This is a genomic window from Peribacillus sp. 05N428 (assembly GCF_056397085.1).
In genome coordinates this window covers 115344-161737 of the sequence record NZ_JBFTMS010000010.1, presented here as the reverse complement: position 1 = coordinate 161737, position 46394 = coordinate 115344, and the positions used below count along the sequence as shown (strand labels likewise).

Sequence of the window (46394 nt, the reverse complement as noted above, 5' to 3'; positions counted from 1 at the left end):
GAAAAGGAATTAGATGATTATATTCATTACTATAACCACAAACGAATGAAGGTAAAATTAAAAGACCTGAGTCCGATAGAATACCGAACTCAGGTCTTAGAAGCTGCTTAAATTATATGTCTAACTTTATTGGGTCAGATCAACTCGATGAAAACCGGGTTTTCTACAGTTTTTTTATGCTTTTACAATTTGAACGTTGATTTCCCCTCCAGGCACTCGCTTTCGTCTCTAGACGCGCTTTTCCCGCAGGAGCCTCGTGCCTTACACTCCAATCACATATAGATAGAACTTATTCCTACATTCTTTTTTTGTATTATATAGAAGTATTTAACTAGGTGATAAGGATGCTTTCTAAACATGATTTTATTCAGCAAGATCATTTATAATTTGGTGTAAGATATGTATGAGGTTGGACCCCCCTTTTTATCCGCTTCAAGAGCGTCAACTCCGATCTCCTCCAATTGCATTTGCCACTTGTCATATGGGTATTAAATTAAAACAGACGCACTGAACCCTGCAGCGCGTCTGTTAGCTTGTAATGATTATCCCCACACAGTCATTGCCACTACCATAAAGAACCAGATAAAAAGGTATGTTTAGTGATTAAAAGATTAATCGCAAAAAACCCCCTTCTAAAAGGAGGTCCCTAAACGCTCATACTCAAAAGAACTCGTGATATAATGCCTGAATTGCCGTCTCTTCGTTGTGCCCTTTCACACCGAACATCATGCTTACCTCCGAAGAGCCCTGGTTGATCATCTCAATATTCACCTTTGCTTCGGCCAAGGCTTTTGACGCTCTTGCCGTTGTACCGACATTATGGCGCATTCCTTCCCCTACAACCATGATCAAGGCAAGATCATGCTCCACATTCACTTCATCGGCATGAAGCTCTTTCTTGATTCGGGAAATGATTTTCTTCTCGGCATCCCCTTTCATCTGGTCCTGCCTAAGAATAAGCGTCACATCATCGATGCCTGATGGAATATGCTCATATGAAACTCCATAATCCTCGAGGATGTGCAGCAGTTTCCGGCCAAAACCAACTTCCCGGTTCATCAAATATTTGCTAATGTAAATACTGCAAAATCCTTTATCACTCGCAATCCCAATAACCGGCCCGTTCGTATTATCCCGTGTATTCACAATGCGGGTCCCTTGTGCCGCCGGATTGTTCGTATTCTGGATATGGACAGGTATTCCCGCACGGAATGCAGGAATCAGCGCCTCATCATGAAATACCGAGAAACCTGCATAAGAAAGCTCACGCATCTCACGATAGGTTAGTTCCCGGATTCCCTTCGGATTGGAAACCACATTTGGATTCACCGCATAAACGGCATCCACGTCCGTAAAGTTCTCATACAAATCAGCCTTGACCCCATTAGCAAGAATCGAACCCGTAATATCGGAACCGCTTCTTGAGAAGGTTAACACATCACCATCTAACGTATATCCGAAGAATCCTGGAAATACAACGATTCCTGGCTCATCACGCAGAGCATATAACCGATCATAAGACTCTGGCAGCACCCTGGTAAATCCACCTTCATCCGTTACGATCAAGCCTGCCTTCTTCGGATTGATATACTGCGCCTCCACTCCAAGGCTTTGGAAATAACCTGCGACCAGCTTCGCATTATTATCCTCGCCACCGGCCTTCAAGGCATCCAGATAGCGCTTCGGGTTAGATTGATCTGCATGCAGCAGTGCCATTAAATTTTCATGAATCCCTGTGATGACACTCTCGGATATATCCAACTCTGCAGCAATGCTCGCATAGCGGGATACAACATCTTCTATCAAATGCTCTCCGTTATCCCCGCGCAGCTGCTGTTCCGCAGCTTCAATCAATAAATCCGTTACCTTTATATCATCGGAATTGCGTTTTCCTGGAGCGGAAACGACCACAATCTTCCTCTCTGGATCAGAAACAACAATTTCGAATACCTTCCTCAACTGTTCACCTGACGCAAGTGAACTTCCACCAAACTTTGCAACTTTCATCTCGACATCCCCTATTTTCGTAAATATTCTGTCAAAATTAACTCTCCCTATTATTACGCTTTTTCTCGAAACAATCAAGTGGAAATTCCATTATAGGAGGACATTTGTACTTTTAAAAAGGACAGAATGACAGAACCACTGATCGAAATTAGCTATAACTAAAAAAAAGACAACGGGCATATGCCCATTGTCTCTCCATTCTTTAGCGATTATCCACGGTTTCCGGGTATAAGTCATGATTCATCAAGCGGTAATTCGCCATTTCCTCATACTTCGTACCTGGTTTCCCATAATTCGTGTAAGGGTCGATGGAAATTCCGCCCCTTGGTGTAAACTTGCCCCATACTTCAATATATTTAGGGTCCATCAATTCGATTAAATCATTCATGATGATGTTCATGCAGTCTTCATGGAAATCACCATGATTGCGGAAGCTGAATAAATAAAGTTTCAAAGACTTGCTTTCCACCATTTTCACACTGGGAATATAGCTGATGTAAATGGTAGCAAAGTCCGGCTGGCCCGTGATCGGACATAAACTAGTGAATTCCGGGCAATTGAATTTGACGAAATAATCCCGGTTCGGATGCTTGTTATCGAATGATTCAAGGATTTCAGGAGCATAGTCGAATGTATATTTTGTTCCTTGATTCCCAAGCAGTGTGATATCTTTTTTTAATTCTTCTTCTTTTCTTCCAGACATGAAAAGTCCTCCTAATCCCACATTTCAGGGAGATTCATAAAATGGGCCTCTATATAACAAAAACCATATCTCCTCAAAGATATGGTTGATTCGCGAAAAATATCAAAGCCATAGTTTTTTTAAGAGGGTGATGCTATGAACCTCTCCCGTATATCGGGAAATATTTTAAAATTGTCATAGTAAATATAGAAAAAATAATCTAATCTGTCAATCATACATTTTAAATTTGGTTTGATTCTTGATGGCATTCAGCTTAAAATGTAGAAGAAGTTTATCCTACACGAAGGAAGAGATTAAGTCAATGTGGATTTTTGCAGCACTCATCACGAGTTTATGCTTCGGAATCAATAACAGCATTTTTAAATGGAGCAGCGGAAAAGGGTATTCCAAGATACATATCCAATTTTTCTTTTATTTTTCAGCATTTATTTTGTCCATTGTTTATGGAGTATTAATGGATGGTTTGCAGATGAAATGGCTGTCCATCATGCTTGGTGCAGCAATTGGTGTACTGAACGCCAATGGTAACATCCAGATGGCAAGCGCCTTTGAAAAGGGTCCGGCAAGCTTGACATCTCCATTAATCGCAGCGAATGCCATATTCCCCATTCTCTGTGCAGCTTTAATTTTTCACGAACATATTTCTTCCTTGCAGTGGAGTGGAATCGCCTGCATGTTTATCGCTACATTAGTCATCCAATATACACCTAATGCAAAAGGTAATCATCAATATGTCCCATGGATGATGCACACATTACTCTCCATCTTATCTTTTGGTGTGCTCGGCATTCTTATGACGACATCAACACGTCTTCATTTAAACTCCCTTGATATCCTTGTATCAATGTATGGAGGCGGAATGCTTTATCTTCTTTCGGCTCTAGCCTTTAAAAAAGAAAAAATCAAGCTAAAGGAAGTCAAAATCGGTTCCTTAGTAGGCTTTTTAAGCATGATAGGCTATGGATGTTATTTCTTTGCGTTGAACACCGGCATCGCAAGCATCATTTTCCCTGTCGTCAGCCTGAACTGTTTGGTTGTCGTATTCGCTGGATGTTATATATTCAAGGAAAAACTAAAAACCTATCAAATTGCCGGTGTTCTAGCGGCATTAATCGGTATTATTTTAACTAAAATATAAATATAGTTCGTATAATAAAAACGACCTGGCTGTCATGTATTTAAGCCAGGTCGTTTTTTATTTAACCGGAAAATAGAGTAGGTCAAAAAAAAAAGTGTTGACACCTCCTGAAAAATATCAGATAATTTTGAATATTAACTTTCTCGATTTTACTGCTTTTGAAATGTTTGATTATCCTTCTGCCACGGGTATAAAAGAAATAGGTACAACCACCTCATTTAATTCTGAATCAGGAAAGGAAAGATGCATAATGGTAAAAGTTACAGTAACAGTTGATTTCCAAGGAAAATCTTATCAAACTAACGTCCTAACTAAACCGGGTACTGATCATGAAGTAATTTTACAACAAGCCCTTCATCAAGTTGAAAAACAATGGAAAGCATAAAAAAGCAGGCATCGCAATAGATACCTGCTTTTTTTTACCTTAAATACTATTCAAAATACTTTTCATATGCACGATTAACGACCCTCTTGCAGCAATTCCCTCCTGCTTAAAAACACTTTTAATTATTATTATTCAAAAGACACTAAAATTAAGATGTCAGTTTGTGTACTAGAATTTTTTATTATGAAAAAATTCCCAATTGAAATGGGATTATATAATAAAAGTCTTTTAAAAAGACGGTCTTTTAAAGGCGCGTCTCAGCTGTAGACAATTTAACCGTTAATTTCCACTCCAGGCACTCGCTTTCCGCGGGCGGTCAGGAGCCTCCTCGGTGCCTTTGCGCCTGCGGGGTCTCCCTTGGACTCGCTTTTCCCGCAGGAGTCTCGCATCTTCCGTTCCAATCAACTTTGTTTTAAATTTTAGTTAGAACCCTTTTGTTTGCAAACTCAAAGACGGTCTTTTAAGGACCGTCTTTTTAATGTTCTATTAAACTAAATTTCTTATTAATGGCATGGAACGTTCTTGGAGGCTATCGGAAAACAGACTATAAGAAATGAGCTTCTTCCTGTACTGTTTAACTACATCCACACGGTCGCTGTAAATATATACAAATAACCTAACATCCTTTTTGCCTCTTTTAGTATCAATGACCAATGGAGTCCCGCTGTTCTCTGGATGTAAAAACAATTGCTCGTTCCCTGGGAATATATGATTTTTCTTCAAAAACCTAGCTTTATTAAAATAATTAATAACTTGAATTTTTTCTTCACCTTCTAAACGTTTTCCGTCAAAGGTTACGATCGCATTCCCGCCACTAATTTCTGCGTGTATTTTAAATTTGCTGATAATCCAATTAACTGCATCGGTTGGAAGACAGGAAACCAATATTTTTAACAAACTTAAGATAATTGTCAAAATCAAAACCGGCAAAGTCAATTCATCATCTCCGCTACATTTATAAATTAATTCTTATATCACTTATTATATCAAAAGGGGCTGACCGTTTTTCTTAGTAGATGTGTCCGTTCTATTAACGTTTCACATTAGTTATACCGCTGTACTTAAACTAACGGGTTCTCGAAGAAGGGCATTAGATAATCAAACTATTATTTAAAAGTGTATACTAAATCAAAAAAAAGAATCCATTTTTGAATCATTTGATTACAAAAATGGATTTTTATATACAACTAATATGTTTATTCAGGAGGAACCTTTGATCTAAAAGTAAAACATAGTTTTCTAGCTAAAGCCATTAGGACAAAGCCAAACTCTGTACATTTAGAAAATGGGCTAAGCAGCTTCAAGTACGTTTAAACAAAATAAAGGAAATTATCTTTGAAATTAACTCAATTCATCCCCTGCTTCATTACTGACATTTCCACCGGCAATATTAAAGATTTTTTTTAATATTTTGCTTTTTCACGAGAACCATACAAACAATAATCAAAGTAAAGGCCGTTAAGGCTAAAAATGGGATGGTTACAAAGCCAAACCAGTTAATATATTGGGCATTACATGGCACACCGTTAACACAAGGCTTTATTCCTGCAAAACTCGGAACTTTTTGTATCAAGTAATGGTAAAAAGAAATAAACCACCCAATAATCGCCATAGGCAATACAAACTTCTTTACTGATGAGTCATTTTGAAAGGTGCCAATTCCAAGTATTAAAGCTAAAGGATACATTAATATGCGTTGGAACCAACATAGTTCACATGGAATAAAACCCCGGATTTCACTAAAATAAAGACTCCCTAGCGTAGCCACTGTTGAAACAAGCCATGCTAAATAGAGAAAAAATTGTCTATTGAATCCCGCCATATCTTCCTTCATTATTCATTACCTTCTAGCTCTTGCTCAATAAGGCTTTTTATTTTTTCATAATCAAAAGGATCTTTTAGCAAAGTACCATTCACCACTATTGAAGGAGTTTGTTCTATTTTAAACTCTTCCACTAATTCTGTATCCTTATTTACTTCTTCCATCACTGATTCCTGTTCAATATCTGACTTCAATTTATCTGCATCAATGCCAGGTATACCATCAGCTACTTCAAGTATTTTCTCTTGCGTTATCCATAATCCATCATGATTTTGACTTGGCTGTTCCTTAAATAAACCTTTGTGAAAATCCCAATACGAATCTGGAGAGTTTTTAAAAACTGATTCAGCTGCGACTGCACCTAACTGTGATTCCTCTCCGTGAAATAGTGTATTTATATAAGAAAATTTCACTTTTCCAGTATCAACATAATCTTCAACTAACTTAGGGAAAACCGTTTCTCCCCATGCCTTACAAGATGGACATTTGAAATCACCAAATTCTACAACGGATATAGTGGCATCTGCTTTTCCTATAGTCGGCTGTCCTTCAATAGGAGGTTTTTTTCCTGTGGGAGATTCATTGGTTGTTTCTGATTTCAAATTATTAATAACAACAAGTGCAGCTATTATTGCCAAAATAACAGTAGTGAGTATAACTGCAATTTTAAAACTAGAATTTTTACTTTTCATCTCATTTCACCTCATATATGTATTTTAATTAATGATTTTCAAACTTTATTGTATGCTAACCATTAAAGTTAAATAACTAGTTACGACGCATAGTACGCTCATCGTGAAACTCAAAAGAATAGGAGCCCTTTTTATGTATGACATTACGGTTAACCCTAAAAAAATTAATCCGGCTATCAATAACATCCCACTATCAATTCCTATATTTAGGACAATTTCCAAATCGCGCGTTATGATTCCTTGATAGAAAAGGTCAAACAATCGAGAAACTCCAGAAGATGCTACTGTCGTTTCAACATCATGCGGGGGAGATTGTTGCCCTAATACTGCCGTTACTGAAAAAATCAAGAATACGATTACACTTTCGGATTTTGTCCAAGGGATTGGGTTAAAGCTTTCATTTTTTCTTAACCTTTTTCTCATCAGAATACTATTTATAAAGGCATACGCCAACAATGGAATGATTAGCAAATGTTTAATTAAAAGTGCTTGTCCATAAGGAAGGATCCAAGCATTTGCATAATCATTAAAATCAATCACGATGCTCATTAAGAATAGTCCCGATATAGCCGTTATAAGAAAACAAATTATCGCTACCGGTGTAAACCATTTTAAGAAGTTTAACCAATTTAAATGATTTTTTGAAAACCAACTAACTATAATTAATATCCCGACCCAAAGTGTAACAGCAAGAAAATGAGCTGTATGTGCAAGGAATCCTTTCCATTGTTCTATGGAACTGGCATGACTGGACCAACCTAATGCAAGAATTAATACAAAAGTAAAAACGATACCTATGTATGTATATAAAAGTTTCTTTCGATAATCAAACCAAACGATATAAACAAATAATATATTCGTAAGGATATAGGTGAAAATCCATGCTTTTCCCACCTCAAAAGTAAAGAGGACAGATTGAAAGGTTTGTCCTAATCCAACATCCTGATGTAGAACCAAAATCAGTTGCAAAACAGGGATAAACGAAAAAATGGCTATACCTGCTGTTGCAATCATTAACACACCTTTAGGTACGTTAATATCTGGACGATAGGCACTTGGTACAAGACGTAGAACAAAACTGCCTATAAGCAAGGAGAAACAAAGATATAGTATTGGTTCACTAATCATTCCCAAGGTAAGCATATACTATTTTTTCCTCCTCACGAGCCATAGGAAACTCCCTACTGCCAGTACAAATAAAACACCAACAATGGACGGAATAACGTAAGAAGGAATGTTACTTTGTTTAACTTTTACCTTCTGTTCAGGTGGTGTATTTGTAGTTTCCTTACTCTCTTCAGTTTTTACAGGATCCTCTTGTACCGATTCCTCCTGGTTATCATTTGAGGATTCATCACCAGGGACCTTCACTGAGAAAGCAAATTCTCCTTCAATTGGATGTCCATCCGCGCCAATGATCTCCCAATCCACTTTATAATTCCCATTCTCTAAGGGCTGGAGGAAAGTGGCCCACATTTCATTACCTTCAATTACAAAATTTCCAAGATTAACAGGTTCTCCCTTTGAATTTAAAACATTAACCTTACTTGTCTGTTCCACTTTTGTTTGAAAAATGAGAGTCAGTTCCTGTATTGGCTTCGTTAGTACTTCACCATCTTTAGGTGTCGAGTCCTTCAAACCAGTATGCGCCAGTGCTTGACTTGAGAATAAGGTAAAGAGAAGTAAAAATAATAAAGAAACTTTTTTTGCCATCCCACAGACTCCTTATAAATATTTTATTTGTTCAGATTGACACATATATTAACCGTTGCTAATATGATGATAACAAAACACATTAGTCCTGTCTAATATGTGTTAGGAGGTAATTATGCAGAATCTTGATATAGACCTTAAGGTAAAAATGATTCACGGATTTTCTAATAAAACAAGGATTCATATTCTCGAAAGTATAAAGAATCAAGAAAAAACGGTTTCTGAAATTGTAGAAGAAGTCAGTGGGAATCAATCGAATATTTCACAACACCTTGCGTGTTTAAAGGGTTGTGGAATTATTGTAGGAAGGAACGAAGGGAAATACTGCTACTATAGTCTACGTAATCAACAAATACGAGATTTATTGACGATGTTCGATGTCGTTCTTGCAGATGTCCAAAATGATGTTTCATGTTGTGAGCGACAAATAGATTAGGAGTGTATAAAATGGCTGACAAATGCTGTAACTCAACTAACGATACAAAAAATACAGAAAATAAGACGGAAAGTTGTTGTAGTCCTGCTGTTAATTTAAATATAAAAAAAGAAGACTCAAGTTGTTGTGCCAGTAACAACGATTCAGTAAATACCTTTAAGTCAATACCTGTTTTAATTCAAGGGAAAACTAGTTGTTGCAGCAGTGAAACATCCAAGGAAACAGGGAATGACCTAGAAAAAGGAGACTGTTGCAGCATTCTCCAAACGATTGAACATACACCAGAAACTAATAGTAGTTGTTGCAGTGAAACAATGACGAATGAAGATAAAAATCCAGTGAAAACAAGCTGTTGCAGTAGTAATGAACATCAGACAATAGAGACATTCTTAAATCCACTTCCTTCTGGCGAGAAGATGGCATACAGAGTTCAAGGAATGGATTGTCCTGCTTGTGCAAAAACCATTGAAAAAGGATTAAGCGCTTTAAAAGATATTGAAGAAGTAAAAGTCAATTACAACACAGCAAAAATGCAGGTAGCTGCAAGCAACCTTGATGCCTTTATCCCGATCGAGCGTGAAATCAAAAAGCTTGGATATTCTGTTGAGCCCTTAAATCAAACAGGGAATGTAAAAACGTTCGCAATTGAAGGCATGGATTGTAGTAGTTGTGCTAAGAGCATTGAAAATCACTTGAATACCCATCCATCCGTTAATAATGTCATTGTTAATTTCTCGACTGGTAAAATGAAAATTGACCATTCCAATAGTGTCGAAGATATTATTTCTGAGGTTTCTAAAATTGGTTATAAAGCTTCCTTACAATCGAGAAATATACCGGTACAACCTACAAAAAACAAAAACGAAAATGGCTTAATCATAATGTCTGGTGTATTTATTGCCCTCGGTTTTATTGGTTCTTTTAATGGTGTTTCTACTTTGATGAGCACAATATTGTATGCCATTGCAATGGTGATAAGTGGTTATAAGCCTGCTCGAAGTGCATTCTATGCCATTAAAAGTCGTTCATTAGATATGAATGTTCTAATGTCTGTTGCGGCAATTGGGGCAGCTCTCATTGGTGAATGGCTAGAAGGGGCTACCGTAGTATGGCTATTTGCGATTGGAAACTTGCTGCAAACAAAATCCATTGAGCGGACAAGAAACTCCATTCGTAACCTTATGGAATTAGCACCTCCTGAAGCTTGGGTCAAAGTTGGTTCTGAGTTAATCAAGAAGCCGGTTGAAGAAATATCCATCGGTGATACGATCATTGTCAAACCAGGCGATAAAATTCCATTAGACGGGGAAATCATTCAAGGAGAATCAAGCGTCAATCAGGCTCCCATTACAGGAGAGTCCATTCCTGTAGATAAGGAAATTGGGGATATCGTATATGCAGGAACTATAAATGAAAATGGTTCCCTTGAGATAAAAGTAACGAAATTAGTTGAAGATACAACCATATCAAAAATCATTCACTTAGTGGAGGAAGCTCAGGAACAAAAAGCCCCAACTGAAGCCTTTGTAGATAAATTCGCAAGTATTTATACACCTATAGTATTCGTTTTAGCATTGATCATTATGGTGTTTCCCCCTTTACTTGGGTTTGGCACTTGGGGAGAATGGTTTTATAAAGGGCTTGAGCTATTGGTTGTAGCGTGTCCTTGCGCCTTAGTAATTTCCACTCCTGTCGCAATCGTATCAGCCATTGGAAACGCGGCGAAGCACGGAGTCTTAATTAAAGGGGGAACGTTTTTAGAAAAAGCAGGGGCCATCACCGCCATCGCCTTTGATAAAACGGGCACTTTGACTGAGGGAAAGCCCAAAGTATCTGAAATCAAGACGTTCAACGGTTCTGAAGAGGAATTACTATCGATCGCTTTGACACTAGAAGATTACTCCACACATCCTATAGCCAAGGCAATTGTACGATATACAAACGAAAAAGGCATTCACTCTAAAAAGGGTGAATTATTCAAGAGTATTGTTGGCAAGGGTGTTCAAGCAACTATTGAAGACACTGTTTTTTATGCCGGTAATCTTAAACTATTTGAAGAAATCAATGTATCTGTAGATGATGTAAAGCACGATGTTTTGGAAATGCAAAATAAAGGAAAAACCGTAGTTATTATAGGAACACAACAGCAAATAATCGGGTTAATTGCTGTTTCTGATACTTTAAGAGAAACAACGGTTTCGGCTTTAGAGGGATTAAAACAAAGTGGAATAAACCAAACGGTAATGTTGACTGGGGATAATGAAGGTACGGCTAAAATGATTGCTTCTGAAGGTAATATAAACCGTTATTTTGCTGAATTATTGCCTGAGGATAAAGTAACTGCCATAAAGAAATTACAAGACGAGGGTCATAAGGTAGCAATGGTAGGGGACGGAATCAATGATGCACCTGGACTTGCAACGGCTGATTTAGGCATTGCGATGGGCGGGGCAGGTACTGACACCGCAATGGAGACAGCAGATATTGTATTGATGGCTGATAATCTAGATAAACTTCCTCATACAATAAAGTTAAGCAGAAAGGCTTTAACTATTATCAAACAAAATATCTGGTTCTCCATAATAGTTAAAGTAATTGCATTGGCCCTAATCTTTCCTGGTTGGCTTACACTCTGGATGGCAGTATTAAGTGATACAGGTGCTGCTCTCATTGTTATTTTAAATGCATTAAGATTGTTAAAATTTAAAGAATAGATATTTCCGAGATGTTTCTCATAGAAACATCTCCTTTTTATATAAAAAGTCTTGTTAAAGAATTATGTTGATTTTCTTGTTCAATTATAAGATGCTATTGTGTTTAATAGTGGTTGATAGACATAAGAATTTCGAAGGGGCAATGGAGTTGCTAAAGCAACTCTTTTTCTTTTTGGAAATCCCTCAGTTAATTAAGTATTTCTTACGATTCGCAGGATTTCATTCCACTGGGTAGAGTAAGAAGATTGAATAAAAGGGACAACGGAAGTGTTATTGACATAAGATATATATTCTAATTATTTCAGCCAGGGCTAAGAGAGGACCAATTAAGCCCCCCCTCTTAGCCTTGCACGATTCATATGAAAACATGTCCCTATAGTGCCCTCACCTAACCGTAAGCTGTTTTTTTATATAAAACCATTTTCTATTGTTCATGTTTCCAACTTGTAGATTGTCCTGAAGAAGGGCAATTAGGAAATTTTTGTCCTGCCTTTAATTCAACATGATCCCCATCTGAATCAATATAATGACCTGTTTCCATTACGTTTTCACCAGTTTTATGAGAGTGATGATGTTCTTGATTATGAGCCATAAATATCCTCCTATTCACATTGTTAGAATGAAAACTTAACAATCATATAATGCCCTCAAAGTAAATCATTATTCATAATGTACAAATGTTTCCGTTTTGGCACCAATCTCGACTTCTCTAATAATTAGATCAGAAGTATTGTTAAAATTCATTTTTATATTGATAATATTCTTCTCGAGAACCTCCTGCAAAGAAATGTACATTGTTCGTTTAACCACCTAAAATTTAATTGCTTTTAGTATGTTCATAAAAGAAATAATGTATTTATGAAAAATTTTTGAAATACCTCCCATTTAGTTTAATGTACATTTGTTTACAATATTCCCATGACAGTCCCTACCCCATGCCCATCAAGCGAAGTTAAAATCATACCCTCAAAATGAAAAAACGCTATGCTTATCGTAAGAAGTTTACGAGAAAGGATGGCGTTTTGAATCGTATCATTTCAAATGAACTGAATCTTTTCGCACAAGAACTACTATACTTATCATCTCCAGTAATCCTACAAGATATCGCCAAACAAGTGGGCTTTGTAGAAGTGTTAGTTGAATATCTGGTCTCTCTTTTAAGCAGTCTTATTTAATATTTAATTAAACTAAACTAAGCGGCGGGAAAGCTCTCTTTAAGAATATTGATACTGTGATTAATCCCCCCCCTATTTATTAATGGGTTTTACTTTTTGGTAAGAAAACTTGTAATGACATGTTAACAGTTAAACATGCAAAGAAAAGGCAGCCTTTTTGTGTCTTTAGAGAAATATTTACTTCATTCAAATAAATGTTTGAATAATAAAAGGAATTGGGTATAATATAATCAAATAAACATTTGAATGAGGTGTGGTTGTATGAGTAAGAAAGATACCTGTGAAATATATTGCTATGACGAAGAAAAGGTCAATCGCATACAGGGGGAACTGGAAAAAGAGGACCTTTCTAGTGTTGCCCAATTATTTAAGGCTCTTGCAGATGAAAACAGATCAAAAATTTCCTATTCTTTATGCCAGGATGGAGAGCTTTGTGTATGTGACATCGCCAATATCATTGGTTCTACTGTCGCAACCGCATCCCACCACTTGCGGACCCTGCATAAGCAAGGGATCGTGAAATACCGCAAAGAAGGAAAGCTCGCGTTTTATTCTCTGGATGATGAACATATCAAACAGTTAATTGTGATTGCCTTAGCACATAAGAATGAGGTGAAAGTCAATGTCTGATCAGCAAGCAAAATTATCTGAAGAAGAAAAGAAAACCTATCGTGTTCAAGGATTCACTTGTACAAATTGTGCAGGTATCTTTGAAAACAACGTTAAACAATTACCAGGTGTTCAAGATGCTAAAGTAAACTTTGGAGCATCTAAAATTTATGTTCAAGGGAATACAACGATTGAGGAATTAGAAAAAGCAGGATCATTTGAAAATTTAAAAGTTCGAGACGAGAAAGATCAAAAGGTAGAACGTGAACCTTTTTGGAAGCAAAAAGAAAATATTAAAGTCTATATTTCGGCAATATTGCTAGTGGTTAGTTGGTTTCTTGGTAATCAATACGGGGAAGAGCATATTCTTCCGACGATTGGTTATGCAGCATCCATTTTAATTGGAGGGTATTCGTTATTTATTACAGGTCTAAAAAATCTAAGCAGATTTAAGTTCGATATGAATACGTTAATGACCATTGCCGTTTTAGGTGCTGCGGTGATTGGTGAATGGGGAGAAGGAGCAACAGTTGTCATCCTCTTTGCCATCAGTGAAGCATTAGAGCGTTATTCAATGGATAAAGCTCGTCAATCTATTGAATCATTGATGGATATTGCTCCAAAGGAAGCATTAATCCGTCGTGGAAATGAAGAGATGATGATTCACGTTGAAGATATTCAAGTCGACGATATTATGATAGTAAAACCTGGTCAAAAATTAGCGATGGATGGATTAGTTGTTAAAGGTACATCCACATTAAATCAGGCTGCGATTACGGGAGAGAGTGTTCCTGTAACCAAAACAATTGATGATGAGGTCTTCGCAGGAACATTGAATGAAGAAGGATTATTAGAGGTTAAAGTAACAAAACGGGTAGAAGATACGACTATTTCAAAAATCATTCATTTGGTGGAAGAAGCTCAAGCAGAACGGGCACCTTCTCAAGCGTTCGTTGATAAATTCGCGAAATACTATACACCAGCTATTGTTATTTTGGCGTTTTTGATTGCGGTTGTACCCCCATTATTCGGTGGGGACTGGAGTGAATGGATTTACCAAGGTTTAGCCGTATTAGTGGTTGGATGTCCGTGTGCATTAGTTGTTTCAACTCCAGTTGCAGTCGTTACGGCAATAGGAAATGCTGCTAAAAATGGTGTATTAATTAAAGGCGGTATCCATTTAGAAGAAGCAGGAGCCCTAAAAGCCATTGCTTTTGATAAAACAGGAACATTAACAAAAGGGATTCCAGCTGTAACAGACATCGTGACTTATGGTGGAAATGAAAATGAATTGCTTACCGTTACAGCAGCCATTGAAAAGGGATCACAGCATCCACTTGCTTCAGCGATTATGAGAAAAGCAGAAGAAAAAGGATTGAATTTTAATGGAGTGTCGGTTGAAGAGTTCCAATCCATTACAGGTAAAGGCGTAAAAGCAAAAGTAAATAATGAGATGTATTATGTAGGAAGTCCAAATCTTTTTGAAGAATTGCATCAATCAATTGAAAGTACAATCAAAGAAAAAATTACGCGTATGCAAACCGAAGGAAAAACCGTAATGGTGTTAGGAACGGAAAAAGAAATTCTATCTCTAATTGCCGTAGCAGATGAAATGAGAGAATCATCAAAAGAAGTCATCAGTAAATTGAATCGTATGGGAATTGAAACGGTGATGCTAACTGGTGATAACCAAAGAACCGCAGCAGCAATTGGAAAACAAGTTGGTGTTTCTGATATTAAAGCTGATCTACTACCGGAAGATAAGCTGAATTTCATTAAAGAACTTCGTGGTAAACATCAAAGTGTAGCAATGGTTGGGGATGGTGTCAATGATGCACCAGCACTTGCGGCATCTTCGGTTGGTGTGGCGATGGGTGGTGCTGGAACTGATACAGCATTAGAAACTGCTGATATCGCATTAATGTCTGATGACTTAAGCAAATTGCCATATACCATTAAATTAAGCCGTAAAGCTTTAACGATTATCAAGCAAAATATTACCTTTTCTTTAGCAATTAAATTACTAGCATTGCTGTTAGTTATGCCTGGTTGGTTAACACTATGGATAGCAATATTTGCTGATATGGGAGCAACCTTAATAGTAACATTAAACAGTTTACGCCTAATACGGGTAAAGGAATAAAGATCAATAAAGGCTTCCCAAATGGGAAGCCTTTATTAAACGATCCGAATGCCATTACTCCCGTATCAAACGATATAACTCACCTACATTTGAAAACATGGAGTTGATTAAAGTTAGGGAAAATTTTTTCAGCAATTGAAGCATTTTTTCGTAACGAATATTGATGATATCTTTGTTTTGATGCTGTGTTATAGCAAGCTTGGAGAATCAATATATTTTAACGAGGTTTTAAAGGTCCATTTGTTCATCAAAAAACGGTCTTAAAACCTTAACTTGGTTTTAAGACCGTAGTAACAATTCCCCCGGCTAATTGGGCTTTATGGAAAATGTGTGATCTCCCCATACTTATTCTTATTGAATACTGAACATGAGCGACAAGTATATGGAGATAACAAGAAATAAACTCAAAAATAAAGACGCGGCAGGAACCTTTTTGATATATGACCATAAAACAAGGATGAAGAAAATGGCCGAGATACCAAACAAGGATATGTTCATGAAATTAAGCTCAAATTGAACTGGCAACGACGGTGGTAGTGTTCCACCATAGATATACTGAAACAAAGGAGAAACTCCACTACCATTCACCGTCGTTTCAATCTCTTTCGGTGGCTCTTGCTGCCCTAGAACGGCTGTGGCTGTAAAAATCAGCAATAACAAAATGCTCTCTGCCTTTGTCCAGGGCTTTGGATTAAAGTTTGATCCTTTTTGAAGGTGTTTTTTTATCCAAAAACCATTAATGTAAGCAAATATCAAGATTGGTACGATGATTACATGCTTAATTAATAAAGCCTGTCCATAGTTCAGCATCCAAGAGTTTGCATAATCTTTGGCATCCACGATAAGAGACATAATCAGAAATCCTGATAGGATTGTCAGCCCAAGACAAATGATGGCTGTTGGTGTAAACCATTTTAAGAACGCTAACCAATTCTCCTGATTTTTTGAAAACCAGCTGACAATTAACAGTGTTCCTACCCATACACTCACCGCTGTAAAGTGAATCGAATGATAAATAAAACCTGTCGACTCATTTAGAGACGCAGGATGGCTGGCCCACCCAATCGTGAAAATGAGTAAAACGAGAAATATAACAGAAATAAACGAATACCTCTTATTTTTTAACACAGGAAAGAAGGTCACGAACAGGTAAAAGAAAACCGAAATGATGAAGGTGATGATCCACGCCTTCCCAACTCTAAAGCTTAAAAAAACATCTTGAACTCTTAAAGAAATACCCGTGTCATTAAATAGCATAAAGATTAAATAAAGTACTGGCATTAAAGAGAACAGCATAATGCCTATTATGGAAAATTGAAGCCATCCTTTATGAATATGAATCGATGGCCTTTTGGTTGATGGTATCAAATGCATGATAAACGTTCCCATCAATAAAGAAAAACTTAAATATAATAATGTTTCAGTAAGATATAACGCGTAGATCATTTTTTTCCTTTTCTCATCAACCAGACAGTCACGAAAATCGCTACAACAAGTAAAATTCCGACTAGTATCGGCATGAAGTTAGCATTCGATTGAGATTCTTCTTCCACATCACTTGCAGCTGGTGCTTGTTCTGATGCCTTTTCTGGTTCTTCGATTGTTTGAGATTTATCTTCATCCGATTTTGTTGGGGACTCGGTACTCTCCTTATTTGCATTCGCTTTCGCCACAGTAAAACCATATTCCCCATCGATGATGTGTCCGTCTTCCCCGATGATATTCCATTTCACTGTATACTTTCCGTTTTCTAACGGTTCATTAGATGCACCGGTCAATTTATTTCCATCCACTTTAATGTCTGAAACCGGGATTTCCTTTTCACCATCTAAAAGTAAAGTGAAGGAACTGCCAGTCTCCAATCCCGTTTCAAACTCCATTGTGATTTCCTGAATTTCCTCTGTTATCGTGTCTCCATTTGATGGAGAAGACTTCTCTAACCCGGTATGTGCAGATACTGAAGTAGAGAAAGCGAACAGCAGAAAGAATAAAATATAGAATGACTTTTTCAAAATAAATGACCTCCTTATTTTCACCAGAAATTCCATCTAGTGATTAAAACCATTATGCAGTCTTTATTATCTGCAAAAAACTAACTTTTCAAAATGAAAAACAGGCTCTTTACCATGAGAAAATAATCTTCTCATTTTGATGTCCACTTACTATAATTGCTTCTTTGGCCTGATATGTAATCCAGTTGGTAAGTAGTATGCCCAATCTTCTTAAACAAAAAGATTCAAGTACCGACCCCCCTTTTAGAGGATGGATTCGTGTACTCTGCACATGATTTTCTTTAATATCATCACCAAAATCTCTCCACTTCTGACTCCCCATTATCAACAAGCTAATGTCCAATGGCTCTACCAACATCAATTTTATTGGTCAAATGTGAAGAAAGAATGAAGAATAATGGTATATTTATAAGCATTTATCTTTAAACCTTTTAAATACTGCCTTTTCGATAATAGATCGTAACCGAATCATGAAAATTTCACCTTTTCGAAGTGAAGCACCTGTTAGTTGATTATTTTAAGGTGCAATAGAAAAAAACACTCCAGTCAAAACTACGGTTGAATATCCCCTCCTGAGCAAAAATTTTTAATTACATATCCTAAAAAAAGAGTTGACATAAAACTTGTACACACCTTAAAGTATAGCTTATACAACAAAAAGTTTCCCTAAGGAAACTTTTTGGAAGGAGGTCAAGTAATGTCGGATGAGAAAAAGGTTTCCCGCAGAGATATTTTAAAGATGGGGACTGCTGGTGCGTTTGGAATAGCTGGATCTTATTACTTAAATAAAATGGCACAAATCCCAACTATGGCTCAGGCATCCAATGGTTCGTCTAACAAGAAGAGCAATCATTCCAATCATGAAAATATGAATGATAAAACAATAACAACAGGTTATAAAATGGCTGAACGGCTCCTTACTGAGTTTGATTATGGAAAAGTTACCAAGCTTCCAAACGGACAAATACTCCGGGAATATGAAGTCGAGGCAATTGATAAGGAAATCGAAATTGCCAAAGGAATTAAATTTCCAGGCTGGACGTATAACGGAACAATTCCAGGACCATCTTTTCGTTGTACCGAGGGGGACCTATTGCGGTTTCACTTTATTAATAAGGGTAGCCATCCCCACTCTATTCACTTTCACGGAATTCATCCTCCAGAGATGGACGGTTTAACTTCCATTTATCCTGGACAGAAATTCACGTACGAATTTGAAGCGAAGCCTTACGGATTACAAATTTACCATTGCCATGTACTCCCCCTAGCCCGCCATATTCATAAAGGCTTATACGGTAATTTTATTATTGATCCAAAGAAGCCAAGAGAACCGGCATTAGAGTTAAACATGGTTATGAATGGATATGATTTGGATTTAGACGGTGAAAACGAGTTTTATACGGTGAATGGCTATGCTTTCGCATTTATGAATCACCCTATTAAAATCAAAAAAGATCAACTCGTAAGGATTTATCTAAGTAATTTAACAGAATTCGACTTATTAAATTCGTTTCACTTACATGCGAATTACTTTACGTATTATCCAACCGGGAGAAACGATAACCCCTCCCAGTTCACAGATACCATCATGCAATGTCAGGGAGAACGTGGAATTATTGAAGTTCGTTTTCCATATAAGGGAACATATATGTTTCATGCTCATGTTAGTGAATTTGCTGAGTTAGGCTGGATGGGATTCTTTGAGGTCGAGTAAAAAGGAGGGATAATATGAAGAGCAAATGGCTAATTACTGTTTTAATTCCGTTAGTATTACTTATAGGGGTGCTAGGATGGGTGCTAAAGAATGGAGCAGGTGTAGAAAAAGACCCTGCAGCACCGATTGAAGTCTTGAACATTGAACGCATCAAGGTAACTAAAACCGGTTTTGAATTATCGGTTAGCAATACAGGGCCAAAACCATTAACGATTTCTCAAGTGATGATCAATGATTCAGTGTGGAATTACAATGTCTCTCCTCAAGCAAAACTTGAACGATTTGAAGATGGAAAGTTGACCATCTCTTACCCATGGGTGGAAGGTGATCCACATACCATTAAGTTAATCACAGAGAATGGGATTATCACGGAAGGTGAAGTTGCAGCTGCCACACTCACTCCAGAAACCACCTGGAGCAACTTTCTTAATTACGGCTTAATTGGATTTTACGTTGGAATTGTCCCGATCACATTGGGGTTGTTGTGGTATCCTTTTATGAAACGTTTCTCACGAAAATCTATAAATGGGATCCTTGCCCTTACCGTTGGGCTCCTTTTATTCTTATTTGTTGGGACTCTGGCTGATGGATTTGAAATTGGTGCAGAAGCACCTTCTGTCTTTCAGGGCAATATGGTTGTGATTATTGGAGCTTCCTTAACCTTCTTATTATTGATTGGCTTTGATCAGTATCAGCAAAGAAAGCAAGAAAAGAAAGGATATTCTCCTTTTGGTTTGGCTTTGTTGATGGCTACCGGAATAGGACTTCATAACTTTGGAGAAGGTTTGGCGATTGGTTCTTCCTTTGCACTAGGTGAAGTTGCTTTAGGAACCTTTTTAATCATAGGGTTTACCCTTCACAACATTACGGAAGGGATTGGAATCGCTGCTCCTTTATTAAAGGCCACACCTCGATTTAGAGACTTTCTTTTACTCGGAGTTATCGCAGGTGCACCCGCCATTGTAGGTACTTGGGTTGGCGGATTCATCTTCTCACCAATTTGGGGCGCTTTGTTCCTTGGTATTGGAGCAGGGGCAATTCTTCAAGTAATTTATGTAATAACGAAAATGCTCATTGAAGATCATAGAAAACATAATGAAGTATCTGTTTCATGGTTAAACCTTTCTGGTTTCGCGATTGGACTATTAATCATGTACTTTACTGCATTTTTCGTGAAATTTTAAGGGATGCCTTAATCTTGTTTGGACTCATAAATAATTCCCGATCTTGGTAGCGCTATGGGTTCAACATTGTTGAATAAAAATTAACCAACGCTGCTAAAACTAATTAAAAGGAGCTTCATTGGTAATGAATCTTGGTAAAAAAAAGAAGTAATTTTGGACGATGGTGGATAAACAAAAAGACATAAATGAATTAGAGTTAGAAAGAGTATCAAATATAAGTAGAGGTACAATTTTAAAATTATGTAGCGATCCGAATCATCAAAAATTTTCACTGTGATTAAAATAATATCAGGGCTTAAAAAAACTTGATAAGAATATGGATTTAAATGATTTTTTTACTGAAGTTATTCTAAAAATGATCTAAAAGGAATTACAAAATTTAATTACTTGGGGGAAGTATTATGTTTCAAAGTATAGGTATACCGGGTTTAATTTTAATACTTGTCATTGCCTTGATTATTTTTGGACCTAAAAAGCTGCCGGAAATCGGTAAAGCCTTTGGACGTACTTTAACTGAATTCAAGAGTGCAACCAAGGAATTAGTATCTGATGAAGGAAAAGAAGAGGGGGAAAGTCCTGAGTTAACGACTGTTGAAAAGAAGCAGGATAAATCGTCAGTTTCATAAGTAAAAAGTAGACGAGGCAACTCGTCTATTTTTTTTTCATCTTAAAGGATACATCCTGCCATGAAAAACAAAGAGATAAATCTCATTGAACATTCGGAGGAACTTGGTCTTTGTTACTTTGATGCATGGTCTGTACATGTGGGGGTTATACTAGCAGCCTTATTTTTGTTTGATAGAGTACATCATAGACTTCTCGGTATCGTAACCTATTAGTAGAACAATAAAAATAATAAAAGCCAGCTCTTTAAAAAAAGAACTGGCCGCTATCTCTATTACATTCTTTTCGCTCCTAAATATCTCTGTTTCCAATAACTATTATCCATGGAGGAAATGCTTACACCATTTGATGAGGAGCTGTGTATGAATTGATTACCTCCAATATAAATACCAGCATGTGAGGCACCAGGTTTGTAGGTTTCATAAAAGACTAGATCCCCAACCTGTGGTTTGGACACCTTTGTCCCCTTTTTATAAATTTCAGATACCGTTCTTGGTAAAGTGACATCCGCACCTTTATCGAAAACGTATTTTAGGAATCCGCTGCAATCAAAACCTTTTGGTGTAGTTCCACCCCATACATACCGTACATTCAAATGTTTCTTTGCTTCATTCACTATCGCAGTAGATTTATTGCTTGTTTTATTTACATTAGCTACGTTAGAGCTCTTCTTTTTTACCCCCAAAGCTTTATATGTATTCGGCCCTACAATACCATCAGCTTTTAAACCTTTACTTTTTTGGAACTTTACAACTGCACTTTTCGTAACGGTCCCAAAATATGTAGTTGTATTCTTACTCTTAAAATACTCTTTTTTCTTTAGAACCTCTTGTAATTGTTTTACTTCGGTATGAGTCATTCCACTTTTTAAGGTCCGATCGCCCAATGCAGCATCACTGACCAATGGATTTGATAGTAACAATCCCGTCACAACAACGGATGCTATGATTTTCTTCATTATCTATTTTTCCCCCGATTAGATCTTTTTTATTATTTTATCACCATTAAATGACATGCACATTTACCTAAATTTACATTATCATTACAAAATTATGCAGAAAGAGTGCAGAAATGACAAAATACCTATAATACCCCAACCACAAAAATCGATAAGACTGTAATTCATCATATAATTAATTACATTTTTTTATATGCAACCCCATTAATTGTTTTCAAGGAAGCTGAAAATTACAATAGGTAGATTAATGTGCGGTTTGTCGGATGTGTTAACATTGGACACTATTAATCGTCGAGCATGAACTAGCATAATCAATAGCGATTTTCTTTTGTGGTTAAATTTTGGATTTTTTTCTGCTAATAAAACCACAAAATAACCTCAGTAAAAAGAGCTTATCCCTCTAGGGATAAGCTCTTTTTTATGGTTTAAGTCTATTCATTTCGTTCAAACATTATTTTGCCGGTGATAACTCACTCTCTGTTACCCATTTATGATTTTTAACTTCTTCTCCACCGGTAGTCGGTATGTAATCAACTACATATACAGTCGTTGCTTCGGCTGAATCAATTTTAGCTTTCGCGCCATCCATTCCTTTCATATGAGCTGCATCTACTGTAACTTCTGTTCCATGTTCTAAAGGTTCATCCCTAGCATCTTTAATCTCTTCCTGGATAACCCATTTATGATTTTCCACTCTTTCTCCACCAGTTGTCGGAGTATACGAAATAGCATAGACCGTCGTATCGTATGCACCCACAATCGTTGCTTTGGCACCCTTCATACCTTCCATGTGATCTGTTTCGAGAATGGCTTGACTTCCAACTTCATAGGTTGGATTCTTTGCCTCTTTCAAACCTTCAGGAACTTCTTCTGAGCTAGAATGGTCCATATTACCATGGTCCATGCCTTCCATGCCTTCCATGTTTTCTTTGTTTTCTGCTTTCTCAGCGCTTTCTTTGTTTTCATCTTTCGCGTTAGAGCAGGCAACCAGCACTAAGAAAAGGGCTACAAATATCGATAAGCTGATGGACATTTTCATTCTTTTTTTCAACATGTATTTGATTCCTCCTTTGGATAATCATTTGTGTTGGCTGCTAATTTGTAATAGAAAATAAGCTTCATTTTAAATGTTTCAATGATTTCCCCCTCCTGTCTAATTTGTACCATTTATATTTTTTTTTATGACAAGACATTCGCTATTCCTTTGGTACCCACTTATATCCAACTCCCCAAACAGTTGAAAGGTATAAATCTACAGGAAATTTTGCCTGCCTTAATTTATCTCGGATATTACGGACATGAGAATCTATCGTCCTATCTTCAGTAAAAACTTTATTCTCCCAAATGCTTTCCAATAAATGTGCCCGTGAAAATACTTTATTTGGATTTTTCAATAATATCCCCAGTAAAGAAAACTCTTTTGGAGTGAGTTGAATCTGCTGTTCTTCATACGACAATTCATGAGATTCCTCATCCCACTTCAATCCCTTGAATTGAATTGCCTTCGTGTTTTTATCGTCCATTCTTCTGAAAAGTGCATCTATTCTAGCCAGTAATTCCCCCTCGTCAAATGGTTTTGTTACATAATCGTCTGCCCCTAATTGGAAACCTCTAACTACATCCGATTTTTCATTTCGAGCAGTCAGCATAATAATCGGTACTTTAGAGAATTCACGAATTTTGGCGCATGCATTCCAACCATCCATGTCCGGCATCATCACATCTAACAAAATTAAATCGGCATATGAGTTTTTCATATGAACAACAGCTTCAAGTCCGGAGTTCACCTTGATACATTGATAAACCGGAGATAAGTATATACTCAACAAATCAAGCATTCTTGCTTCATCATCTACAAGCAATAAGGTTTTCATTACGGCAACTCCTTTAACGAAATAAAAAAGGCTGTCCCTTTTCCTTGCTCGCTTTTTATCTCTATCGTACCTTCGTGTGCTTCCAGTAGTTCTTTGACAATGGAAAGTCCAAGTCCTGACCCTCCAGTGTCCCTAGATCGAGATTTATCCACTCGATAAAAGCGATCAAAGATGTAAGGAAGATCACCTTTAGGAATCCCACGACCTTCATCTTTTATAATCAGCAATACCATTCCCTTATCACTTTTTACAGATATACTCGTTTTGGCATGGGGTTCGGAGTATTTGATCGCATTATCTAATAAATTAAAAATTACCTGTTCAAATCTCATAGGGTCTATTAGGACATTTACATTTTTTTTGCATTCAACGGCAAGTTCCATTCCTTTTTCCGTGAAAGCAGGTAGCATCTTCTCACATATAGAGTTTAAAAAGGAACAAAGCTCTACTTCCATGCGATCTATGACAAAAGTATTTTTGTCTAACTTAGCCAAATCAAATAAATCTTTCATCATATCAGACAGTTTTTTTGTTTCCTCAAAAATAATGCTAAGATACTGATCGCGGATGGTTTCGTCTATATCTTTTCTCCTTGATACATCCGCATATCCCTTAATATAGGTAAGGGGCGTCCTTAACTCATGAGAAATGCTGGCCAAAAACTCATTTCTTTCCTCTTTTAGGTGTTTTAAGTCCTCGGCAAGAATTTTTATGGATCTGGATAACTCCCCCAGCTCATCATCACCCATGTCAGGGAGATTGACAGAGAAGTCACCCTTGCTAAGCTTTTCAGTAGCCCGCTTCATCCTGATCAGAGGCGTCGTCAGCGCTTTAGATAAAAAGAGGATGGTAATGATCATTAAAGTAAGAATCATGATGGCACCTGCTATAAAATGGTGGTTCAGTCGTGATATTAAACTTTGAATCTGATCCGTACTCCGGAACATGTACACATTTCCTTTTTGATTTTGGTTAATTTTAAAAGGCGTGACCGTGGATATATACTTTTCACTTTTCCACCTGTTTTCCAGTATCTCTCCATCACGTGGGACTTGCCCTATTTCTTTGGTTATAATTTTCTGCTCTTCATTATCAAATTTTGAGGACGTAATTATAATGTTTTGATTTTGATCCGTGATAATGACCTCTGTATCAGCTTTTGCTTCCATTACAGCAATGTGATGTAAGGTTTCCTCTTTATAGGAATTTTCAAGCACGTCCCGATGACTATTGCCTCTTGCCTGAAGTGCAGCTAATTCTTCTTCTATTCGGGAATCTACAATGCTTGTATGGAGAAAAAAGAACAAAAATATTTCAAGAATAAGCATGGCACCTAAAAACCAAAGCCCGAATTTCAGGGATATTTTATTCAAATTAATCACCGCTTTTTCGAATTACTATCACCATCATAATGAAAAAATATCAAAAAATTGTGCAGTTTTTAAGGAGTTTTTGATATTTCGTTAAATAATAGTTGAACTGGGTAGAATATGATTGTTGAACAACAAAATACTTAGGAGGTTTTATTATGAATACCACATATGAAGATTGTATTAGAGCATGTCTTGAATGCATGGAGGCCTGTAATACATGTTATGATGCATGCTTAAAGGAAGAAAATCTTAAAATGATGGCTTCTTGTATAAGGATAGACAGGGAATGTGCGGATATCTGTGCGTTTGCAGCTAAAGCTATGCAATCCAACAGTCCCTTTGCCCATCAGATTTGTCAACTTTGTGCAGACATTTGTGAAGCATGTGGAAATGAATGCAAAAAGCACGATCATGATCATTGTCAAAAATGTGCGGAAGTATGCTTTAAATGTGCAGAAGCCTGCCGAAAAATGTCCGCTTAAGGAAAAGGTGGACATTATAAATATGCGTGTGACACCTGAAAACCCATTTCCAAGACTTTAGGGAGATGGGTTATTCTTTTTCCCACCTTAAAAACAAAATGGTTCCACTTACTACATATATTTTTATCTAGTAAATATAGAATCGTTTCTTTTAAACGAAAATCGCCTCTTGACCCAATAACCTTTTTAGGACAGTCTGTATCGCCAATGTTCTATCTGTATTTTCCAATTATTGTAAATGACTTCCGATAATGTTCCACAGGTTTGCCAAAATATTGACAAGCCTATAGACCATTATATCTAGTATTCAGTCGTTATAATTGGTGTACCCATTGTAATTTGAACATTATTATTTTTTGATTTCCTTAGACCAATTTGAACATTAAATGACTTTCCTGTTTTGGTATGAATCCTTTCATCAAATTTACTAGAGAGAGCTGAGACGGAAATAAAATCTCTTTCTGATACCCCTTCCACATAACTAGCAGAAAATGAATCCAGCAAATTACCTTCAAGTTGATTAAGTTTTTGTGCACCCTTTTTCCCCACCACAGTAATATACGGATTAACTTTTTTAAATTGAACTGGTATGTACAAATCTTTAATTTTGTTTAAACCTAACCTATTGTCGCCTGTAACTTGATAACTTAGACTAACATCAGATAGCTTCCCATTTTTAATTACGGAAAAGGTAAATAGTATTTCCTCTTGGTTAGTTTCTTTTACGCCTTTAATAGTTTTATGGTGAATATCATTTCCTTCTTCCGACCAGGTAAATGAGTCATCGCTTTTTATAGTAGTAACCATCCGGTTCAGATCATCATCCTCTACATTTTCCATTATTGTCCGGTAATATATTCTCCACTCCTTAACTTTTATTTTGTTTTCACTAGCTACATTTAAAACATCATTGAGATTATGATATACATCAAAATTCTGACTATATGCACCTTTTGTAAAGATTAGGAAACTAAATAAAATTAAGAAAGCTACTGCATTGATTTTCATAAAATTCACCTCGCTATTATCATTGACAATAACAAGCTACAATATACTGACATTATCAAACTAGTAAGCACGGAACCACTAACCGGAACAAAAAAAATGGTTTTCCAAGCCCACAATGATCTTTGAAATAATTGAGGACCACGGTTTAAAAGATATACTAAAAGACACGACTTTTAATCGACCAGTCTCCATTAGCAGTTTACTGTTCACCTTATTAAGCAGTAGATACATTAAGATCGAAGCGACCCGTTAATATGGAACTATATCAAAATCGATTGGCAAAATATAATTCAAAACGGGCAGAAAGCTAAGCTTCTGCCCGTTTTTTTACTCACTCGTTGTTTCACCTTCAGTGCTTTTGTAACAGTCACTGAGAATCTAAGGGCCCTCAATTCCTCTCCTAATTCTCTTAATATGCTGTTTATAAATTCCATTTATTTAAACTATTTTCACGTTCAACTTTTCGACCATTTACGTCAATGAAATACAAATGTAATGCTTTTATATTATTTCTTGTCGATCCCTGATGATATAATAAATCCCAGTAAAATAATGCTATTAAATTGTGCTAGATAAAAATAAATGTGTACATAAAAAATGAATTTGAATCTGAATAGTCCCCATTATTATTGACCTCGTGTGATCAGTTTATCCTTTGTTTTATATTTGGTTGCTTAAAATGCTTAGATATAGTTTCCCTAAATATAAAACTATTAATTATAGTGAAAAAACATACAATTTTTATGCTTGAAATGCATTCATTTCTGTTGGTGTGACAACTCGCTAATAATAATTTAATACTGAGGTATTTTTGATGCTATCTTCTTTTTGAAGATTCGCTTTAAAACTGTATGGGAATCTTTATATAGGAACAGATTCAAGGGCATTACCAGGAGGAACAAGAGATTGAGAAAAAAGATTTTATCGTTAGGATTTGTTGCCTTAATAGGTACCGCTACCATAACTAATCCAATAACCCAAGATTTGACCTATGCAAGCGCAGACCTAGAGCAAAAAAAAGAAAATATAAAAAATGAACGTTCCGATGTAGATACAGACATTAAAAAGAAACAAAATGAACTATCAAATCTAGAGGACAAGCAAAGAGTCCTTGATAACGAAGTAATGGAACTCGATAAGGAAATGAAAGATACCAATGAGCAAATTCGTGAACTTCAAGGTGAAATGGATGAGACTAAACAAAAGATTAAGGAATTGAAAGTAGAAATTGCGGAATTAAAAGAACGTATAAAAAAAAGAAATGCCATTTTAAAAGAAAAGGCACTTGCCTTGCAAGAAAGTGGTGGTGAGGTTGAGTACATAGAAGTGCTACTAGGTGCAAAGGACTTCAGCGACTTCGTAAGTCGTGTTGGTGCGGTAAGCACAATGGCCGAAGCTGATAATGAAATATTAAAGGCTCATGAAGAAGACAAAAAAACACTTGAGGAAAGTGAAACGGAACTAAATAACGAATTGAAAGATCTCGAAATCGGACTCGCTGATTTGGAATCATTAAAACAAGAATTAAAAGGACAAATCGCTAAAAAAAATAAGCTTATTAATCAAGTAAAAAAACGACAACAAGATACGGAAACATCCATTTACGAATTAGAGGACGAAGCGACCTTCCTTAAAGAACAGGAGTCAGCCATTCAAAGTGAAATGGATCGCCAAGAACAACTAGGACGGGCCAAGAATTCAAAGCCAACTGTCACGAGTTCATCTCAATCGGACATCACGAGTGGTAATTTCATGTGGCCGGCAAAAGGGACATTCACTTCCGGATATGGCTCTCGTTGGGGTAAACTCCATGGAGGGATTGACTTGGCGAACCCTGCAGATAATGTGCCTATCGTCGCGGCAGCGGATGGGACAGTTATTCGTTCCTATTATTCTAGTAGCTATGGCAATGTTGTTTTCGTCTCCCATAATATTGAAGGTAAGGTTTACACCACCCTGTACGCTCATATGGATTCACGACTGGTAAGCAACGGACAATCTATAAGTAAGGGGCAACAAATCGGATATATGGGGAACACCGGCCGTTCAACAGGTAAACACCTACATTTTGAAATACATGATGGTGCCTGGAAAAACCCTATTAATCCTATGCAATTTTTAAAATAGAAGGGCAACTCCTGAAATCGAAGGGTTTTAGGAGTTTTTTTGTACCCTAAAACGGCGCAAATGTATTTTACATTTATGCATCCCCTTCCAATTTTTTCGATTTGAATACCAAACAGCAACGTTAATTCCCTCCTTCCATGTTAGATTGTTGGACAAATTGAACTGTATATTTATTAAGGAAATTTCAAAAATTTTAATGTTCCTATTTACGAAATTACACAGATTTCACTGGTATGTGAAAATGCTCTCAATTCGTTTTTGAAGTCACCTGCACATTAGGCTTTATGTGAACTCTCTGTTTTTCAAATTTGTGGCCCTGATCATCTTTCACATGGGCGAAAATAGGAACAAAAATTTGCTTGGTTTTTACTTAAGTAAGACAAGACCATGTATGCGTATAATAATAAATGCAGGAATTTCATATGGAATGCTTCAAATATTAATCTTTTTTAAAGGATGGTTTAAACCATCCTTGCCTTCTTAACCTTATTAATGCCTAACCACCATAGGAATAACATGAAAGGTAACATCCAGTATATCGTAAAACCACCCTTTAACAGTATCAAGTTATATAGCCCATGTAAGATGAATGGAATGAAAAAGGCCAAGAACAAATAAGGACCTGCATTAGATAGCGAGAATTTTCCTTTACCAAGATAATACCCCATAATCACGCCAAAGAGGGCGTGGCTCGAAACCGGCAGTAATGCACGGCCCATAGCAATATGCACACCATTTGCAAAAAGATACAGGATATTTTCTAATGTGGCAAACCCTAATGAAACAGCTACCCCATATACAATCCCATCATATGGCTCATCGAATTCGACATGGTTGTATATAGTGAAAAACAAAATGAACCACTTGAAGAACTCCTCTATAAAAGCGACCGTCAGAAAGGAGGACAAATACATATTTTCAATTATTTGTTCCTCCTCCATTATATATTCCATGAACATTAGAGGGAAAACCAGTAATGCCCCGTATAAGAAGGACCTTAACACCAAAGATAATGGCTCTGTTTCATTCTGGTCATTTAAATAAAAATAACAAAGCAAAGCCAGCCCTGGCGCTATGGCGGCAGAAAGTAAAACCAGCATGAATAACTTCTCCCAACTTTTTCTAAGTTTCACAATGGTAAAGCTGTTACACCTAAGGCTTTGGTTAACCACCCACCTTTGCCAATTCAATCAATTATTGTTTTTATTTTTTTAAGGTGATCCTTTAACGATGTTCTTCTTTCATAATGAAAAATTATAATCTGTATATATTTTACTTGAAAAATACCCAGCTGATAACTGATTCAAGTGTAATTTTCAGAATTGAAGAAAAAATCTTGGTTCACGTATCCGTATTACAGCCACAGCTTTTAATTATTTCAAATGCTATTCAAGGGGCGCTGCGATAGCTCTTAATTAGTTTTGATAGCATCGATTATGACGACTCAAAAGTTCCTCGGAAAATCAAAAATTCAAACAAATTAATAAGATGGTAAATTGAATAAAAAACAGAAAGAGGCCCATTACAGGCCTCCATCTTGTCCTAGATAGTAATGAGCGGGGTAGTAAACTCATTACGTATATTATACAAAAAAAGTATGCATTTTGTTTGCAGATTCTTTGAATTTTATTAGGCAATTCATATTTTGTGGCCCTCACTTTACAAGTAGCAACATGATTATTCTGAAGTAGGTAAACTCCCCCGTGACCCTGTACACCTTTTCCTATGTTTCAGAGGTAATTCATTTTTTCACCTAGGGGAAAGCAAATGGTGTGACCCTGGTTTTTGCCGAAAATCTTATTTATGTGCAAAAAAACTGGGCGTCTTGATGACGCCCAGTTTTACCGGAATGGATTATTGGAATCCCCAAATCATTGTTAGCATCGTACCGAAAATTGTAGCCAATGCAACGAACAATCCGTAATAAACATTTGTGTAAATCGATGCTTTATCTTCAGACTCTCCTGCGTGCATGAACAGAACTAACTGAAGGCCTGCTTGCATGAAGGCTGTCACAAGTAAGATGACGACTCCCATCTTAAGTGAAAGATCGAACACTAACACTGAAAGTGCAACCACAGTCAGGATTAGTGAAAAAGCAAATCCCATTACTTGTCCACGTGGGAATAGTTCTTTCATATTACATCATTCCTTTCAAATAGATGAAACTGAATATGAAAATCCAGACAACATCCAAGAAATGCCAGTAAAGAGAAAAAATGAACGCTTTGTTTGTGGTTTCTGGAGTCAAGCCGCGTTTTTTAATCTGAAGGATAATGAATGTTCCCCAGAATAAACCAAGTGTAACGTGAGCTCCATGTGTACCTAGAGTAGTAAATAAACTAGATAAGAAACCACTTGTTTGAAGAGTCGCACCTTCATGAACATACTCCACGAATTCATAGATTTCGACTCCTAAAAAGCCTAAACCCAGAAGAAGTGTAATAATGAAGAAATTGACCATCGCTTTCTGTCTACCAAGTCTCATTGCATGGATTGCAAGGCCAATGGTAAAACTACTTGTTAAAAGAAAAACTGTTTGGAGCATTAGGGTTGGTACTTGAAATAGTTCTTCCCCTGTAGGACCATCTCCGGTACCTTTAACTAGTACAAAATAAGCGGCGAACAATGTAGCGAAAAGAGCTATTTCTGCTCCTAAGAAAATCCAGAATCCAAAAATCTTTAAGCGATTTTCTTCCGTGCTATATTCTAGTGGCAGCGAGTTATCTATTTTCATTACTTAGCACCTCGCAATTTATTTTCAGTTTCTTCGATCTCTTTAACAGAGATATAACGTCCGTGATCTTTTTCGAATGAACGGTGAGCCATACAAGCAAAGATACCGATCGTTGCGATGATTGCAATGATCCACATGCTGAATACCATTGCAAAGCCCCAAACGAAGAAGATACAGCTCATGATAAACGGCACGCCACTGTTATTTGGCATATGAATCTTTTCTACCTTACCACCAAATAATTTAAAGCCTTTTTTCTTTGCATCCCAGAATGCTTCTGTAGAATCAACTGTTGGCACAATTGCAAAGTTGTATTCTGGTATTGGTGTATGTGTAGCCCACTCTAGAGAACGTGCATCCCATGGATCGTTTGAAATATTTCTTGATGCATAACGAGTGCTCCAATAAATGTTGTATACGATAAGCGCGAAACCTATTGCTAAGCCAACTGCCCCAATGAAAGAAAGCATATTCAATGGACCATAGCCAGTTGATTCAGAATACGTATACATACGACGTGCTTGCCCATCTAAACCAGTGATGAACATTGGGAAGAATGTTACATTAAAGCTGATTGTGATAAACCAGAATGCCCATTTCCCGATTTTTTCGCTTAACATGAAACCGAACATTTTCGGCCACCAGTACGTAAAGCCAGCAAGTACGGCAAATACAGTACCAGGAATCAATACGTAGTGGAAGTGAGCTACTAAGAACATTGTATTATGGTATTGGTAGTCAGCACTTGCCATGGCAAGCATAACCCCTGTTACCCCACCGAGTGTGAAAATCGGAATGAAAGCTAAGGAGTAAAGCATTGGGACGGTAAATACGATTTTACCTTTCCAAAGTGTGAACAACCAGTTGAATATCTTAACGCCGGTCGGAACAGCGATTGCCATCGTTGTGATGGAGAATATGCTGTTAACCATTGTACCTTGACCCATTGTATAGAAATGGTGAGCCCATACAACGAAAGATAGAGTGGAAATAGCTACCATGGAGATAACCATCGAATTATATCCATACAGGTTACGACGTGCAAAAGTCGAAATGATCTCACTGTAAATACCAAAGGCAGGAAGAATTACGATATAAACTTCAGGATGTCCCCAAACCCAGAACAAGTTCGCCCAAAGCATATCGCTACCGCCATTGGACATCGTAAAGAATTGAGTTCCGAATAGACGATCCATTGTCATCAACGCAAGTGCCACTGTCAATACAGGGAAAGCGAAAACGATAATGAAGTTTGTGATCAAGATAGACCATGTGAACATTGGCATTTTCATTAAGTTCATGCCAGGAGCTCTCATTTTCAGGATTGTTACGATAAAGTTGATACCTGTCAGTAATGTACCGATACCAGCTATCTGAATGGCAATTGCGTAATAGTTCGAACCGACTGATTCACTGAAATCGTTACTTGCCAGCGGGAAGTAAGATGTCCAGCCTGCATCAGGAGAACCACCAACTACGAATGAGATGTTAAATAGCATCGCACCCATGAAAAATAACCAGAAGCTTACTGCGTTTAAACGTGGGAATGCTACGTCACGCGCTCCAATTTGTAATGGTGTAACGATGTTCATTAACCCAATGATAAATGGCATTGCCATAAACAGGATCATCACGACCCCGTGTGTTGTAAAGATTTCATTATAATGCTGTCCATCCAAAAGACCGTTATCTGGAACAGCCGTTTGAGCACGCATCATGAGAGCATCGGCGCCACCACGGAAAAGCATAAGTAGTGCTGACAAGATGTACATGATACCAATACGTTTATGGTCAACTGTTGTTAACCACTCACGCCATAAGTAACCCCATTTTTTAAAATAGGTAATTCCTGCGACAACCGCGATCATAGTTAAGCCAATGGCAACCATCGATGCATAAATCGCAGGACTTGGATGAGGTACGGCAAATCGATCAAAGTAATCCATACTCTTTGTAACTCCTTTCGTAACGTTATTACATTAATGGTAATAAGTTAAAGCCTGCTTTACTATCGGACGTTCCTTAAATAATAATCATTCATGGTTCATGTTACTGTGGTCAGAATTTGTTGAACCTTCGCCTTCATCGGATTCTTTAGAATCATTTTCAGTTTCACTAGTATCTGATGATCCGTGGTTACTATGACCTTCTGGAGCTGGTGAAAACTTCAAGTGAGTTCCAGTGTATGTGGATTGCCCAACATGACCGGGCTCTAATAATTTATTGAATTTCTCTTCTGTGATTGGTTCAGCAGTAGCTTTAATTTCATCTACCCACTTAACATACTCTTTTGGAGGCATCACCTTAACGTTGAACGTTTGCTCGGCAAAACCAGACCCACTGAAGTTTGCATTTCGACCCATATAGTCACCTGGAGCATAAGCTGCTAAGTGTAATGTGTTAACCATATCGGACATCGCATATTTTTGTCCTCCAAGTTGCGGAATCCAGAAACTAGAGATTGGTCCGTACGAATAAAGTTTAAATTCAATCGGTCGGTTCGTTGGTAAAAACAGGTAATTGACTGTTTCGATATCTTCTTCCGGATAACTAAAGTGCCACTTCCAATTCGATGAAGAAGCATAAATAATTAATGGTTCCTTATCTTCATATCCTTTCGGGGTTGCCTCGACTTCAGAAGTCGATTGAACAGTAACAACTGAAAGGAAAGCGACGATTAAAATTGGGATTGCAACCCAAATTATTTCAAGAGTCTTACTTCCTTCAATGTGAGGTGGTTCATAATCTTCACGCTGTTTGGAAGCACGATATTTCATTATCATGAAGATATAAAGTACAACCACAACAAGAACGACAAACGCCATTGTCCAAATTGATATCATAATGACATTTGCTTGTGTCTCAGCTACAGGACCCTTAGGATCTAAGATCATTAATGGGTTATCGCAACCGGTAAGCACTGTGGCAATGGTAAAAAGTATAGTTAATAAAGCCCATTTCATTTTCATAGTACTACCCCTTTCTTATATAATAAAATTCCAATTGTTAATTATTCGGATAAAGTGTTACCATATTCACATATCCCGACATACTCATATTAATCCCAAGTTAAAAAAAAGACAATATAAAGTGACATCTGTCACATAAAGTTCATTAAAGAGCAGTAAGAAGATGGTAATTGAACAGAAATGTTCGAAAATCTTTCTGAAATGAAATATAATAACTATTTAAAATCTACTTGTTGAGGAGTTTACTTTTCTTTTAAGGATTTACTAGTGATTCAGCCATTTATCTTATTTTAATATAATTCTGTATAATTTTTACATTACACCTTAGCAATAACTCAAACTGAATATTCACTAATAATTTTCAGTTTAAGTGGTCCTTTCCATAGTCCTACTTAATCCTACTTTAATCAATGGGCCCTCACACCACCTTCAATAATCTGAATTTTCTGATAAATAAATTTAAATATTTGACTATGTTCTCTAACCATAACTTCAAATATAAAATGTTATTCCAAAATATCCACTCACAAATTTTTCATATTTCTTTCCTGGTGCATGAAATTTCAGACTAAGAGGTAATTTTAAAATCTCATTTAAGAATGCAATAGCCAATATCAAAAAATGAGTAAATGTTTAAATTTAAAAAAATTCTTAAAAGGTTGGATTTCCTTTGACAATTTAAGCATATATCCCATAATATAAAATAAAAGTTGCGCATGGTAAAAAAAAATGTAGAGGAGAAATATTGATGGAGTTGTCTAAAAAGTTATCATTGTATGATGGAAACAAGGGAGATTTCATCCGCATCAAACATTTAAATATTGTTGGCGTCATGCGGCGAAGGTTACTCGATTTAGGATTTGTTCCTGGAGCCGTTGTCGAAGTGATTCGCAAAAGTCCGTTAGGTGATCCTATTGCCTTCCGTGTAAGCCAAACATCCATTGCTTTAAGAAAAGAGGAGAGTCAAAAGATAGAAGGGGAGTTGATTCAATATGAGTGAGACGTTTCGAATAGCCCTTGCCGGAAATCCCAATACAGGCAAAAGCACTTTATTTAACCTTCTTACAGGTTTGAGGCAGCATACCGGGAATTGGTCTGGAAAGACTGTCGATATGAAAGCTGGAACCTTTTCTTTCAAGGAAAAGCAATATGAAATCATTGATCTTCCCGGGACCTACTCCCTATATTCAAATTCGTTGGACGAAGAAATCGCCAGGGATTACATCGTGTTCGAAAAGCCCGATGTCACTATTGTAATTCTTGATGCGACAGCAATGGAAAGAAACCTGAATTTGGCGTTACAGGTATTGGAAATGACCGAAAAAACAATCATCTGTATAAATTTAATGGATGAGGCGGAGAAATTAGGAATCCATATCAATGAAAGGGTTTTAATGAGGCGATTAGGCGTTCCCGTCATTAAAATTTCTGCACGAAACAAAGAAGGTATACCCATGTTGCTTGATACCCTTGATCGTTTATTAATGGGAGAAATACAGTGCACCCCTTTCCATATGCCCTATGATGATGAAATCGAACAAAGGATAAAATCTCTTGAACCAATGGTGCAAAAGATTTTCGGCGCTGGCCTTCCTACTCGATGGCTTACCTTACGTCTCCTGGATGGGGATAAGGACTTGTTGAGGCAAGTGGAAAAGAGAAATACCATAAATGAGGTATATAAATAATGGAGATGAACACATCGAAAGAACAGCATAATATGGATGAACTATTTCAACAGGCGGACCGTCTTTCCTCTTCACATATTCGAGATCGAATAGTCGAACAGCTGTATAAACAAAGTAATCAATTAATCAAAGCAGGAGTTACTTTCTCAAAAGCCCAACATAACGAGAGAACGGAAAAATTGGATGCTATTTTCACTTCTCCAATTTTCGGCTTTCCCATCATGTTGGTTATGTTGGGGACGGTATTCTACTTAACCATCGCCGGGGCCAACATTCCATCTTCAATGTTGGCCGACTTTTTCGGATGGGTTGAAGGTTATTTGACTGTTTCCTTTAATAATATCGGCGCACCTGATTGGCTACATGGGGTTCTAGTACTTGGATTATATCGCGGAACAAGCTGGGTGATCAGTGTCATGCTTCCACCTATGGCCATTTTCTTTCCTGTCTTTGCCCTACTTGAGAATTATGGATATCTTCCACGAGTAGCCTTCAATATGGACCGATTATTCAAAACTGTAGGAGCCCACGGGAAACAATCCCTTACAATGGCGATGGGGTTCGGGTGCAATGCAGCAGCCGTCATGTCCTCCAGGATCATCGAATCTCCTAGGGAACGTATGTTAGCCATCTTAACCAATAATTTTGTCCCTTGTAATGGACGTTGGGGAACGTTGATTATTCTATCTTCCCTCTTTATGGCCTCGGGTTTCACTGGGGGGATGAATTCAATAGTGACGACTTCAGTGATTGTTGGAATTGTGATAGTCGGCATAATGACCACATTCCTTGTATCGTGGGTACTTTCCAAGACGGCTCTTAAAGGGGTTCCCACACATTACACTCTGGAGCTCCCTCCTTATAGGAAACCAAAATTTTTCGATACGGTCGTGAGGTCGTCTTTGAACAAATCGCTATCTGTTCTCTATCGTGCCATAAAAGTGGCAGCCCCTGCAGGTATCTTAACCTGGGTTCTAGCTAATATACAGATTGGGGATATGAGCATTCTTTTATACATCGTTAACTTTCTGGACCCGTTGGGACAATTAATCGGACTGGATGGGTATATCCTAATGGCTTTTCTAATTGGTCTGCCGGCAAACGAAATTGTTTTACCTATCCTGTTAATGGGATATCTATCGACGGGATCGTTAATGGATGTCGATGGGATCGAGGATCTAAAGCGAATTTTCCTTGACCATGGGTGGACCTGGGTAACGGCATTGAACATGATGTTATTTTCCCTGCTTCATTACCCTTGTGGTACGACACTGGTCAATATATATAAGGAAACAAAGAGTTTGAAATGGACATTCTGGTCCTTCATGATACCTACCGCGATTGCCTTCCTGGTGACATTTGCGGTAGCTCAGGCAGCCCTTCTATTCGGTTGGGGTTGAAAATAATTCATTCATTTTATAAGAGGAAAAAAAGGAGAAGTTAAGGGGGAAGGACGTGTACATTGGAATAGGAATAACCATAATCGCACTTGCGTTACTTTGCTTTATAACAGGGTTACTCTTGTTAAAGGACAATAATAAACATTGGATGGTGATTGGTGTAATTTCTCTAGCAATACTAATTGCTATTTCAGTTTTTCTATCATTGAATGGCAATGGTTAGGTCACTTGTAAAAATCATCATCAACCAAAAGGAGTTATTTTAATATAAGGAGTACGTCCTTTTTAGATTTGAGAATCCTGCCCTCAATTTGGGGCAGGTTTTAATTTGTTAGATACAAATTTGTCATTATAAAGACAAGTCACATAATCCATCAATAGCTTTTACCTACCGTTTTAAGTATTCACTTCTCTACCAAAGCTAGAACTATTTTTCAATGGCTAAAGGCAGCGATTTGCAGGAATAGAAAGGTTAGAAATCCAGCCAAAACAGCCCCGACCATTAATGGGGTGAAACGGTCGGAAGCCCCCTTCCATAGTATTTCATAGAGAGTGACATAACTAAGGGTACCCAGAGCTGCTCCCAAAAGCAGGGTTTGAATCTTTATTGAGCCAGTATTTATTGTCATTCCAAGATATGAAGTCGTACCAACTGCTAAGGATAGTAAAAAGCTAAACACCCAAAAGACTTTAGGGTTGGCATTGGAAACCATGACTGAAACCATCATGACCATTCCTTCGGGAAAGTGATGAATCAAAATGGCCGAGAACAGGGCTGAATTTTGGAGTTGCTGGTCCTGAAAACTCATGCCTAAGGCCAAGCCTGTAGGAATGCTGTGAATGAAGAGTGCAAGGAACAGGAAAATGTACATTTGGGGCTTCTCGAAATGTACACCTTTCATGTTATGCAGAATATGATCCATAAATAGCATGAAGACGATTCCTGAGGAGAAGCCAGCAAGTATACCAAGTGAATCATAATCACTGATCGTTTCCGGAAAGATTTCCAATCCCAATAACCCAACCAATAATCCACCACAGAACATGTGTAATAGCCGATAATTCCTTCTCAAGACACCCTCTACATACTTTGTGGCCAGACCACCTAAACCAGTTCCAAGGAAAATCATCATCATTATAAATAGGCTGACTTTTAAACCCTCTGTCATACTTTACCTCCAATAATAAAAGTTTGTACATTATACTCAAAATTGGGGGGGTTAAGTTCTTTTATTTTGCCTCGGCCCTGAATCATCAATATCACGAAATATGAATATATGCTCATATTTCAAAATTGAGGTGAATGACTCTGACTATTTTAGATGTAATCGTCGTCGGGGCCGGTCAGGCCGGTCTCTCCATGGGGTATTGGCTTTCAAAGAGCGACCACATGTTTATCATCATTGATGGTGGGATCCGTATCGGGGATACTTGGAGAAAGAGGTATAATTCTCTGACTTTATTTACACCAAGATACCTTAGTTCTCTTCCAGGATTACCCCTAAAGGGACCCCAACAAGGATTTCCCACTAAAGATGAGGTTGCAGAGTACCTTGAACAATACGCCATTACTTTTGATTTACCCATCCAAATGGAAACAGAAGTGATGGTTTTGGATAAACAGGACGACAATTTTTTCCTGACGACGACAAAAGGCACATTTCAAGCAAGAAAAGTCATTATCGTGACAAGTCCTTTTCAAACACCTTTCATTCCGGAAATTGCTAGGAATCTTTCACCCCTGGTATTTCAAAATACACTCTTCATCGTATAGGAAACCTTCCCAACTAAGACCTGGGAACGCCGTAGTCGTGGGTGGAGGTAATTCAGGGAGCCAAATCGCAGTCGAACTAACTACCACGAGGCAAGTATATCTCTCGGTAGGGAAAAAACGCGACACCTACCGTTGTCCATTTTAGGAAAAAGTACATTTTGGTGGTTCAACCGACTGGGTTACTGAAGGCGAAAAGGATCCTAGAATTGGGCAAAAACTTAGAAAGGCAGGTGATTCGATTTTCGGTTATGACCTTAAGGAATTTACAAGAGATAGTAAAATAAAAATCCTGCCTCGGACCATTAAATGTGAAGATCAGTCAATTGGGTTTTTGGACTATGAGAATTTAAAAGTCCAGAATTTCATTTGGGCAACTGGCTTTAAGTCTTCTTACAGTTGGATTAAGATTCCTCACGTCTGTGACGAAATGGGTAACCCCATCCAATCCAGGGGTCTAACTAATGTTAAAGGCTTGTATTTTTTAGGTCGGCCTTGGCAGCATAAGCGCGGTTCGGCCCTTTTGACGGGAGTCGGCAGAGTATTTAGTAAGGGTTATGCAAAAAAAATAAAAAAATCATAGGTATGAGATACCCATGATTTTTTTAATACTTCATTATTGTTATAATCAAAATTGGGAGTTGATCACATGGAAAACCAAAATGATAACCATCTGAATTTAACAGAAAATCTTGATGAGGAAACATTGTTTATCGTGTCGCAAACTTTTAAAGCATTATCAGACCCGACTCGCTTACGCATTCTACACTTACTGTTTCACGGGGAATACTCTGTAAATGACATTGCCGATAAACTATCTTTGCTTCAATCGACTGTATCACATCAGCTTCGCTTTCTTAAGAACTTGCGTTTGGTGAAATTCCGAAGGGAAGGAACCACCCTTTTCTACACGCATGATGATGAACATGTTTTGGATCTCCTGAAACAGGCCATTGAACATGCCAATCATCAATAGTTACAGGTACCATGCGGACTGGCGCAGCCCTTATCTGCATTCTCAACCTGGAGCGTACTGTGTTCAAATCCAAATTCATCGTGAAGGATCTTTTGCGCTTGATGGAGTATCGCATCATGGCTTCCATCCCCACCGAACACGATGTGGCAACTTAACATTGGCATCTCCGAAGTGATGGACCAGATATGCAGGTCATGAACATCTTCAACTTGAGGGATGCCCTGTAGTGTTTCCTTCACTTTTTGTATATCTATCTGTGAAGGGGTACCCTCCATCAGGACATGGAAGGATTCCCTCGTCACCCTCCATCCGCTAATGATGATCAAGATGGCCACAATGATACTGGCAATAGGGTCAGCGATCCCCCATCCAAAGAACATGATTAACAACGCAGCCACTATGGCCCCCACTGATCCCAGCATGTCCCCCAGGACATGTAAAAATGCACTCCGCACGTTCAGGTTTGAGTCCTTATCCGCTTTCATTAAGATAGCTGCAGCGATGATGTTCACGATTAACCCTAGAACCGAGATCAATAACATCCCAATGCTTTGCACTTCAGGGGGATCCATCAATCGTTGATACGCTTCATAGAAGATGTAAAGGGAGATGGCAATCAGCGTAATTCCATTTAAGGAAGCCGCAATGATTTCGAACCGTCTATACCCGAATGTATTCGTGGCTGACGCTTTCCTTTCCCCTAACTTGATGGCAGTTAAGCTAAGCCCTAACGCAGCTGCATCACTAAGCATATGGCCTGCATCGGACAGTAAAGCCAAACTGTTCGTCACCAGTCCACCAATTACTTCCACAATCATAAAAATAGTGATGATTATAAATGATAAAAATAATGCTTTTTTATTTCCCGACCCGTGACTATGACCATGTCCGTGACCATGGGAATGTCCGTGATTATGTCCCATCCCAACACACCCTTCCTATATATGAATATATGCTCATATATATATTATGTAATATAAATTCATTTAGTTCAACATTTTTTTACTATTCCCCACATAAGGATTTAAAAAACAAGATCCAGACTTTTTAACTCTCTAGCCGTTATCAGCTAAAGCATAATCTACGTCAAGGATACAGATTCCGCTGCTGTTAAGTTTTCGGAAGATGTTTTCAAGTTGTTTATTGTGTGCACTAAAAGGTTTTGGAATGCACCAAGTTGTGACGGTTGAGCAGAAAAAAAGAATCCATTGTCTAAAACAACTTCAACACCTGCAGAACTTCCCACTTCTTTGCTTGTAATTGAAAGTACTACTGAAGAATCTTGGATATATCGGCGAAATCTTTTATTAAACATAGCTCTAAATTATTATAGTATTGTTAATTACTTAAACAACACTATATGCTGGTTTTCGGCCATGATTGGGATCGTAATATCTTTCTTCTGTAAATTGACCCCTAATGCATTTATCTTTTTAGCAATCAAATATATAAAGATTGGAATCCTCCATGCTTCCCCATGCAGTTCAAGAAAAACAACAAATATATAGGAACATAGGTCTCTTAATATGTGAGTATATCTATCCTTGTTAAATTGACATAAATATTATTTTAATCCTAAAAAAGCCTAAAAGAGTTCCTTCTCTCTTTTAGGCTTTCATAATCTATCGAAACAATAGGGAGATTCAATACAAAAACCAGTTCTAGTACTCCCCCCTTTTGGAATCAGCACTTTGCCCTTGACAATCTCAACTTTTTGTTTTAAATTTCGTTTATTTATTTTCACGCTCAGTATCCAATATGTGAGTTGGAGGCTCTTCCTTATCTAGCATTGAGGTATGATTAATATAAAAGTATGCAATAATGACAAATGCAAAAAGAATTACATAAATCACCCTATTATCCATACTTGTTCCTCCTTACGAACTCTTTTATAAAACTAAATGGAATTTTAGTTTATCATGCGGAACAAGGTTTGTTTAATTTTTTGTATGTATCTTACACTGAAAATCAAATTGATAATATAAAATAAATTAAGCCTAAAAAAGCATGGAAAACCATTCCTTTTTTTTCATCCTATGTATTAAAGAGTCCTGCAAATGGGTTACCTGGAAACGCCAATCATAGTTTGACTGGTCATTACACAGAACACCATCTAAAGGTTTTAGAAGTTATGCATATCTTTTATACGTTCCAGCCTTACTTTATCTTCAAACTCTGTTTTCTTCCTTTCATCTCGGGTCCATTGAAAGAATATACAGAATAGTGCTGTTCCGTATATGACTTCCTGCAAGATTTTCATGACAATGCCACCAGACTGTTGATCATCGAGAAGGGATACCCCTGGCACCCTAGGTACGTTTAGATATGTTTGATATAAAATCCCCTCCGAAAAGATGATCAATGCGCAAGCTGGGGTTAGTAACATGCCCATCCCAAAAATGTAGCCGATTTTATGCAAGGGCTTCATGCTATTAACTGCAGGATTCAGCGATATGACCGGCCACCACATAAAAAAGGCAGTAGGCAATAGAATCGCTATGGATACATTCATCCAGAGTGTACTGGACATGATGGCATCAAATATAAATGGTATATGATAAAAAGAAAAGAGCACATTAAATGCCAAGATTGCAATAACAGGTTTAGTAAAGACCCTCCATACTTTCCTTAATGGCCCTATGCCCAATATCAAGTCGACCATCCTAGTAGGCAGGCCTGCCAGTATCAGGGGAGGTACAGCCAGGTAAATAATCGATTGCTGCAGCATATGGATGAGGAATAAATAATGCCCCCACATATTTAAAGGGCTCCCCTTTGCAATGAGAAAGAGAAAAATTCCAAACAGAAAGGAAAACTTTTTTAAACGATTCACCGGCCCCATGCCGCTAAACCTACTTAACCGTTCTCGTTCCCCTATAGCAAATAAATAAAGACCCGCAATACATATGAGAACCAATAGTAAAAAGGGACTCCATCCCATCAGTAAATTAAATTCGACCGTGTGATTCATTTCTGACATTGGAAATCCTCTCCTTTCGCTGAAAAGATAGTATTGAATACTTTGTAATCCAGAAGATAGGAAAGAAGTGATTCAAGAAATAACCTGACTACCATTAGAGATGGAATGTAAGGCTTACCTTCCTATGGCTTGTTATTAATTTATTGAGTTCACTTCCCTTCACTATAAAAAAATAAAGACTTCAAAAAGCACGAGTATATTTCACAGATCTCTTTATCTTAGTTTGAATATACATGATTGTACAACAACGGTTGTTTTAATTCCAGAAAACCCATAATTATGACACAATTAAGCATATTTACAATTTTTTTATGGAGTAAGGTTTCTCGTTCGGGCGAGACCAGGGTATTACAATCTAATTAATATGAAATCATGTTCAAAATAATTTCCTAATGGACTAGATATGTAGTTATTTAGCATAAAAAAAGACGAAACCGGGTTTCGTCTTTTTTCATTGCCTTTTGTCTTTAACGCTTATTGCTGTCCTTCAAAATATCAAAAATGATCTTGGCATTGTCAGTATTGTCTATCAGTCCGGAAAAACGTTCTTTACCTGGGCCAAATGCGTAAACCGGTACGTCCTCGCCCGTATGTCCACCAGATGTCCAACCAGTAAATGAGCGATTGTTGAAGATTTCTTCGATGGCATCATCCACCTTTTTTGTCGCGACAGCACCTTGAACAGATTTAATTTCTTCCTGCGTCAGTTCAAGGTCGATATATTTCTTCAGTGTTTTCTCTACATCTGCACCTTTTAAAATTTCAGCAGACATAAAGTCTGGCGTGCGCTTAGCTGCTTTGATAGGCTCTGAATCCCAGTTGTAAACTCCGTCACTGCCGACACTAATACCACCAGTAGAGTGATCTGCCGTTGCGACTACTAGCGTATTTCCATCCTTTTTAGCAAACTCAATGGCTGCTTTATATGCTCGCTCGAAGTCATCCATTTCACTCATCGCCGCCACTACATCATTGTCATGCCCTGCCCAGTCAATCTGGCTCCCCTCGACCATCAAGAAGAATCCATCTTTATCCTTCTTTAATTTCTTGATGGCCGTGTTGGTCATTTCCTCTAAGGATGGCATTTCCTTGGTACGGTCGATCGCTTTTGGCATACCGCCTGGGGCAAACAAGCCTAGAAGTTGATCATCCTTATTCTTTAACATGTCTTGCTTATTGGTAACATAGCCAAACCCGTCTTTTTCGAACTCCTTGGTCAGATTCCGGTCTTTACGGTTAAAGTTCGAGGAACCTCCACCCAATAGTACGTCTATTTTATGCTTTCCGTTTATCTTTTCGTCGTAGTAGTCATCTGCGATTGCATCCATGTTTTTGCGATTCTCATCATGGGCACCGAATGCTGCAGGTGTAGCATGGGTGATTTCAGAGGTTGCTACCAAACCTGTTGCTTTACCCTTAATCTTTGCGGTCTCCAAAACGGTTTTTACTTCTGATTTGTCATTATCCACTGCTATGGCCGCATTATACGTTTTTACGCCACCTGACATGGCTGTTGCAGCCGAGGCGGAATCCGTAATGTTTTGACTTTCATCTTCCGGGAAGGTCATTTGACTACCGACTTTATATTTATCAAATGTCGTTCTATCAAAACCTTGTGTATTAGGGTTATCTTTCATATAACGATGGGCTGTAATATAGGATTCACCCATCCCATCACCAATCAGGAAAATCACATTTTTAGGCTGTTTCTCCCCTTTTGCCTGAATTGGGTCTTGTTTAACGCCAACAACCCCACCAATCACCAATGATGATATCACAGCGAAAGGAATCACTTTTTTTGCTATTTTTTTATTCAGCATTGCATTGCCCCCTCAAATTTGTATGCTTTAACTATAGCTCCCTTTTATTTATTTCTCGTATTATAAATGTAAAGGAAAGTAAATTAAGTGTTAATATAGTTAAAATAAATACAGAATTCAAATATCCATTTAATAATATAATAGACAAAAATTAATAAATATGAAAAAATGTGCATATAACCATGTAAAGGGGAAAATTAAGGGAGTGATTGAATATGGAATTCCTGTCACAGGCGGGTATGAGTAAGGATGCCATCTATATTATTTCAACTTATTTGGTTTTATCATTATTATCTATACTCGTAATCTATGTATTTAAGAGAAAATCCAATAAAGAAATCCAAAAGTTGGAGGAAAAATATAGGGTTGACTCCGAAGCTAAAGCCAAACAAGACAAATAGACCTGATCCTTTTTGGAGCTGGTCTTTCTTTATTCTGTTATAAGATAGTAAACGTACGGACATTAAAGGTAAAACACATATCAGAAAAGGATTGCAACCGTAAGATGAGCAAATCTGAAATTTTCCGTTAATTCTTTCTACTTTAATAAGAAAGATAACGTTTTTGTTAATAATCCCCGTAGTTTTTCAACTTAATTGGATGTTGTTGTAAAGCATCTATTCAGATTGCCAGGCCATTAGTACAGCATCAGTTATTTTTCCTCCCTTACAATACCGACATGAAAAGGGTGCAAAATAAATTATCCACTTTACAGACCTGGAAAAAATGCACCTAAATAATGAACTCAGAAAGGATTTTTTGTAACCATATTAGGGTTATTCGTAAATGGTTTCACAGCTCCACACTCAAGCCGGATGTATTAGTCTGAACTCTATAAAATTTTGCACACTTTTTAATGGAGACAGTCTTATGCATTTAATCGGTCTATTTTTTTGAATATATCGAACTTTTTAATTAATATTATATCGTACAATCATTATATTATTGATTCGAATGAAAAAGGGAGAGTAAAAATGAAAACTAAAAGATCAAGGTTAATTTTGCGAACTAGTCTTTTACTTATTATGGCTTTAGCAGTGGTCTATGCTCTTTATCTAAATTTCTTTACGGAAAAAATTCGCGTTCAACCAGGTGATCCAGCACCTGACTTTGTACTTGAAAATATGGAAGGTGATAAAGTTCAGCTATCGGAACTCAAA

The 46394-nt window shown here is 37.4% G+C and carries 44 protein-coding genes, 2 pseudogenes and 1 riboswitch (1 of these 47 only partly in view); of the genes and pseudogenes, 20 read left to right on the top strand and 26 right to left on the bottom strand.

Annotated features, from left to right (window positions below; translation table 11 throughout):
• Nucleotides 1-111 (top strand): IS3 family transposase (locus AC1DIV_RS12445; RefSeq protein ID WP_477576509.1); only part of this gene is annotated, 111 nt, incomplete at its 5' end.
• A gap of 549 nt (nt 112-660) precedes the next feature.
• On the opposite strand, the gene AC1DIV_RS12440 is transcribed toward AC1DIV_RS12445, so the two are convergent.
• On the bottom strand, nt 661-2007 hold the full coding sequence (locus AC1DIV_RS12440) for an aspartate kinase (protein ID WP_340874207.1): 1347 nt from the start codon (nt 2005-2007) through the stop codon (nt 661-663).
• A 202-nt stretch (nt 2008-2209) separates the two neighbouring features.
• The gene (gene queF / locus AC1DIV_RS12435; RefSeq protein WP_034305880.1) at nt 2210-2710 is read right to left on the bottom strand and encodes a preQ(1) synthase; all 501 of its coding nucleotides are present in this window, start codon (nt 2708-2710) and stop codon (nt 2210-2212) included.
• Nucleotides 2711-2814: 104 nt separating this feature from the next.
• Nucleotides 2815-2860, bottom strand: a riboswitch (PreQ1 riboswitch).
• Nucleotides 2861-3011: 151 nt separating this feature from the next.
• Here queF and AC1DIV_RS12430 point away from each other — a divergent pair.
• A complete protein-coding gene (locus tag AC1DIV_RS12430; protein WP_477576507.1) occupies nt 3012-3848 on the top strand; it encodes an EamA family transporter in 837 nt (278 codons plus the stop codon).
• 94 nt (nt 3849-3942) lie between these two features.
• A complete protein-coding gene (locus AC1DIV_RS12425) occupies nt 3943-4233 on the top strand; it encodes a BA3454 family stress response protein (RefSeq protein WP_340874206.1) in 291 nt (96 codons plus the stop codon).
• Nucleotides 4234-4719: 486 nt separating this feature from the next.
• Here the strand turns inward: AC1DIV_RS12425 and AC1DIV_RS12420 are convergent, their stop codons facing one another.
• From AC1DIV_RS12420 to AC1DIV_RS12400, 5 genes are all read right to left on the bottom strand, one after another.
• Nucleotides 4720-5169 (bottom strand): YfmQ family protein, encoded by a 450-nt coding sequence (locus tag AC1DIV_RS12420; RefSeq protein WP_340874205.1) that lies wholly within the window; start codon nt 5167-5169, stop codon nt 4720-4722.
• 454 nt (nt 5170-5623) lie between these two features.
• Nucleotides 5624-6067: a disulfide oxidoreductase gene (locus AC1DIV_RS12415; protein WP_340874204.1), complete on the bottom strand. Its 444-nt coding sequence runs from the start codon at nt 6065-6067 to the stop codon at nt 5624-5626.
• On the bottom strand, nt 6067-6747 hold the full coding sequence (locus AC1DIV_RS12410; RefSeq protein ID WP_340874202.1) for a DsbA family protein: 681 nt from the start codon (nt 6745-6747) through the stop codon (nt 6067-6069). Before AC1DIV_RS12410 ends, AC1DIV_RS12415 begins: the two co-directional genes overlap by 1 nt.
• A gap of 45 nt (nt 6748-6792) precedes the next feature.
• Complete coding sequence (locus tag AC1DIV_RS12405) at nt 6793-7890, bottom strand: copper resistance D family protein (RefSeq protein ID WP_340874201.1); 1098 nt, start codon at nt 7888-7890, stop codon at nt 6793-6795.
• A 3-nt stretch (nt 7891-7893) separates the two neighbouring features.
• Entirely contained in the window at nt 7894-8460 is a 567-nt protein-coding gene (locus AC1DIV_RS12400; RefSeq protein ID WP_340874199.1) for a copper resistance CopC family protein, read from the bottom strand.
• A gap of 115 nt (nt 8461-8575) precedes the next feature.
• Here AC1DIV_RS12400 and AC1DIV_RS12395 point away from each other — a divergent pair, with 115 nt between their 5' ends.
• Together AC1DIV_RS12395 and AC1DIV_RS12390 are read left to right on the top strand one after the other, a co-directional pair.
• Nucleotides 8576-8896: an ArsR/SmtB family transcription factor gene (locus tag AC1DIV_RS12395; RefSeq protein ID WP_340874197.1), complete on the top strand. Its 321-nt coding sequence runs from the start codon at nt 8576-8578 to the stop codon at nt 8894-8896.
• Between the two features lie 11 nt (nt 8897-8907).
• Entirely contained in the window at nt 8908-11610 is a 2703-nt protein-coding gene (locus AC1DIV_RS12390) for a heavy metal translocating P-type ATPase (RefSeq protein WP_477576505.1), read from the top strand.
• Nucleotides 11611-12034: 424 nt separating this feature from the next.
• Here the strand turns inward: AC1DIV_RS12390 and AC1DIV_RS12385 are convergent, their stop codons facing one another.
• Complete coding sequence (locus AC1DIV_RS12385; RefSeq protein ID WP_340874195.1) at nt 12035-12202, bottom strand: hypothetical protein; 168 nt, start codon at nt 12200-12202, stop codon at nt 12035-12037.
• 68 nt (nt 12203-12270) lie between these two features.
• Nucleotides 12271-12405, bottom strand: a complete 135-nt coding sequence (locus tag AC1DIV_RS12380; RefSeq protein WP_340874193.1) for a hypothetical protein — start codon at nt 12403-12405, stop codon at nt 12271-12273.
• A 227-nt stretch (nt 12406-12632) separates the two neighbouring features.
• On the opposite strand from AC1DIV_RS12380, the pseudogene AC1DIV_RS12375 reads away from it, so the two are divergent.
• The 3 genes and pseudogenes from AC1DIV_RS12375 to AC1DIV_RS12365 all read left to right on the top strand — a co-directional run.
• A pseudogene (locus tag AC1DIV_RS12375) lies at nt 12633-12779 on the top strand (IS4 family transposase); the annotation flags it as partial.
• A gap of 267 nt (nt 12780-13046) precedes the next feature.
• A complete protein-coding gene (locus AC1DIV_RS12370) occupies nt 13047-13415 on the top strand; it encodes an ArsR/SmtB family transcription factor (protein ID WP_340874191.1) in 369 nt (122 codons plus the stop codon).
• Complete coding sequence (locus AC1DIV_RS12365; protein ID WP_340874189.1) at nt 13408-15537, top strand: heavy metal translocating P-type ATPase; 2130 nt, start codon at nt 13408-13410, stop codon at nt 15535-15537. Before AC1DIV_RS12370 ends, AC1DIV_RS12365 begins: the two co-directional genes overlap by 8 nt.
• 351 nt (nt 15538-15888) lie before the next feature.
• Here the strand turns inward: AC1DIV_RS12365 and AC1DIV_RS12360 are convergent, their stop codons facing one another.
• Both AC1DIV_RS12360 and AC1DIV_RS12355 read right to left on the bottom strand, forming a co-directional pair.
• A complete protein-coding gene (locus tag AC1DIV_RS12360; RefSeq protein WP_340874188.1) occupies nt 15889-16983 on the bottom strand; it encodes a copper resistance D family protein in 1095 nt (364 codons plus the stop codon).
• On the bottom strand, nt 16980-17549 hold the full coding sequence (locus AC1DIV_RS12355; RefSeq protein ID WP_340874186.1) for a copper resistance CopC family protein: 570 nt from the start codon (nt 17547-17549) through the stop codon (nt 16980-16982). The genes AC1DIV_RS12360 and AC1DIV_RS12355 overlap by 4 nt, the downstream gene beginning before the upstream one ends.
• 697 nt (nt 17550-18246) lie before the next feature.
• On the opposite strand from AC1DIV_RS12355, the gene AC1DIV_RS12350 reads away from it, so the two are divergent.
• From AC1DIV_RS12350 to tatA, 3 genes are all read left to right on the top strand, one after another.
• The gene (locus AC1DIV_RS12350) at nt 18247-19263 is read left to right on the top strand and encodes a multicopper oxidase domain-containing protein (RefSeq protein WP_340874184.1); all 1017 of its coding nucleotides are present in this window, start codon (nt 18247-18249) and stop codon (nt 19261-19263) included.
• A 14-nt stretch (nt 19264-19277) separates the two neighbouring features.
• Nucleotides 19278-20447 (top strand): ZIP family metal transporter, encoded by a 1170-nt coding sequence (locus tag AC1DIV_RS12345; RefSeq protein WP_477576503.1) that lies wholly within the window; start codon nt 19278-19280, stop codon nt 20445-20447.
• A 401-nt stretch (nt 20448-20848) separates the two neighbouring features.
• Nucleotides 20849-21073, top strand: a complete 225-nt coding sequence (tatA, locus tag AC1DIV_RS12340; RefSeq protein WP_340874181.1) for a twin-arginine translocase TatA/TatE family subunit — start codon at nt 20849-20851, stop codon at nt 21071-21073.
• Between the two features lie 272 nt (nt 21074-21345).
• Here tatA and AC1DIV_RS12335 read toward each other — a convergent pair whose 3' ends face one another.
• The 4 genes from AC1DIV_RS12335 to AC1DIV_RS12320 form a co-directional block, all read right to left on the bottom strand.
• Complete coding sequence (locus AC1DIV_RS12335; protein WP_477576501.1) at nt 21346-22029, bottom strand: C40 family peptidase; 684 nt, start codon at nt 22027-22029, stop codon at nt 21346-21348.
• A gap of 451 nt (nt 22030-22480) precedes the next feature.
• Nucleotides 22481-23083 carry a YdhK family protein gene (locus AC1DIV_RS12330; protein WP_336864927.1) on the bottom strand — a complete coding sequence of 201 codons (603 nt, stop codon included), beginning with the start codon at nt 23081-23083 and terminating at the stop codon, nt 22481-22483.
• A gap of 142 nt (nt 23084-23225) precedes the next feature.
• Entirely contained in the window at nt 23226-23903 is a 678-nt protein-coding gene (locus AC1DIV_RS12325) for a response regulator transcription factor (RefSeq protein ID WP_340874176.1), read from the bottom strand.
• Nucleotides 23903-25276 carry a sensor histidine kinase gene (locus tag AC1DIV_RS12320; RefSeq protein ID WP_340874174.1) on the bottom strand — a complete coding sequence of 458 codons (1374 nt, stop codon included), beginning with the start codon at nt 25274-25276 and terminating at the stop codon, nt 23903-23905. The genes AC1DIV_RS12325 and AC1DIV_RS12320 overlap by 1 nt, the downstream gene beginning before the upstream one ends.
• 155 nt (nt 25277-25431) lie before the next feature.
• Here AC1DIV_RS12320 and AC1DIV_RS12315 point away from each other — a divergent pair, with 155 nt between their 5' ends.
• Nucleotides 25432-25758 carry a four-helix bundle copper-binding protein gene (locus AC1DIV_RS12315; protein ID WP_340874172.1) on the top strand — a complete coding sequence of 109 codons (327 nt, stop codon included), beginning with the start codon at nt 25432-25434 and terminating at the stop codon, nt 25756-25758.
• 300 nt (nt 25759-26058) lie between these two features.
• Here AC1DIV_RS12315 and AC1DIV_RS12310 read toward each other — a convergent pair whose 3' ends face one another.
• Nucleotides 26059-26766, bottom strand: a complete 708-nt coding sequence (locus AC1DIV_RS12310; protein ID WP_340874171.1) for a YwmB family TATA-box binding protein — start codon at nt 26764-26766, stop codon at nt 26059-26061.
• 906 nt (nt 26767-27672) lie between these two features.
• On the opposite strand from AC1DIV_RS12310, the gene AC1DIV_RS12305 reads away from it, so the two are divergent.
• Nucleotides 27673-28893, top strand: a complete 1221-nt coding sequence (locus AC1DIV_RS12305) for a murein hydrolase activator EnvC family protein (protein WP_477576499.1) — start codon at nt 27673-27675, stop codon at nt 28891-28893.
• 461 nt (nt 28894-29354) lie between these two features.
• Here the strand turns inward: AC1DIV_RS12305 and prsW are convergent, their stop codons facing one another.
• The 5 genes from prsW to qoxA form a co-directional block, all read right to left on the bottom strand.
• Nucleotides 29355-29993: a glutamic-type intramembrane protease PrsW gene (prsW, locus tag AC1DIV_RS12300; RefSeq protein ID WP_477576498.1), complete on the bottom strand. Its 639-nt coding sequence runs from the start codon at nt 29991-29993 to the stop codon at nt 29355-29357.
• Nucleotides 29994-30747: 754 nt separating this feature from the next.
• Nucleotides 30748-31032: a cytochrome aa3 quinol oxidase subunit IV gene (qoxD, locus tag AC1DIV_RS12295; RefSeq protein ID WP_477576496.1), complete on the bottom strand. Its 285-nt coding sequence runs from the start codon at nt 31030-31032 to the stop codon at nt 30748-30750.
• Nucleotide 31033: 1 nt separating this feature from the next.
• The gene (qoxC, locus tag AC1DIV_RS12290) at nt 31034-31630 is read right to left on the bottom strand and encodes a cytochrome aa3 quinol oxidase subunit III (RefSeq protein ID WP_477576494.1); all 597 of its coding nucleotides are present in this window, start codon (nt 31628-31630) and stop codon (nt 31034-31036) included.
• A complete protein-coding gene (qoxB, locus tag AC1DIV_RS12285) occupies nt 31630-33576 on the bottom strand; it encodes a cytochrome aa3 quinol oxidase subunit I (protein ID WP_477576492.1) in 1947 nt (648 codons plus the stop codon). The genes qoxC and qoxB overlap by 1 nt, the downstream gene beginning before the upstream one ends.
• Before the next feature lie 87 nt (nt 33577-33663).
• Nucleotides 33664-34599, bottom strand: coding sequence for a cytochrome aa3 quinol oxidase subunit II (gene qoxA, locus AC1DIV_RS12280; protein WP_477576490.1), 936 nt, complete (start codon nt 34597-34599; stop codon nt 33664-33666).
• Nucleotides 34600-35347: 748 nt separating this feature from the next.
• Here qoxA and AC1DIV_RS12275 point away from each other — a divergent pair.
• The 3 genes from AC1DIV_RS12275 to AC1DIV_RS12265 are packed head-to-tail and all read left to right on the top strand — an operon-like array spanning nt 35348 to nt 37687.
• Entirely contained in the window at nt 35348-35599 is a 252-nt protein-coding gene (locus tag AC1DIV_RS12275) for a FeoA family protein (protein WP_477576488.1), read from the top strand.
• Nucleotides 35592-36287: a FeoB small GTPase domain-containing protein gene (locus AC1DIV_RS12270; RefSeq protein ID WP_336864945.1), complete on the top strand. Its 696-nt coding sequence runs from the start codon at nt 35592-35594 to the stop codon at nt 36285-36287. The genes AC1DIV_RS12275 and AC1DIV_RS12270 overlap by 8 nt, the downstream gene beginning before the upstream one ends.
• A 32-nt stretch (nt 36288-36319) precedes the next feature.
• Nucleotides 36320-37687, top strand: coding sequence for a nucleoside recognition domain-containing protein (locus AC1DIV_RS12265; RefSeq protein ID WP_419721594.1), 1368 nt, complete (start codon nt 36320-36322; stop codon nt 37685-37687).
• Between the two features lie 434 nt (nt 37688-38121).
• Here AC1DIV_RS12265 and AC1DIV_RS12260 read toward each other — a convergent pair whose 3' ends face one another.
• The gene (locus AC1DIV_RS12260; protein ID WP_336864949.1) at nt 38122-38856 is read right to left on the bottom strand and encodes a ZIP family metal transporter; all 735 of its coding nucleotides are present in this window, start codon (nt 38854-38856) and stop codon (nt 38122-38124) included.
• A gap of 134 nt (nt 38857-38990) precedes the next feature.
• Between AC1DIV_RS12260 and AC1DIV_RS12255 the strand changes: the two are divergent.
• Nucleotides 38991-40041: pseudogene (locus tag AC1DIV_RS12255) on the top strand (flavin-containing monooxygenase).
• A gap of 66 nt (nt 40042-40107) precedes the next feature.
• Nucleotides 40108-40434: an ArsR/SmtB family transcription factor gene (locus AC1DIV_RS12250; protein WP_336864951.1), complete on the top strand. Its 327-nt coding sequence runs from the start codon at nt 40108-40110 to the stop codon at nt 40432-40434.
• Here AC1DIV_RS12250 and AC1DIV_RS12245 read toward each other — a convergent pair.
• The 4 genes from AC1DIV_RS12245 to AC1DIV_RS12230 form a co-directional block, all read right to left on the bottom strand.
• On the bottom strand, nt 40428-41357 hold the full coding sequence (locus AC1DIV_RS12245) for a cation diffusion facilitator family transporter (protein WP_336864953.1): 930 nt from the start codon (nt 41355-41357) through the stop codon (nt 40428-40430). The genes AC1DIV_RS12250 and AC1DIV_RS12245 overlap by 7 nt on opposite strands.
• Nucleotides 41358-42164: 807 nt before the next feature.
• Entirely contained in the window at nt 42165-42299 is a 135-nt protein-coding gene (locus AC1DIV_RS12240) for a hypothetical protein (protein WP_340874166.1), read from the bottom strand.
• 257 nt (nt 42300-42556) lie between these two features.
• Complete coding sequence (locus tag AC1DIV_RS12235) at nt 42557-43414, bottom strand: cytochrome c oxidase assembly protein (RefSeq protein ID WP_477576486.1); 858 nt, start codon at nt 43412-43414, stop codon at nt 42557-42559.
• A gap of 467 nt (nt 43415-43881) precedes the next feature.
• Entirely contained in the window at nt 43882-45234 is a 1353-nt protein-coding gene (locus AC1DIV_RS12230) for an alkaline phosphatase (protein WP_340874164.1), read from the bottom strand.
• A 215-nt stretch (nt 45235-45449) separates the two neighbouring features.
• Between AC1DIV_RS12230 and AC1DIV_RS12225 the strand changes: the two genes are divergently transcribed.
• Both AC1DIV_RS12225 and resA read left to right on the top strand, forming a co-directional pair.
• Complete coding sequence (locus AC1DIV_RS12225) at nt 45450-45635, top strand: hypothetical protein (protein ID WP_340874163.1); 186 nt, start codon at nt 45450-45452, stop codon at nt 45633-45635.
• Between the two features lie 573 nt (nt 45636-46208).
• On the top strand, nt 46209-46394 hold the 5' portion of the coding sequence (gene resA / locus AC1DIV_RS12220) for a thiol-disulfide oxidoreductase ResA (RefSeq protein WP_340874162.1). It continues 342 nt past the right edge of the window; only the first 186 of its 528 coding nucleotides appear in the window; the start codon lies at nt 46209-46211; its stop codon lies beyond the right edge, outside the window.

Excerpts from the sequence above, each read along its gene's own strand:
- qoxD (WP_477576496.1), bottom strand. The coding sequence starts at position 31,032 with ATGAAAGAACTATTCCCACGTGGACAAGTAATGGGATTTGCTTTTTCA.
- AC1DIV_RS12405 (WP_340874201.1), bottom strand. The coding sequence starts at position 7,890 with ATGCTTACCTTGGGAATGATTAGTGAACCAATACTATATCTTTGTTTC.
- AC1DIV_RS12400 (WP_340874199.1), bottom strand. The coding sequence starts at position 8,460 with ATGGCAAAAAAAGTTTCTTTATTATTTTTACTTCTCTTTACCTTATTC.
- AC1DIV_RS12430 (WP_477576507.1), top strand. The coding sequence starts at position 3,012 with ATGTGGATTTTTGCAGCACTCATCACGAGTTTATGCTTCGGAATCAAT.
- AC1DIV_RS12350 (WP_340874184.1), top strand. The coding sequence starts at position 18,247 with ATGTCGGATGAGAAAAAGGTTTCCCGCAGAGATATTTTAAAGATGGGG.
- AC1DIV_RS12390 (WP_477576505.1), top strand. The coding sequence starts at position 8,908 with ATGGCTGACAAATGCTGTAACTCAACTAACGATACAAAAAATACAGAA.
- AC1DIV_RS12260 (WP_336864949.1), bottom strand. The coding sequence starts at position 38,856 with ATGACAGAGGGTTTAAAAGTCAGCCTATTTATAATGATGATGATTTTC.
- qoxA (WP_477576490.1), bottom strand. The coding sequence starts at position 34,599 with ATGAAAATGAAATGGGCTTTATTAACTATACTTTTTACCATTGCCACA.
- AC1DIV_RS12395 (WP_340874197.1), top strand. The coding sequence starts at position 8,576 with ATGCAGAATCTTGATATAGACCTTAAGGTAAAAATGATTCACGGATTT.
- AC1DIV_RS12235 (WP_477576486.1), bottom strand. The coding sequence starts at position 43,414 with ATGTCAGAAATGAATCACACGGTCGAATTTAATTTACTGATGGGATGG.
- AC1DIV_RS12240 (WP_340874166.1), bottom strand. The coding sequence starts at position 42,299 with ATGGATAATAGGGTGATTTATGTAATTCTTTTTGCATTTGTCATTATT.
- AC1DIV_RS12345 (WP_477576503.1), top strand. The coding sequence starts at position 19,278 with ATGAAGAGCAAATGGCTAATTACTGTTTTAATTCCGTTAGTATTACTT.
- AC1DIV_RS12245 (WP_336864953.1), bottom strand. The coding sequence starts at position 41,357 with ATGGGACATAATCACGGACATTCCCATGGTCACGGACATGGTCATAGT.
- AC1DIV_RS12360 (WP_340874188.1), bottom strand. The coding sequence starts at position 16,983 with ATGATCTACGCGTTATATCTTACTGAAACATTATTATATTTAAGTTTT.
- tatA (WP_340874181.1), top strand. The coding sequence starts at position 20,849 with ATGTTTCAAAGTATAGGTATACCGGGTTTAATTTTAATACTTGTCATT.
- AC1DIV_RS12380 (WP_340874193.1), bottom strand. The coding sequence starts at position 12,405 with ATGTACATTTCTTTGCAGGAGGTTCTCGAGAAGAATATTATCAATATA.
- AC1DIV_RS12440 (WP_340874207.1), bottom strand. The coding sequence starts at position 2,007 with ATGAAAGTTGCAAAGTTTGGTGGAAGTTCACTTGCGTCAGGTGAACAG.
- AC1DIV_RS12410 (WP_340874202.1), bottom strand. The coding sequence starts at position 6,747 with ATGAAAAGTAAAAATTCTAGTTTTAAAATTGCAGTTATACTCACTACT.
- prsW (WP_477576498.1), bottom strand. The coding sequence starts at position 29,993 with ATGCTGGTTTTACTTTCTGCCGCCATAGCGCCAGGGCTGGCTTTGCTT.
- AC1DIV_RS12225 (WP_340874163.1), top strand. The coding sequence starts at position 45,450 with ATGGAATTCCTGTCACAGGCGGGTATGAGTAAGGATGCCATCTATATT.
- AC1DIV_RS12315 (WP_340874172.1), top strand. The coding sequence starts at position 25,432 with ATGAATACCACATATGAAGATTGTATTAGAGCATGTCTTGAATGCATG.
- qoxC (WP_477576494.1), bottom strand. The coding sequence starts at position 31,630 with ATGAAAATAGATAACTCGCTGCCACTAGAATATAGCACGGAAGAAAAT.
- AC1DIV_RS12250 (WP_336864951.1), top strand. The coding sequence starts at position 40,108 with ATGGAAAACCAAAATGATAACCATCTGAATTTAACAGAAAATCTTGAT.
- AC1DIV_RS12330 (WP_336864927.1), bottom strand. The coding sequence starts at position 23,083 with ATGTTGAAAAAAAGAATGAAAATGTCCATCAGCTTATCGATATTTGTA.
- AC1DIV_RS12230 (WP_340874164.1), bottom strand. The coding sequence starts at position 45,234 with ATGCTGAATAAAAAAATAGCAAAAAAAGTGATTCCTTTCGCTGTGATA.
- AC1DIV_RS12275 (WP_477576488.1), top strand. The coding sequence starts at position 35,348 with ATGGAGTTGTCTAAAAAGTTATCATTGTATGATGGAAACAAGGGAGAT.
- AC1DIV_RS12310 (WP_340874171.1), bottom strand. The coding sequence starts at position 26,766 with ATGAAAATCAATGCAGTAGCTTTCTTAATTTTATTTAGTTTCCTAATC.
- AC1DIV_RS12325 (WP_340874176.1), bottom strand. The coding sequence starts at position 23,903 with ATGAAAACCTTATTGCTTGTAGATGATGAAGCAAGAATGCTTGATTTG.
- AC1DIV_RS12335 (WP_477576501.1), bottom strand. The coding sequence starts at position 22,029 with ATGAAGAAAATCATAGCATCCGTTGTTGTGACGGGATTGTTACTATCA.
- AC1DIV_RS12365 (WP_340874189.1), top strand. The coding sequence starts at position 13,408 with ATGTCTGATCAGCAAGCAAAATTATCTGAAGAAGAAAAGAAAACCTAT.
- AC1DIV_RS12415 (WP_340874204.1), bottom strand. The coding sequence starts at position 6,067 with ATGAAGGAAGATATGGCGGGATTCAATAGACAATTTTTTCTCTATTTA.
- queF (WP_034305880.1), bottom strand. The coding sequence starts at position 2,710 with ATGTCTGGAAGAAAAGAAGAAGAATTAAAAAAAGATATCACACTGCTT.
- qoxB (WP_477576492.1), bottom strand. The coding sequence starts at position 33,576 with ATGGATTACTTTGATCGATTTGCCGTACCTCATCCAAGTCCTGCGATT.
- AC1DIV_RS12385 (WP_340874195.1), bottom strand. The coding sequence starts at position 12,202 with ATGGCTCATAATCAAGAACATCATCACTCTCATAAAACTGGTGAAAAC.
- AC1DIV_RS12265 (WP_419721594.1), top strand. The coding sequence starts at position 36,320 with ATGGATGAACTATTTCAACAGGCGGACCGTCTTTCCTCTTCACATATT.
- AC1DIV_RS12370 (WP_340874191.1), top strand. The coding sequence starts at position 13,047 with ATGAGTAAGAAAGATACCTGTGAAATATATTGCTATGACGAAGAAAAG.
- AC1DIV_RS12270 (WP_336864945.1), top strand. The coding sequence starts at position 35,592 with ATGAGTGAGACGTTTCGAATAGCCCTTGCCGGAAATCCCAATACAGGC.